A 57,671-nucleotide genomic window follows, 5' to 3' on the forward strand; every position below is an offset into this window, starting at 1 on the left:
TTAATGGGGTAAACATAATGATATCGTCAATCCGGTTGAGAAATTCAGGCCTGATCGTCTTTTTAAGCAGGCCCAGTACTTCCATGCGTGCAGTTTCGGTAGCACTGTGAAGGTCTTTGCTGTTTTCAAAAGCTTCCTGTATCAGATGACTTCCCATATTACTGGTCATGATAATTATGGTGTTCTTGAAATCGGCAACACGCCCTTTGTTATCTGTAAGCCGGCCTTCATCCAGAACCTGTAAAAGCACATTGAATGTATCCGGGTGAGCCTTTTCAATTTCATCGAGCAGGACTACGGAATAGGGCTTTCTCCTTACCGCTTCGGTGAGTTGTCCACCTTCATCATAACCTACATATCCGGGGGGTGCCCCAACCAGCCTGCTGACCGAATGCCGTTCCTGGTATTCGCTCATGTCTATGCGCGTCATTGCGCTTTCATCATCAAATAGATAGCTCGCCAGCGTCTTGGCCAATTCGGTCTTGCCCACACCTGTAGTCCCCAGGAAGAGGAAAGACCCTATGGGGCGTCTGGCATCCTGCAGGCCAGCCCTGCTTCTACGAATGGCGTCGGATACCGCTTCAATAGCTTCATCCTGACCTACTACTCTCTTATGCAGGACTTCTTCCAGTTTCAAGAGTTTTTCACGCTCGCTTTGCATCATTTTGGTGACAGGTATGCCCGTCCATTTGGCCACTACTTCTGCAATATCTTCACTGGTAACCTCTTCTTTGATCAGAGTGCCGGCTTGCTGCTGTTCCGCCAGTTCTGCCTGAAGAACATCCAGTTTGGACTGAGCTTCCTTGATCTTACCGTAGCGCAATTCGGCCACTTTGCCATAATCGCCATTTCTTTCTGCCCTTTCAGCTTCCAGCTTATAGTTCTCTATGTCCTGTTTGGTCTTCTGGATGTTATCCACTACAGATTTCTCACTTTCCCACTTGGCGAAGATCTCATTGCGTTGCTCCTTAAGGTTTGCCAGGTCAATGTTTAGCGCCTTGAGCTTTACCTGGTCATTCTCTCTTTTAATGGCTTCTATCTCAATTTCCAGCTGCATGATCTTTCGATCCAGTACATCCAGTTCCTCCGGTTTGGAATTGATTTCCATCCTTAGCTTGGAAGCTGCCTCATCCATCAGGTCGATGGCCTTATCCGGCAGGAACCTGTTGGTGATATAGCGCTGGGAAAGTTCCACTGCAGCTATAACCGCTTCGTCCTTAATCCGCACTTTGTGGTGTGCTTCGTATTTCTCCTTCAGGCCCCGCAATATGGAAATGGCACTTTCTGTATCCGGTTCATCCACAGTAACTTTCTGGAACCGCCTTTCCAGGGCTTTGTCTTTTTCAAAATATTTTTGGTATTCATCCAGGGTGGTTGCCCCAATGGCACGCAATTCTCCGCGGGCCAGGGCAGGTTTCAGGATATTGGCTGCATCCATTGCTCCCTGTCCGCCTCCAGCTCCCACCAGGGTGTGGATTTCGTCAATGAACAGGACAATATCGCCATCAGAACCTGTTACCTCCTTAATAACGGACTTTAGGCGTTCTTCGAACTCACCCTTGTATTTGGCACCCGCTATGAGCGCCCCCATGTCCAGGGAATAAATGACCTTATTTTTGAGATTTTCAGGCACATCGCCCTGTACGATTCTATGGGCCAGCCCCTCGGCAATGGCTGTTTTACCCGTTCCGGGTTCTCCCACAAGCATAGGATTGTTTTTGGTGCGTCTGGACAGGATCTGTAAAATCCTCCGTATTTCTTCATCCCTTCCAATTACGGGGTCCAGTTTGCCTTTATCTGCCAGGTCATTCAGGTTGCGGGCATATTTATTCAGGGAGTTGTAGGTGTCTTCTGCACTCTGGGATGTAACCTTTCCTCCTTTACGGAGTTCCTGTATGGCTGTATTTAAATCCTTTTCATTTACGCCCTGGTCTTTCAGCATCCTGCTGATCTTGCTATTTGATTTAAAGATTGCCAGCAACAAATGCTCAATGGATACATATTCGTCCTGCATTTTTTTGGCAATCAGATTGGCTTCATTTAGTGTTTTACCGGCTGCCTGCGAAAACATAATATCGGCTCCGGAAACCTTGGGCAACCTTTCCAGTTCCTGATCCAGCACCTTGTCCAGGATCTCTGTGTTTACATTGAGCTTTTTGAGCAAGAATGGCATTACATTCTCATCCACCTCCCCAATGGCTTTGAACAGGTGCTCATTCTCTACTAGCTGGTGGCCATATCCCTGGGCTATCTGCTGTGCCTGTTGTATGGCTTCCTGTGATTTTATTGTAAATGTATTGATGTTCATTATTTCTGATTTTTTCCTTTCTTTGACTTTTATTTCCAAAAGGTCAACAACCTTACCAAGTTATTGAAACCGACAAAATGTCGCTCCAAAGCCCATTTGGCAAGACATTTCGGCAGAACTTAAATAATCAGAATTAGTAAGTACTATGAGTATATGGGATAGTGTATTTGGTAACGCCAAAAAGGAAAATGGAAGTCAGCAAGAGGCGGTAAACTGGTTTGAATTAACCGACAGTGATCAATTGAGGTCCCTTATAGAAGACTCACATAATAAGTCCCAGCTCATATTTAAACACTCTATGACATGTGGCGTGAGCGGTATGACCAAAAGGCGATTTGAGGCAGGGGCGGAAAATTTTAAAGATCAATTTGCATTCCACCTGTTGGTGGTGCAGAAGAATCGCGATCTATCCGCGCAAATAGGCGCACAGTTTCAGGTACGGCATGAATCTCCTCAGCTCTTGATAATACGGGATGGTGCAGTGGTTGATCACGCTTCCCACTGGCAGATCGATTCCCTCGACCTGGAAAAATATCAATAAAAAAACCCGGCAAGTGCCGGGTTATCTTTTAATTGAATCGATGTCTGACCAGGATATCTTTTAACCTGTTTTTCAGGTCTTCACCTGCATCGTATACCATTTGTTCGTTGCTGGGGAAGGGAACAGCTCTCAAATTAACCAGAGCGATAAGATCATCTTCCAGTGCACGTCTGTCTCCATTGTAATTGGCGTACACATGTTGAAAAATAAACTCGCTGGATAAGGGGTAGCTGTTTACCTGTTGCCTGGTATTCAGGTCTATGTAGCTAACCGTACCGGTGACCATGGCGGCCTTGTGCTGCGTAAACTGGTAGAAGTTACATCTAACGGTTCTGAATTTATCTACCTTTATCTCATTTCCCAGGCTGTCTTTTACAATATTGCCATCGTCATCATATAGATATTTGTATCCGTCTTTGATCTGCCTTTCCTTGATGATCTGCTTCTCACTTACCTGTTCCGGTGAAATACTGATATCCCGGAAAGCGACCTGCATCTCATAATCGTATCGGATGTCTTTCAGAGGGGTAGTGTGATACTGCGTCCAAAGATCATTTAGTCCATAGGTGTTGAAGTTCAGCAATTCTTCCTCAAGCCTTTGGGGTATTACCTGTTCGGTATCGTTCAGGACATTTACTTTGACAAAATCCTGCCCAAGTTGCCATGCCTGCTCCATTTTATCCCGTGCATCGCTATATCCCGGATTGATTTCCAGCAGGTAATTGAAATCGTCATAGGCCTGCCTGAAATCAGTTTTGAATTTACCATTGGCCAGCAAGGTAGCAGCATTATCATAAAGATATTCGGATAGCTGCTCTTTGGCGACAAGTATTTCGTTATCGTAATTCCGGAAATTAAAACTGGCATTCCGATTCTCGTCCTGGATGTAAAGGGGGAGAAGGGGACGGATTCGCTCCTGCATTTCCTTTATCTGGTTATACCCCTTGAAGATGAATTCATAGTTGGCAGGATTCCCTTCTTTCTGTAAAAAGGATATATGTTCCAATTCGCGCTGGGTGTATTTGGCAAAAGCCTCTTCCAGAAGCAGAACATATGGCTGATTTCCTTTTTTTGTCTTGTTCTCTGACAAATTCTTGATGGCCTTATGCATAGCCTGGGTATAATTCCCAGTATTCAGGGCTTCCTGGGTTTTCTTCACCCCGCCACAAGCCATTAACAGGACCATAAACGTTCCTAAAAGTAATGTCTTTTTCATGATGTTTAGATTTATGGTTTTCAGGCATGATTCAATAGCTATGCCAAAAACAACTGTTTCCATAACGAAAAAGGACAAACTATCGTATATGTCCGTTGAAATGTTGTATTGTCGGTAATATCAGGGTAAAGCAGGCAGCAGTTGGGTGCTCACCTCTCCAAACCCGATCCGGAGGCCTGCTTTTTCGCAGTAACCACGCATAATTACCGTGTCAAAGTCCTGAATTGAAGTACGTGTTTCGCCATTGGAAAGGGCTATTGGTTTAGTACCCTGCCAGGCTAATTCCAGCATGGAACCATAACTGTCCGGAGTAGGTCCAGATATTGTACCGCTTCCCATCATATCTCCACTATTCACCTGGCAACCATTAATAGTATGGTGTGCCAGTTGCTGGGCCATGGTCCAGTACATATATTTAAAGTTAGACCTGGCTACCGTGGTAAGAGTACCGTCCTTCGGGGCAATAGCCGCTTCCAAATGGATGTCAAAACTTCTTTTGCCTTCCTGTTTCAGGTAAGGGAGTGGAGCCGGTTCCTGTTTGGGACTCTCTGTTCTAAAGGGTTCAAGGGCGTCTAGGGTCACTATCCAGGGTGAAATTGAAGAGGCAAAATTCTTTGCCAGGAAGGGCCCAAGCGGTACGTATTCCCATTTTTGTATATCCCGGGCGCTCCAGTCGTTGAAGAGCACCAGACCGAAAATGTACTCCTCTGCTTCTGCTACGGATATGGATTCACCCATTTTATTGGCATCCGTGGTAATAAAAGCCATCTCCAATTCAAAGTCGACCATTTTAGAAGGGCCAAATTCCGGTTTATCAGCGCCTTTGGGCAGGGTTTGTCCCTTTGGCCTGCGGATGCGCGTACCACTGGGAACAATAGTGGAACTCCTTCCGTGATATCCCACTGGTATGTGCAACCAGTTGGGCAATAGTGCGTTATCCGGATCCCTGAACATGGATCCTATATTGGTTGCATGCTCCTTACTGGAATAAAAATCAGTGTAGTCCCCGATTTGGACAGGTAGTTGCATTTCAATCTCATCCAGTGTAAAAAGTACTATACTTCGGTGTTCTTCATTGTCCCTTAGTTTGGGATTGTCCACTTCAAAGATCTCACTGATGCGATTCCGTACCAGTCTCCAGGTCTTCTTTCCGTCTGAAATAAAATCGTTAAGGCTGTTTTGGAGAAAGATATCATCCGTTAGGGGTATGCCCTCAAAATAACCCAGTTGGTGTAGTGCCCCAAGGTCAATGGCATAGTCGCCAATCCGGGTACCTATGGTAATAATATCATCCCTGGTCAGAAAAACTCCAAAGGGAATATTTTGAATAGGGAAATCAGAATTTTCAGGAACCTTTATCCAGGATTTTTTGGACGGATCATTTGCGGTTATAGACATGGAGGTATTGTTAATTTATGTTTGATAAATAATGACTCAAAGATATTATTTTCTCTGTATTAAACGGGTGCAATTTGTACATTTACAACTCATTTAAAGCAAGTTTACTACATGCAACGAGACCATCAGATATTTGATCTTATTAAGGCCGAAGAACAACGCCAAATCAATGGAATAGAACTTATTGCCTCCGAAAATTTCACCAGTCCGCAGGTTAGGGAAGCGGCCGGTTCCGTACTGACCAACAAATACGCCGAAGGCTATCCAGGCAAGCGTTATTACGGGGGGTGCGAAGTAGTGGATCAGGTGGAGCAACTGGCTATAGACCGGGCGAAGGAATTATTCGGTGCGGCCTACGCCAACGTGCAGCCCCATTCCGGTTCTCAGGCGAATGCTGCCGTATATATGGCCTGTTTGCAGCCGGGTGATAAGATATTGGGGTTTGACCTTGCTCATGGCGGGCACCTTACCCACGGATCGCCTGTGAATTTTTCAGGTAAGCTATACAATCCGGTGTTCTATGGGGTAGAAAAGGATACGGGAGTACTGGATTACGACAAGATAGAAGCTATCGCGCTCAAAGAACAGCCAAGGATGATTATCGCCGGTGCTTCTGCGTATTCACGGGACATGGATTTCCAGCGTTTTCGGGAAATCGCGGATAAAGTAGGAGCCTTTTTGCTGGCAGACATTGCGCATCCGGCTGGCTTGATTGCCAAAGGCTTGTTGAGCGATCCCATACCACATTGCCATTTTGTAACTACAACAACCCACAAAACGTTGAGGGGGCCCAGAGGAGGGCTCATACTCATGGGCGAGGATTTTGACAATCCGTTTGGGATCCGGTTGAAAAGCGGCAAGCTCAGGAAGATGTCTGCATTGATTAATCTGGCTGTTTTTCCGGGAAATCAGGGAGGTCCACTGGAACACATAATCGCTGCAAAGGCCATTGCATTCGGGGAAGCACTGACTGATGGGTTTATGGACTATATGAGGCAGGTAAAGAAAAATGCCACAGCCATGGCTGAGGCGTTTGTGGCCAGGGACTATCATATTATTTCCGGAGGGACTGATAACCACGTAATGCTCATTGATCTGCGAAACAAGAACATCACAGGAAAGGATGCCGAGCGTGTACTGGAATCTGCAGACATTACCGCCAATAAGAACATGGTACCCTTTGACGATAAGTCGCCCTTTATTACTTCGGGAATCCGTTTCGGAACTGCTGCAATCACCACAAGGGGACTGAAGGAATCTGATATGGCTACTATTGTAGACTGGATTGATAAGGTACTGACCAGCCCGGAAGATGAATCGGTTATCAAACAGGTCCGGTCGGAGATCAATGCAATGATGAAAGAAAGGCCCTTATTTGACTGGTAAAAATGCCGTAAAATGGAAAACCAGTAGCCCTATATACCGGCTTTCCATTATCAAGATCAATGATTTAGCATGTGGAGGTCACCTGAAATGAAAGACCTGCTTCGTAAATCATAGATTACGGCATCTTCTTCTGAGTCAAAGTATAAAGCCCAGTACCGAAGATATACGGGATCTGCATACTTCGATATAGTTTCAGAGAATTTGGGTTGTATTGGAATCAATTGCTCCTCTATTACGGGGATGTATATTTCATAGGGAGATTCACCCTTGCCATTTGCAAAATGCGTATGATGTTCTGTGAGTGCTGCCAGAATGAGATCGAGCTCCATTTCAACACTATGGGGATAAATCTTTTTGATTATCAGGGTAACATCATTAAGCTCCAAAGCCAATTCTTCTATTTCAATAGGACATTCATTAAGCTGCTGAAGCTGCCAAACGCGTTTGGTTAGGGGATTAGCCCCATTAATATGGATGTAATCCATATTTCCCGTACCCCAATGGCCGTTTTGCAAATGAAATAGTAGTTCATTAAGGGCAAGGGGGCAGTGCATTTCAACGACCAGATTACCACGGTCTCCACTTTGAGAGCAACTTCTTACCAAAGCAGTGGAGTAGTAGTCTTTTTCGAGGTTACGTTTGAAATCATCCAGCCCGGAAATGGGTGGATTGCCATCCAGACGGATACGAAGATTCTTTCTGAAGCCTTCTCTTTGCATAGATATAGGGTGTTGAGACTTCCGCTACATCAAAATTAGATTTAATACTTCATTCGGGTTTATAGGAAAACCATAGAATAATTATGGTTTAACTATAAAATGAAGATTATTTCCGGATATGGGATAAAATACTACCGCTTAAATGCTTGAAAGAGGGTAATTCCTAAATGAACCCTCTGTTACGGGATTCGGTGATCAGCGCCTGATCATTCTGCTTTTCCACGCCAAAAATAGCCTTGAGGTGGCGTTTTCGGTTTTCTATACCCGGAAGTGACAGAGATATATAATTTACCATATCCTTGGTTTTGGTACCTATGGAAAGGTGATATAATATCTTTTTATCGTTTTCATCAAGTGCCAGGTCATTGGCCATCCTTTTGCGTATGGCAGCCAGTGCTTTCTGTGTGTAATAGGGTGGAGCTTTCAGAACAGTTTTGACCATTGCCTGAAGGGATTGCTGGTCTATCTCTGATTTTACCATATAACCTTCGGGATCAACACTTTGCATAATGCTGTTGATCCTGTAATTATCACTAAAGGAAGACATGAACACGATCATGGAGTCCGGGCTGGTTGTGCGTGCCCATATACCCAAATCTTCCCCGGTCTTAACAGTACCCTCGCTACTTGGACCCAGCTGAATGTCCAGAAGAAGGATATCATAGGGGAAGGATTGCAAAGAATCCTTTATCTTCTGCTGTGCTTCTTTATAGGATTTGGCGGTATCTACCTTTACCGTGAAGTCTTCAAACTGAGTGTCCTCCAGTATAAACTTGTAGCCCAGTGTAGTCATTTCATGGTCATCAACGGCAAGAATCTTAATCACTTTCATAGTCAATCCTTTTTAATTTGCTGTAATTCACCTTCCACATTTACGAGCATGTTCGCCTGAGGCGCTTCCGTATCGTATGGTAAAATTACAGTTATATGGGCACCTTTCCCAATACTGCTTTCAATATTCCAGCTTCCATTTATCTTTTCAACCCGCGACTTTATGTTCCTGTGGCCTATGCCTTTCTTCATTTTTCTGGTATTGAATCCACGGCCATCATCACTTATTGTAATTTTCAACATGTTATCCCATAAGATAAGATCTAGTTTAACCTTGCTGGCATGGGCGTGCTTAACTACATTTTGGATGCTCTCCTGTACAATGCGATACAGGTTGATCTTTATTTCACCATTCAGCCCATCCCATTCCAGATCCTCATCGTAGTTAAGTTCGATGGAAAGTCCGGATGAGGCTTCTGTTTCCCTGATCAAATCCTGAATAGATGCAATAAAATTGTTGAATTTCTGGTAGGCTGCATCATTCAGTTCGTGTGAAATAGCCCTTATTTCCTCCTGTACGTCCTTGAGCTTGTCGATAGCATCACTACGCATGGCCATGGCATTGTCGTCACTTTTACCATTGAGGCCCAGCAACACCATTCGGATCCCGTTTAATGCTCCCAGCACTCCGTCATGGAGTTCTTCCGAAATCCGTTTTTGTTCAGACTGTTTTCCTTCCTCCACCTTCTGTTTCTGGCTAAGCATGAGGTTAAAGATTTCCTGGTTCGCTTCCTGTTGCTCTTGCTCAAAACGCAGTCGCTGTACCCGGATCCGCTGGGTAATGATAATAAGTCCGGCAATAGCCAGGAGAATAAGCCCCAGTGCTATTCCCAGGATCAACTGCCTTTCTTTTGCAAGTGTTGCTGCAGCGGCCAGGGCTTCATCTGTTTCCCTTTCAATACGCGCAAATTTATCCCGTATCTGTCGTTCTTCAGATTGCAATCGTTCACTAAGACTGACGTATTCATTGAAGTACTGATCTTTATCCGGGGCAATACTCCCCAATAATTTTAAGGACTCCAGCTTGCGCTTGTAGTTGGAACTCAGTTCTGCTTGTTCCAGTGCATTCTGTGCATGGAAGATGGCTTCTTCAGTACGGCCCAGTTTGTTGTAATAAGTGGCAAGGTTGAAACTTGTAGTGGACAGCCCCTGGTTATTATTCTCAAGCAGGTTTATTCGATAAGCTTTGCTCAAATCGGCCAGGACATTGATGGTGTCGCCGCTTAAGAATCGACTGATTGCCAAATTATTAAGGGTTTGAGCGTACGCCCGGGGGCGTTTGGTTTCCAGGCCTTCGTAATCCAGAGCCGCTTCAAAATAGGGGATAGCTTCCTGCCACTTTCCCTGTTCTTTATACAGATTTCCTAAATTGTTTTCTAAAGACCGCTTATATCTGATCCGGTCATTCTCATCCATCAAATTCAAATACTCTTCTGCCTTCTTAAAGAACCCCAGGGAACGGTCATATTCCTTTAACTCCTTTGTTATGCTGCCCAGGTTGTTGTAGCATAAAAAGAGATGGGTAGTGTCCTTGATTGGTTCCAGGATTTCAATAGCCTCAAAGGTAGTTTTCTCGCTTTCCACATAGGCTCTTGCTTTTTGTTGCTCTGTTGCCATGTTGTACAACAGCCTTCCTGAATACTTCAGGTTACCCAATTCCTTGTAAAGGGAATGGGCGCTGTAGTAGTAGTAAAACGCACTATCTCTGAGTGATTTACTGCTAAAGAAATTTGCTAAGTCCCAATTTGAATTGGCAAGCTCGCGTTTATCTTCAAGGGCTTGGGCCAGGTTTTGCAATTCCCGGTTATTCTCTCGAAATCTGAGGGAATCTCCCAGTCTCAGGTAAGCCAATGAAAGCTGGGAATAATAATTGATTTTTAAGGTGTCTGGAGCGTTTTCTGAAATGTTCTCTGTTGCTTTGTTCAGGAAGCGCTGCCTGGAATCCGAAGGTAAATCCGGGTTTTTTCCGTATTCCAGCCAGAGGGTAACACTATCAGCAACCTGATTGCTGTTCTGATCTCCGTTATTTGTGCTATTTCCGCCACAAGCTATTATGCCCAAGATTAACAGATATACGCCTATTTTCAGAAAGGGATGTTTTTCAATAGCCTCCAACATACATCCAATTTATAAAAAATGAACCGTATGCCCAACGGTCATACGGTTCAGGTTTTATTTGATAATTAACAGTACTATCATTCTCTTTCCGAAACGGGAATGTCATCACCGTCTGTACCTTCCCTTTCTGATACCGGGATATCATCGCCATCCGTGCCTTCTCTTTCTGATACCGGGATATCGTCACCATCCGTACCTACTTCATATAATATCTGATCTTCTGCAGTGCTTTCAGCTTCACATGAAACCAACCCTATACTAAAAAGAACTACTACTAAAATGCTGGCAATTTTTCTCATCTTCAATGGTTTTTAGTTATTGTTAGGAATTCTATTACCCTAACTTATTAAAGATGATCAAGGGGTATTGCACTAAACGCCTGTCATTTAGTAGGTGACCGGGTTTTGTGAGTAACTGACCTGATTTTAAAAGAATTTACCTGGATGAGGAAATCGAATTTCGGGATAGAATTTTCTTCAATTCGTCAATATTGGGTCGGTAAGACCTGGAGAAGGGCAATTGCTTCTTTCCTGTTTTAAGTGTGCACATTGATTTCCCGAAATTAATACGGGAAACATAGTTCCGGTTAAGAATATAACTCTGATGTACCCTGATGAAGTTTTTTGGGAGCTGGGTTTCAAAGGTCTTCAAGGTCTTATATGCGCTTATTACACTACCATCTTTCATATGAAAGTCCGTAGTATTATTGTCGGCCTTAAGGAAGAGTATGTCGTCTGTATTGAGATACTGGTAGTCGTTGTACGATTTAAGGCATAGGGTAGGGCTTGCCTCTTCCAGGGGGATTTGCTTCTGAAGCCGCCTTACGGTTTTGCGAATATCAAACTCGTTGAATGGAAGCAACCAGTAATCAAAGAAGTTGTATTTGATTGCATCATAGGCATAATCCTTAGACTTCGATACAGCAATGAAAATCGGGAGCTCTTTCATATACTGATATAATTCCGTCACCATGTGAAAGTATTCATGTGCCCTGTCATTGAGGTTTATAAATACGATATCAGGGAGGTATTTAATGATGGAATTTAAGCCGGAATGGCTGTCGCGCGCTTCATCTATACAGGTAAAATCACCATAGTCCTCAAGGAAGTGCTGCAACTGCAGTTTTGAGGATGCTTCGGCATCAACTATGGAGTAGGTATAGGGCATAACCTGTAATATTATGATGAAATTACCTATTCACCTGAAAATAAGGCTATAGCAAAACCTTAGAATTATTATGGTTTTAATAATAAATCAAAGGAAACTAAGACTTTTGCAGGAAAATTCCTTAAAAAAGAGCGGATAGTTATTAAGAATTATTCATCTGGCAGGTATTGCCAGGCGCCAATATCGGGCTGAACAGACCGGTCATTGCCGGAAAGGTCCAGAATCACCTCCTGGGCGAGAAACGGATTGGCATTGCCAATTGCATCTGAATCCTGAGAAAGCCTAAAATCTTGATTTACAATATTTAAAAATGCAGGATCACCATTCAATTGTATGTTAATATATCGCGATGTATCCTGAAAATCATACAGGGGATCTTCGGTATTGCTACCGAATTGTATGATACAATGATCGAAATTGAAATTAAAGGTATTAACGCCATTATTGTTGAAAAATAACTCGTTGGAGGTATTACCGGCCACGATACAATTGCCGAAAAAGGCCCTGGATAGATCTGCTCCTGATGCTGTGCTGCTGTTTTCTTGGAAATTATTCAGTTGAACAGCTGCTCCGGTCCCGGGCCCATTACTCCAGTAATTGGCAAATGTAGCGTGAACAAAGCGGTAATTCCCTCCCAGGTCCACATAAAAACTCGCATTACCGGCGTTACCCGAAACCAGATTTTTCCCATTGATACTGCTATTTCGCCCCCATAAATTAACCAGGGCACTATTGTAAATCTGCGTATTGGAAATCTCCAGGGTAGGGGGAGTCGCTTCTGCTCCCCCCTCAGCCAGAAGGCCCACAGTGGCGTTCTTAATAGTTAAATGACTCACGGTATTGTTAACGCTTCCCGGTGCAAGCCAGATGCTCCCCCACTGTCCGGGAACATCGGAGAACTCCGGTTCCAGTCGGTCTCCCTCAAAGATCACTTCATTTTCCAGGCCAATGGGATCCGTACTTAATGCACCGTTTACCTCAAGGGAAGCGCCCGGGCCAACCCAGAGTCCAGATTCTTTGTGAAAATGAACCCTGCTGCCAGCGGCCATATTGAGTGTTTCCCCGACAGGGACAGCAGCGTAACCGTAGACAACATAGGGCTTGTCACTGGTAAAATTCAGCTGTTGCGGTTGTAAATAAAATCCCTGAACCGATATATCAGAACCGTCCGGGTTAAGTCCTATGGATATGGTTTCCTTGGAACCATCAGCAAGGGTGGCCGGGTATAGGAATACAGCATCCCTTATTAAAGTAACCAGTGGAACATCCTGGGAACTGTTCCCTGAACCAAAGCGCAGTATATCAGTATAGAGAAATTGATTTTGGTTAAAATCACTTATATCCAGGGTAGTTTCTATAAACACATAAAGGCTGTCCCGGGCAAGAATGGGCACGTTTTCAAACTCCTTTCCAGGAAGGCCATCTACATTGAGTCGATATCCGCTGTTTTCCCCATCCAGAAGTCCTACAAAAGGGATGCGAAGATCACTATCAGTTGGATTGTATACTTTCAGGGTATAAGTGCTGCTGCTTATCCCGGTAAATACGGTGTCCAGAAATACGGTATCCTTTGAAAACAGAAGTTGCCCCTGGCTGCGCTCAAAATCAAAGTCCTTCCTGCAGGAGAGCCCCAGGATGCAAATGAGACTAAACAAAGCTGCCATATTTCTGGACATGTGGACTTATTTATTTTCTCCAGTAAAGAGGCTCTTGATGCTATTCGGGATGCGCATAGGTTTCAGGGTGCTGCCATTCAGCAGGCACCAGTCGGTTTCGGAACGCACGAGGAGTCCCCGCTCAGGATGTGTAATTTCCACAATCCTTTTGGATGTTACGCCACTATTCTGTGCCACATGGGTTTTGATTAATAGTTCTTCCCCTAGAAAGGCTGCCTTTCGGTAAACAATATGATGGGATAATACTACCCAGACAAACTCTTTTTTAATACTTTCCGGGGCTTTTAACATCCAGTGTTCTTTGGAAATGTCCTGTATCCATTCCAGGTATCTCACATTGTTTACATGCTGCAGGTCATCCAGATCGTCCTGCTTTACCCGTATGGTCTTTTGATGATACTCCATTATTCTTTTAGCTTAATCCTGACCTCAAAGAGCTTATCCCAATTTTTGCCTGTTACAAAAAAGGTCTTCCTTTCAGGATGGTAAGCAACACCGTTGAGGACATCCAGGTCGCGGTGCTGTTTCACACGTTCTTTTAGTCCGCCAAAATTTATAACCCCTTCAATAGCGCCGCTTTCGGCATCAATGATCATCATACTCTCTTTCTGCCAAACATTGGCGTAGATCTTCCCATCTACATATTCCAGTTCGTTGGCCTTGTTGAACACTGATTTATTAGTTACAATCTGAATAAAGCCTTCTTCCTCCAGGGTTTCCGGATTTAACTTCCAGATTTTCTCAGTACCATCACTTTTATAAATGATATTCCCGTCGTTGCACAATCCCCAGCCTTCCCTGCTATGGCCATACTGGAACTTCCCTTTTTCCTTTAGGCTCCCCCTGTCGTAAAGAAAACCTGTCCTGCTCTGCCAGCTCAACTGGTATGCCGTATTCCTCATTATGGTGATCCCTTCGCCAAAATAGCTGTTTTCCAGGGCGGTTTGCTGCAGGATTTCCCCCGTCTTATAATCTACTTTTCGTATATAGGAGGTACCCTTCCTGCCCGTGCTTTCATAAAGGGTGTCCTGATAGAATTCCAGGCCCTGGGTAAAGGCCCTGATGTCATGGGGATATTCGTTTACAACCTCATAGGTGTAGAGGCTGGGTGCCTCTTCGGCAAGGATGCGGATATTTTTCTTTATGACCACGGGCTTGCCCTCCAGATCAAAACTAACTTCCAGTTCCTGATTGCCAAGTGAAGGCAGATTGAAAATCAGATGATCCTCGTATTTATCAAGGGATTTCCCGTTCAGGGAATAGGAAACTCCTTCAACAGCATTTCCATCCCTGTCCTTTACTGTGATTTGTACAGTATCGTTTCGTTTCAGGGCATTCGACTGGGCATCGAACTGAACTTGAAAACGTTTGGCTGGATCCTTCTCCCCACCGCAAGCAAGGAACAATAGTACAATGGTACCGATAAGATATTTCAGGGGGCTCATAGAAATTTTAAGTAGATCAAAAAAATTGATAAAGTACTTTTAGACTTGGCCGTTGTTGAAGGTGGTATTTCCACCAACAGCTCAAAATTACATATGTATATTGATTGCCCCAAATTTAAAAGGTCGTATATTTGCAGCTAGGCAAGTCCTACGCGACCAGCTCCTGCAGAATCCCCCAGGGTGGGAACACAGCAAGGGTATGCGGTTGTAGCGGTGCGACGTAGGTAGCTTGCCTTTTTTTTGTGCCTTAAAGTCAAGCAAATCAGGTGGATGTATTTTCAAAGGTACCATGGTTTAAGGCAGGCCATTATTAATTTCAGTCCTCTTATATTTGCAATTACTATGGCAAAAGAAGTGGTATTAGTGACAGGTGCTTCCTCGGGAATCGGCAGGGCCATTGCCGAGTACCTACACAAAAAGGGCTATGCGGTTTACGGAACCACCCGTGATGTTTCCAAATACCCGGATTTTGGTCCTTTCAGGCTTATAAAGCTCGACGTAAATAGTGCAGAACAGGTACGCGACGCTGTGAAGGAGGTGGTTGGCAGGGAAGGGCAACTGAATATCCTTGTCAATAATGCCGGTGTGGGTATTACAGGCCCTATTGAAGAAACACCATACGATGAGATATTAAAGGCCTTTGAAACTAATTTTCACGGTCCTATACGCATGATCAAGGAAGTACTTCCTCATATGCGTGAACAAGGCAAGGGACTTATTATCAATATCACTTCCATAGCGGGGTATATGGGACTTCCCTTCCGGGGTGTGTACTCAGCAAGCAAGGGGGCTCTGGAACTCGTTACCGAAGCCCTGAGAATGGAGACACAGGGTTTTGACATAAGGATTACCAACCTGGCTCCCGGGGATTTCGCCACAAATATTGCCAGCGGCAGGTACCATGCCCCTGTGAAAGAAGGATCGCCCTATCAGGAGGTCTATCAGAATTCGCTTGATCTGATGAATGCCCATGTGGATAGCGGGCAGGATCCCATTAAGGTTGCCGAAAAAACATATACTATCATAAAAAGCCATAATCCTAAAGTTCACTACCGCGTGGGCACCCCGCTACAAAAGTTCTCTGTATTCCTGAAAAAGATTTTGCCGGATAAAGTCTATGAAGGCATGCTGAAAAAGCATTATAAGTTGTAGTTTTGCGGCATCCTGAATAAAAGAAATTATACTACTCAATTAATTCTTCTCAAATGAAATTTTTCATCGACACCGCTAACTTGGATCAAATCCGCGAGGCCCAGCAATTGGGTGTGCTGGATGGAGTAACTACCAACCCTTCTTTAATGGCCAAAGAGGGAATAACCGGCCGGAATAATATCCTCAAACACTATGTGGACATATGTAATATTGTGGAGGGAGATGTTTCTGCAGAAGTAATCGCCACAGATTTTGAGGGAATGATCAAGGAAGGTGAGGAGCTGGCCGATTTGCACGAGCAGATCGTAGTAAAGGTTCCGATGATCCGGGACGGTGTCAAAGCCCTGAAATACTTTTCAGACCATAGCATACGCACCAATTGCACCCTGGTTTTTTCAGCCGGGCAGGCCTTGCTTGCCGCCAAGGCAGGAGCTAACTATGTATCCCCCTTTATTGGTCGGTTGGACGACGTGAGTTCGGATGGACTGAACCTGATTGCGGAGATTCGCCAGATCTATGATAACTATGCCTTTGAAACCGAAATCCTCGCTGCTTCAATTAGGCATACCATGCACATTATTGATTGTGCAAAGTTAGGTGCAGATGTAATGACGGGTCCTCTTTCTGCCATAGATGGCTTACTCAAACACCCACTTACTGATATAGGTCTGGAAAAATTTCTGGCAGATTACAGGAAGGGAAATTAAATTCAGGCCCCTCAATAAATTTACGCTTTCCGAAAAATCAGAAGGATTGATAGACATTGGCAAAGCCATCTATAATAACTCCATCCTTTGCAATAATCCCTTTATTGGAATCTGAGATGATCAGGGTATGGGTAATGGCGTCGAAGTCGTCTGCCCAATATTGCTCCGAAGGGGAGAGGTTGTGGTTTTCAATTAGTGATTTCCAGCGATTAATATCCGTCCTCAGGTTGATGCCAATAAAATTGTACCTGGGATATTTGGATTTCAACTTGGCTATCCTTTTGCTGATGTTTCTGAAATGTCCCATTTCACTACCAGACCAGAAGTAGAAGACGGTCTCTTGGCCCCTGGAGAGCTCTGAGAGTGAAACCGGGCTTTCATCGGAAGAATAGAGCGTCAATTCTGGCAATTCCTTGCTGGGTTGCATTCTCTTGATTCCTTCATACAGGTCATTGATTTCCCCTATATGTCTGTTGTTGCCTGAAAGTTTATGGAAGTCTGATATAAACCTGCCAATATTTTCCTCATTATCGTGCTTTAGCAGGTAATCCATAGCTACATTACGGAACAGGTTATCCCGTAGCTCTATTTCCTGTACCAGGCTATCTATAAGAAACAGCTTGTGTTTGTTGAAATGTAATTGGTTGCTTTCCAATTCTATATCCCCGCATTTTTCCATGCAACCCATGTAGGACATGTTGCCCAGGTGATACTTCATAAAGTTGTAATAGGGCCTGAGATAGGCCAGCCCCTTATAGTTGAAGTTGATATCCTGGCGGTAGTCATAAAAATTGGCCGGTAATTTATGAAAGATCTTTTCCCCGGTTTTTTTCCTGTGGTAGAAAGGATAGGCCTCCATGTAAATGTAAGTCCCATATTCTATACCAGCCTTCGCCATATCATAGGCTCCCTGTGAAATGCTGTATTCATCAAACAGGTTTTGTAAACTTTCCAGTTTGGTATTTCTCAGGGAATCTATTTTTGCCGCAAACGTAGCTGGTTCCAGCTTGTATAGATGGTATACCAAGCGCTCTTCAGCTTCATCGGCCAAAAACATCTCCACCATAAAATTGTTGATTTCCTCACCACTTCCGGAGAAAACCAGGGATTCATCAAAATTGATGGTATTTAAGCGCAACTGGATACTATCGCCTTTTTCAAGGTATACGTACTGCTCTTCAGGATGATGCTGGAAATGGTGCAAGCCCTCAACTACCGAATCCAGTTCAATGGCAAACCGATTGAATTGATCAAGGTAAGCAGTATCCAGAGGTTCATCTCCTCTGAACAAAATTACTTTGTCGTTTGTTGGGTTTACAATTTCGCCGGCGAAGAAAACGGAGGAGGAATTACTTTCCTTTTTCCCGCAACTAACAGTCAGTACTACAAGAAGGCAAAATAAAAATCTTGTCATATGCTACAGGGCAGTTGGTAGTAAACAAAGCTAAAAAAACGCCGATATGCTTGCTGTTAATAGGGCGTTAAAATACCCTTAATAGTATACAAACAGAGATAAAAACCCTCCTTTTTGTATTGTTAAAGCACTGTATTTTTCGCTATTTTTGCGCCAAATTTAAAAACAGGTAAATGCTATCAGTAAGCAATCTTAGTGTGCAATTTGGCAAGCGCGTACTTTTCGATGAGGTAAATGTAAGTTTTACCCAGGGCAATTGTTACGGAATAATAGGCGCAAACGGCGCGGGTAAATCCACATTTCTTAAAATTCTCGCCGGTGAAATAGACGCAACCTCAGGCCATGTGCACCTGGAACCTGGCAAACGTATGTCTGTGCTGGAGCAGAATCATAATTCCTACGATGAATTTGGGGTTCTGGAGACGGTGGTTATGGGAAATAAGCCTCTTTTTGAAATTAAAAAGGAGATAGATGCGCTATATGCTGATTACAGCGATGAGAATGCTGATCGCATTGGAGAACTGCAGGTGACATTTGAGGAAATGAACGGTTGGAATGCCGATAGTGATGCTGCAGCCCTGTTGTCTAACCTGGGGATACCGGAAAGCATGCATTATTCACAGATGGGGGAGATGGAGGCTAAAATGAAGGTACGTGTTCTTCTTGCACAGGCTTTATTTGGCAATCCGGATGTACTGATCATGGATGAGCCTACCAACGATCTGGATTTTGAAACGATAAGCTGGCTGGAAAACTTCCTGGCCGATTACGATAATACGGTGATCGTGGTGTCTCACGACCGCCACTTTCTCGATGCGGTTTGTACCCATATTGCCGACATTGATTTTGGGAAGATAAACCTGTATTCAGGGAACTACACCTTTTGGTACCAGAGTAGTCAGCTGGCTGCAAGGCAACGCGCCCAGCAAAACAGGAAGGCTGAAGAAAAGGCAAAAGAGCTGCAGGAATTTATTCAGCGTTTTAGTGCCAATGTGGCCAAAAGCAAGCAGGCAACTTCACGAAAAAAAATGCTTGAAAAATTGCGGGTGGAAGACATTAAACCTTCAAGCAGGAGGTATCCGGCCATTATTTTTGACAGGGAACGGGAAGCAGGTGATCAGATCCTGAATGTTGAAAATCTTTCAGCTCAAGCTGAGGATGGTGAAATGTTGTTTCAGAATGTGAACTTAAATCTGGCCAAGGGCGACAAGGTGGCTATCCTTTCCAAAGATTCCCGGGCAACAACTGCCTTTTATGAGATTTTGACGGGCAATCGCAAAGCCGACACAGGTAAGTTCCAGTGGGGGATTACCACCTCACAGGCCTACCTGCCTGCTGATAACTCCCATTTCTTCCAGGATAAGATCAGCCTGGTAGACTGGTTGAGGCAGTGGGCCAAGACCGATGAAGAAAAAGAAGAGGTTTTTATTCGCGGATTTCTGGGCAAAATGCTTTTTAGCGGGGAAGAGGCCCTGAAAATGTGTACGGTATTGTCAGGAGGAGAAAAGGTAAGGTGCATGTTAAGCAGGATGATGATGTTGCGTGCCAATGTGCTGTTACTGGATGAACCTACGAACCACCTGGATCTCGAAAGTATCACCGCATTTAATAATTCACTTAAGAACTTCAAGGGGACGGTGTTGTTCACTACACATGACCACCAGTTTGCACAAACCGTTGCCAACCGGATTGTGGAACTCACGCCCAAGAATATTATAGACAGGCACCTGTCACTGGATGAGTACCTGGCTGATCCCTCCATTAAGGAACAACGGGATAAAATGTATTCCGTTTTGGCGTAAGCATAAAAGCACTTCCTCCGAAGTGCTTTTTTTATGCGTTGAAATATCTACTGTTCCAGATTGCCGGATTAAAATTCTTGCCCAAAGCAAATCCGTAGAAGATGACCACGGCTGCAACCGATTTAAACATGAAAAAGAATATGATCCAGAATTCTGCCGTGGAACTGGATTTTGAGAACAGACCCTCAGGAACCAGTAATGTGGCCAGGTAGCTGATGAGAACAACCAGGGCAGTTAAATTGATAATATTCCTGAATGGCCATACCAGTGCTTTTCTCAGGGGGTGAAGATCATTTCCCCATTTGTGGATCAGGTAGTAATAACCGTTGCCTATTGGGGCGAAAAGCAGGGGGTCGTCTTTGTCTTCCAATTTAAATAGTTTGGAAGGGGCGATGATCTTGTATCCCTTTATTTCCAAATTATGCTCCTTTTCCAGTTTCTTAATCCTGGAAATGGCCTCAGCCGGTATCTGGCCTTTGAAGTATTTGGTATCCAGGAATCGCAGTCGGTAATCAATGCAGATATTCCTGATCTGGTCTATATGAAAGATGTTTTCGGTTTCCAGCAGGTCAAAGTCAAATGCATTGTCGCGCTTATCGTTTTTACCGGAAATATTGGCCTCAATCCTGTTTTCTTTTTCCTGATCCTGCCGGAGCAGTTCATAGACTTCACTAAGCAATTTATCTTCATGCGCAGTGCGCGAGCGGAGGTTTTGAAGTTTCTCCTCAATATTGGTTCTTGGTAACATTTTCTTTTTTTAGCAATTGCCCCAAAAATAATCAAACAGTCTGCGTACATCAAATGCCCCTAAGCGTTAAAAAATGTTAATATTATGTTAATGTGCATAAGTTTTGAAGAGCGAACTTATAGCTCAAACGGTCAATATTGTATATTGTCGGACTTTTGATGCCGTTTATCGATAGCGCCCCCATATTATCGCAAAGAACATGACCTTGAAATCGCTACATCAATTTACCTTGGTAGTTTGCCTGCTGATAGTGGGTTATGTTCATGCGCAAATCTCAGCTGATCCTTTTAGTACCGCTGCACTCAAGCCGTCTATCCTGGAGAGCGAGGTTCTGGTCCAGAACCATAAAACTTTATTGCAAGCCTTAAAAATGACGGACCTGGATAAAATGCTGGGAAGTCGGGGCCCCATAACAATTTTTGCCCCTTCGGATACGGCTTTTAGGAAACTTTTGGGCAGAGCCCAGTCCGAATGGCTAACTCCTGAGAATAAACAGGAGTTGCTCAAAATGCTTACCTACCATATGGTGGTTGGGGAACTTACTGCCTCCCGAATGCTGCAGGCTATGGCCAGCGGCAAGGGCAGCGCTGTATTTAAAACCATTCAGGGCAATGAGATACTCGCTACCCTGGAGGGAACCGATATCCTGTTGACGGATTGCTCCGGAAATACGGCTAAGATAAAAACAGAGGAAACCAACCTGAGCAATGGGGTAGTGCACGTAATTGATTCAGTAATCTCCCCAGGCACTCCTGATTAACGCAATTCGGCCCCTAACTCCTTTTCATAGGCAGACCTTAGCTTGTTCATGATCTTGTCGATCTGCTTGTCTGTAAGTGTTTTGTTTTCATCCTGCAGGGTAAAGCTAACAGCGTAAGACTTCTTTCCTTCAGGTAATTTATCCCCTTTGTACACATCAAAAAGCTCTACCTGCTTAAGGAGTTTCCGTTCAGTGCGGAATGCAATTTGTTTGATTTGCTCGAAGGCTGTGCTGTCGTCCAGAAGCAGGGCAAAATCCCTTTTAACGTCCGGGTATTTCGGGATAGGCCGATAAACAATTTCCTGCTTTTCAGCTATGTGGGTCAGGTTTTCCCATTGAAAGTCTGCGTAAAGCACTTCCTGTTTAATGTCAAATGCTTTCAGCAGTTCAGGTCTAACTACACCAAAAGACACCAGCAGATTATCACCAAAGTAGTAATCAAGGGCTTCATTGAGCAAGGGATTATTGCCAACCCGGCTTTCAAAGTCGCTAATACCAAAACGACTCAGCACGAGATTGGTAGTAGCCTTAAGGTAATAGAATCCCATATCTCTGGCCGGGGTTGTCCAGTCCTGGGCAAAACGGGATCCGCTTAGCAGCAGGGAAAGGTGTTTTACCTCTTCATAACCCTCACCCTTTTGGCCATAGGTTACCCCGAATTCAAAAAGCCTGAGGTTGCCCTTACGGCGGTTGAGATTATGTGCCACAGCCTCCAGTCCTGAGAAGAGCATGGATTGCCTCATCACAGATAATTCCTTGCTCAGCGGATTCAGGACAACGGTCTGTCCGGCGCGCTCACCTTCATCGAGATATTCAGAATATTCCGGATTGGTAAGGCTGTTGGCCAGTATTTCATAAAAACCTTTGGATGCCAGTAGCTGTCCGATTGCATTTTCAAGCTTGTAATCCTCGTATTTGGAAGATGGGGCGATGGATGCCGTAAGTTTTTCCGGAATATGTACATTGTCATATCCATATACCCTCAGAATCTCTTCTATTACATCAACCTCCCGTTGTACGTCTACCCTGTAAAATGGGATAGTAAGGCCCAAACCTGTTTCGGTAACGCTTTTTACCTTGATGTCCAGGGAAGCCAGTATGGTTTTGATATTATCCCTGGGAATTTCCTGCCCAATTAGGTTATAGATCTTTTCAAAGGTGAGGAACACCTGTTGATCTTCCATTTTTTTGGGATAGAGGTCAACAATATCTGAAGTAATGTCCCCACCGGTAATTTCACAGATCAGCAGTGCTGCGCGTTTAAGGGCATATTCCACGTTGTTGATGTCAATGCCCCTTTCAAAGCGGAACGATGCATCCGTGTTGAGGCCATGCCTTTTGGCGGTTTTCCTGATGGATACAGGATCAAAATAGGCGCTTTCCAGGAAAATGGCCCTGGTATCTTCCGTAACACCGGTATTAATTCCTCCGAAAACTCCGGCAATGCACATGGGTTTCTCAGCGTCACAAATCATAAGATCCTCCTCATGCAGTTCCCGTTCCTCACCGTCAAGCGTCATAAATTTAGACCCGGGCTCAGCATGCCTCACAATAATCTTATTCCCGTAGATACGATCGGCATCAAAGGCGTGCAAAGGTTGCCCCAGCTCATGCAACACATAATTGGTCGCATCCACCACATTGTTAATGGGGTTTAACCCTATGGCCTTGAGCCTGTTCTTTAACCAGTCCGGGGATTGCTGCACAATGAGGTTGCTGATGGTTACCCCGCAATATCTGGGCGCCATCCTGGCATCCAGTACGTCAACATCTATTTTCAGGGACCTGTTGGTCACCCCAAAATTACTTACGGAAGGAGTATTGAGCCCGGTATGGATCTCCTGTTGCAGCAGGCCAGCCTTGAGATCCCTGGCCACACCAAAATGGCTCATGGCATCAGCCCTGTTGGGGGTCAAACCTATTTCAAATATTTCGTCCTGCTCCACTTCGAAAATTTCGGAACAAGGGGTGCCGGGTTCAAGTTCTTCGCTCAGCACCATAATTCCTTCATGACTGTTCCCAAGTCCAAGTTCATCCTCTGCACAAATCATCCCATGGCTGAATTCACCCCGGATCTTACCTTTTTTGATCGTCCAGGATTCCCCTTCGGCGTTGTACAAGGTTGTGCCAATGGTGGCAACAGGCACTTTTTGGCCGGCCTCAACATTGGGGGCGCCACAAACTATCTGTACCGGCTTTTCCTCACCAATATCCACTGTAGTCAGCTTCAGTTTATCGGCATTGGGGTGCTTGATACAGGTTAGCACTTCACCTACCACTACGCCTTTAAGTCCTCCTTTGATAGATTCAAAAGAATGGATTCCTTCCACTTCCAGCCCCAGAGATGTTAACAGGTCTGCGGTCTTTCGTGAATCCCAGTCCAATTGGATAAACTGCTGCAGCCAGTTATAGGATATTTTCATAGTCGGGAATTATGGGCCCAAATATAAGATAATGGGCTCTTAGATTCAATAAAGACTGGTTCTTTGAGCAGTAAATTGCAAGTTTTTGGATCATATGGCGATATTTGTATCCAAAATAAATGCTATGCGAATTAAATTAGTGATCCTGGGGATTATCACATTACTCCTGGGATGCAAAGAGCAACCCACAAATAATTCCCTGAAAACAGGGCCATGGAGGGGAATATTAATGGTGAAGGACCAAAAAAAGTTACCCTTCACCTTTAACCTGGACATAAGGGCTGATAAATATTCTATGCAAATCAGAAACGCCGAAGAGCTTATTGAGGTTGATGAGATAACGACTAAGGGAGACTCCATCACCATAAAGTTCCCCGTATTTGAAGGCTACATTGCAGGTACTTTTGATAGTACCCGGATAAGAGGAGTTTTTATCAAGGAAAGCCTGGATCGTATTGTTCCTTTTCGTGCAGAATTTGGTAAAAATGAGCGATTTCCTGGAACGGGAAAAGCCACTTCCGACATATCAGGGGTCTGGGAAACCGTTTTCTACCCAATGGAAAAGGACCCCTACAAAGCCAAGGGGATTTTTACCCAGACAGGTAATCTTGTAACAGGAACATTCAGAACCGCCACAGGGGATTATCGCTACCTGGAAGGGGTAGTGGAAGGAGACTCCTTGATGATTTCCACCTTTGACGGGGCACACGCTTTTCTTTTTACCGCGGGCATAAAGGATTCCACCCTTAGCGGGAAATTCTATTCCGGCAACCATTCCCTGGAAACTTTTGAAGCAAAGCGCAATGAAGGTTTTGAGCTGCCAGATGCAGACAGCTTAACCTTCATAAAAGAAGGCTATGAACGTTTTGAATTTGCATTTCCGCATAGTGAAGGATCACTGATTACTTCTGATGATGCCCGGTTTACGGACAAAGTTTTAATTATTCAAATCATGGGCACCTGGTGTCCTAATTGCCTGGATGAAAGCAAGTTCCTTGTAGAGTATCTGGAAAAAAACCCCAATGAAGACCTTGAAGTAGTGGCTCTAGCCTTTGAATACGCCAAAACAGAGGAATTGGCTTTTAAGGCAATCAACAGGCTTAGGGAAAGACTGGGAATTAGCTATCCCATACTTCTGGCTCAGTACGGGAGTTCGGACAAAGGAAAGGCAAACGAAAAACTCCCCATGCTAAATAGGGTCCTTTCCTATCCCACCACCATATTCATAGACAAGAAGGGAGAAGTGAGGAAGATATCTACCGGTTTTAACGGTCCGGCAACCGGACAGAAATACCTGGATTTTAAAGAAGATTTCCACGCCTTAGTAAGCACCTTGTTATCTGAGTAGACCAATAATTGGTGATTAATTATCCTGAAATTAAATAATGGTGGATTTTCCCAGCCAGATGTTTTCCCGGTTGAGGATTAGGTGTTCGTCTGTGTCATTGATATTATCAGCAATAAAATCGCCCACATACTGGGTTCCATAATGCTGCTCAGGATTCAGGTCTTGGGTGACTATCCCTTTTTTCATAGCCTTGAGCACAGAGATAACCACAGCACGTGATTCTTCATCCAGCCCATAATGGTCCAGCAGCATTGCGCCTGACAGGATTGAGGCTATCGGATTGGCAATATCCTTTCCTTTGGCCTGCGGATAAGAGCCATGTATCGGTTCAAAAAGGGCGTGTTTTTCACCAACGGAGGCAGATGGCAGAAGCCCAATTGATCCTCCAATTACCCCTCCTTCATCTGAAAGGATATCCCCAAACATATTCCCGGTAAGGATTACATCGAATTGTCCGGGGTTCAGGATCAGTTGCATGGCTGCATTGTCGATGTACAGGTAGTTTACCGTGACTTCCGGGTAACTCTCCGCAATTCTGGAAACCACTTTTCTCCATAAACGGGAAGATTCGAGAACGTTGGCTTTATCTACCAGTGTTAGTTTATTTCGCCTGGACTTGGCGGCTTTAAAAGCGAGGTGGCTGATCCGGCTTATTTCTTCCTCCGTATACACACAAAGGTCCGAAGCCCTGGTGCCATCTGAGCTAAGCTTCTTTTCCCCGAAGTAAATACCGCCGGTTAACTCCCGGTAGATCACAAAATCCGTACCCTTGATTACCTTTTTCTTCAGGGGAGATTTATCAATAAGGGTCGGGAATATTTTTACGGGGCGGATATTGCAGAACAGACCCAGTTTTTGCCGCAATTCCAGGAGGCCCTGTTCTGGTCTGATTTTCGCGTTGGGGTTGTTATCGTATTTGGGATCGCCGATAGCCCCAAAAAGGACAGCATCTGAGTCATAACAAAGGTCCAGGGTTTCCCTGGGAAGGGGAGTATCGCTTTTTTCAATCGCTACGGCACCTACAGCTGCTTTCTTGAAACTAAATTCATGGCCGAAGATATCTGCCACGGCGGTAAGGCATTTTTGTGCCTGTGCCGTTACTTCAGGACCTATTCCATCCCCGGGCAATACGGCTATTTTCAGTTTCATCTATGCGATACTTTCAATATTTACCTTGCTGGATTCAATGATCTTATGGATATCCTCGTCCATAATTTCCTTTTTGCGGTCTGCGTATTTCAGAAACTCCTGATATACTTCATCCAATTGCAATTTAGTAAGCTCGTAGCCTACATTTTTAGCGCGATAGGCCAGAGCGGCCCGACCGCTCCTCGCTGTTAGAACAATGGAAGAATGATCTACCCCCACGTCCGTGGGATCAATTATTTCATAAGTCTCCCTTTTCTTGATGACACCGTCCTGGTGGATACCGGAACTATGGGCAAATGCGTTGGAACCTACTATGGCTTTATTGGGTTGAACAGGCATCCCCATCAATTGGGAAACCATCTGACTTGTGCTGTACAACAATTTGCTGTTGATGTCAGTATCCAGGTTGAGGTAGGGGTGTTGTCTTAGGATCATGACCACCTCTTCCAGTGATGTATTTCCTGCACGCTCACCAATACCGTTAATAGTGCATTCAATCTGCCTGGCCCCATGGATAACCCCCTCTATGGAGTTCGCGGTGGCAAGCCCCAGATCATTATGACAGTGGCAGGAAAGGGTTGCTTTTTCAATTCCTCTAACGTTCTCTTTCAGATATCTCATTTTCGCACCATATTCCTCCGGAAGACAATAACCGGTAGTATCCGGAATATTCAACACGGTGGCACCTGCCTTAATAACAGCCTCGCAGACCCTGGCCAGGTATTCATTATCTGTTCTTCCTGCATCTTCTGCGTAAAATTCAACGTCTTCTACGAAGGATTTGGCATATTTCACCGCTTCCACAGCACGTTCCAAAACCTTTTCCCTGGTAGAATTGAACTTAAATTTGATATGTGAATCCGAAGTCCCGATGCCTGTATGTATACGAGGTCTTTTAGCATGCTTAATTGCCTCTGCCGCTACTTCAATATCTTTCTTAACCGATCGCGTAAGTCCGCATACACGTGCATTTTTGACCACCCGGGCTATTTCTTCCACAGATTTAAAATCTCCGGGGCTCGAAATGGGAAACCCAGCCTCTATAATGTCTACACCCAGTTCATCCAGTCTGCGGGCGATTACGAGCTTTTGCTCAGTATCTAACTTGCAGCCCGGTACCTGCTCTCCATCCCTCAAGGTGGTGTCAAAAATCTCTACCTTATCTTTACTCATTATATTTGTATAATAGTTGACTTAATTACGAAAATATACTTAGTGAGACGATCTGCTTTTGTCTAAAGGGGGCATTTACAACGTTTATTCACTTTTTCGATATATTAAAAAACTAATAATCAAGTACTTAAATCTATTTTTTTACGATGACAAATGTCCACAAAGACGCTTTGTTTGTTCTGGTTAAATCCCTGTCGAAATCCGAAAAGCGGCAGTTCAAACTCTATGTGGGCAGATTGGGGGTGAATACGGACGCCAAATTTCTGGCGCTTTTCAACCTCCTGGACAAGATGAAAACCTACAATGAAAAGGTTATCCTCGAGAGTGGCATTGTAAAGAAAACGCAGCTATCCAACCTCAAGGCACACCTTTATAAGCAGATCCTGGTAAGCCTGCGGCTAAATCCGGTGAACCAGAACATCCGTGTGCAGATACGGGAGCAGCTTGATTTTGCCACCATCCTCTATCAGAAAGGTTTATATAAACAAAGCCTCAAGATACTTGAGAAGGTCAAGGGAGTGGCCATTGAAAATGAGGAAAAGAACATTGCCTATGAAATCGTTGAGCTTGAGAAGGTCATTGAAACTCAGTATATAACAAGGAGTATTCCTGACCGGGCCGATGAACTCGCAATACAGGCCAAACACCTTTCGGACCAGAACGCGCTGACCAGTCAGTTGTCTAACCTTTCCCTTCAACTATATGGCATGATGCTCAAACTGGGTTATGTGAGGAACGATGAGGATTTGCAGAAGGTGGAGCGTTATTTCGAAATGCATATGCCTGAGTACAAACCCGAGGATCTCGGATTCCGCGAAAAGCTTTGGTTGTATAAGGCGCATCTCTGGTACAGCTTCCTCCTCCAGGATTTTTTGTCGTGCTACAAATTCGCCAGTAAATGGGTAGACCTTTTCAATGAAAACGAGCGCATGATCTATCTGAATCCTGTCTTTTATTTAAAGGGAAACCATTACCTGCTTGAATCTTTGTTCTTTGTTAAGTACAGTACTCAATTCAGGAGTACCCTTTTGAAGCTGGAAGAAGTAGTAAATCGCAAAAGCTTCCCGAAAAATGACAATATTGCCTCCCTGATCTTTCTCTATGTGAATTCCAATAAGTTGAACATGCATTTTATGGAAGGCACTTTTGACAAGGCCTTGTACCTGGTGAAGATCGTTGAATACGGCATCAATAAACACAGGGACCGTATTGACCAGCATCATATCATGGTGCTCTACTATAAAATAGCCTGTTTGTATTTCGGAATAGGGGATAACAAGACATGCATTGCCTACCTCAAGAAGATCATCAACAACAAGAACCTGAAGATGCGGGAAGATTTAATGTGTTTCGCCAGGGTACTTAGCCTGGTGGCCCATTATGAGGCAGGAATGGATTACCATCTGGAGGTACAGCTCCGCAGTACCTACAAGTTCCTGCTTAAAATGAACGACCTGCACGCTGTACAGAAGGAGATGATCAAATTCCTGAGAAGCCTGGGAGATATCTATCCACATGAACTCAAGGGAGCGTTTCAGAAGTTGTACGACAGGCTCAAGGTATACGAGAACCATCCATATGAAAAACGCGCATTCCTCTACCTGGACATCCTTTCCTGGCTCGAAAGCCACCTGCAGAATAAACCGGTGGCACAGGTTATACGAGAAAAGGCCCTGGCCCTTACCCGTTAACCCAATACTAATCGGACATACATAAATCCCAAAGCAGTCCAGCTGGAGGGGAGGCTGTTATCTCTACCGGTTCCTTTTTCACCGGGTGAACAAATTTCAGTGACCGGGCATGAAGGTGTATACTACCATCCGGATTACTCCTGTCGTAACCGTATTTCAGGTCACCTTTTATTGGGCAGCCAATAGCTGACAGCTGGGCCCGGATTTGATGGTGTCTGCCCGTATGCAGGTTAATTTCCAATAGAAAGTAGCGATCCAGGTTTTTTTTGAGTCGATAGTCTAAAATAGCCAGTTTACTCCCCCCAACCTGATTGCTGTGCGCATACGACTTGTTTTGCTTCGGATTTTTTTTGAGCCAGTGCGTGAGTGTATCTGCTTCTTTTGGAGGCTTTTTCTTTACAAGTGCCCAATAGGTTTTACTGGTCTCCTTACCGGCAAATAATTGATTGAGGCGTGCGAGTGCTTTGGAAGTGCGGGCAAAAACAACTACCCCGGAAGTTGGCCGGTCCAATCGGTGGGCTACCCCCAGAAAAACGTTACCGGGCTTATTGTATTTCTTTTTGATGTAGGCCTTTACGATTTCACTCAGGGGTTTATCCCCCGTTTTATCGCCCTGTATAATATCTCCCGGACGTTTATTAACCGCAATGAGGTGGTTGTCCTCGTAAAGAACCTGAAGGTTCTGATCGTTGCTCAGGGTCTTTATCAAATCCTAGTATTGTTCTTCCTCACTTGGAAAGTCGAGGTTTTTCACGTCAGCAACATACTGTGAAATAGCATTCCCCATTTCTTCATACAGGTTCATGTAACGCCTCAGGAATCGGGGGTTGAATTCGTGGGTCATCCCCAGCAGATCGTGGATCACCAGTACCTGCCCGTCCGCATACCGCCCTCCACCTATACCTATGGTGGGAATGCTCAGTTTTTCAGAAACCTTCTTTGTTAAGGCTGCCGGTATCTTCTCAAGCACAATGGCAAAACAACCGAGTTTTTCCAGAAGAAGGGCATCTTCTAATAGTTTCTCTGCTTCTTCTTGTTCTTTGGCCCTTACGGTATAGGTTCCAAACTTGTAAATGGCCTGTGGGGTAAGTCCCAGGTGTCCCATTACGGGGATACCTGCATTGAGGATCCGCTTTACTGATTCCTTTATTTCAACACCCCCTTCTACTTTGACTGCATGTGCACCGCTTTCCTTCATAATGCGAATGGCAGATCTGAGAGCTTCCTTGGGATCACTCTGATAACTGCCAAAAGGCAGGTCAACCACCACAAGGGCACGATCTATAGCCCGTATAACCGAAGTGGCGTGATAGATCATCTGATCAAGGGTAATAGGCAGGGTGGTTTCATGCCCGGCCATTACATTGCTGGCCGAATCACCTACAAGAATTACGTCTACTTTTGCTGCGTCAACAATTTTGGCCATTGAATAATCGTAAGCCGTAAGCATGGAGATCTTCTCCCTATTTTGTTTCATTTCTATGAGCGACTTCACAGTCACTCTTTTGTATTCTTTTTTGGCTGTAGACATGCTTGGTTTGTTAGATCCATAAAGGTACGGAGAAATGCATAATTTTTACCAAGATTTGAGCTGCCTGACAATTATTCCCTAATTTACCAGCCTATAAAACTAACGTCATGAATAAAATTATAGTCCTCATATTTTTAATCGGAACCCTGACCACTTACAGCCAGCAGGAAGCTGAGATGGAAGTACGGAAAACCATCGAGCGTTTTTTCGAAGGTTTTCACAATCAGGATTCCACGGTGATGCGATCCGTACTGGCAGCTAACCCCATTTTGCAAACCATAGGGGAAAACCCTGAAGGAGAAGTACGTGTTCGCCATGTCCCTTTTGATGCCCTGATCAAGGCAATTGTCAGCATACCGGACAGTGTAGCTTTTGAAGAGCGCATTAAATCTTATAAGATCAGGATAGATGGTCCTATGGCCAATGCGTGGACTGCTTATGAGTTCTGGCGCAACAATGCCTTCAGCCATTGTGGGGTAAATTCCTTTCAGCTTTATCACGATGGCAGTTCCTGGAAGATCCTCTACCTTATCGATACCCGTCGTAAAGAAGATTGCCCTTAACCCTCGTTTTTTATCGCAAATTTTGATCGTTAGCCCTGGCATAAAATCATCAGGGTTTGGCAACAGATAATGACATCATGTCAGTTTTACGGTATTGGCATATTGTTTGTCGTTTCCATGGCAGCTTGTACAATCAGTGCAACGGCAAACACTAATTTAAAAGAAGCGAAATGAGCAAAATTATTGGTATAGATTTAGGAACAACAAACTCCTGTGTTTCTGTGATGGAAGGGAATGAACCGGTTGTTATCCCCAATGCTGAGGGGAAAAGGACCACGCCTTCTGTTATCGCCTTTGTAGAGGGCGGTGAAATTAAGGTGGGAGATCCGGCCAAGCGACAGGCGGTGACTAATCCTCACAAGACTATATATTCTATCAAGAGATTCATGGGGAACAAATACTCAGAATCCAAGAAAGAAGCAGACAGGGTACCTTATAAGGTTGTAAAAGGAGATAATGACACTCCAAGAGTGGATATTGACGGACGTTTATATACACCTCAGGAATTGTCGGCCATGATACTTCAGAAAATGAAGAAAACGGCAGAAGATTACCTGGGTCAATCCGTAAGTCAGGCGGTGATCACAGTACCTGCATACTTCAATGACGCCCAGCGACAGGCTACAAAGGAAGCTGGTGAAATTGCAGGACTCAAGGTTGAGCGAATCATCAACGAGCCAACTGCCGCATCGCTGGCATATGGACTGGATAAGAAAGATACAGACCAGAAGATCGTTGTTTTCGACTTTGGTGGAGGTACACACGATGTGTCCATCCTGGAGTTGGGAGACGGCGTGTTTGAGGTATTGTCCACTGACGGAGATACACACCTCGGTGGAGATGATGTTGATCAGAAAGTGATCGATTGGCTGGCTGAAGAGTTCAAGAATGACGAGGGTATGGACCTCAGGGAAGACCCTATGGCTCTGCAGCGTTTGCGGGAAGCGGCTGAAAAAGCGAAGATTGAGCTGTCTTCATCTTCCCAGACAGAGATCAACCTGCCTTACGTAACAGCAACAGCAAGTGGTCCCAAGCACCTTGTACGCAGCCTGTCACGCGCTAAATTTGAGCAGCTGATAAGTGATCTGGTTAAACGTACAATTGAACCCTGCGAAGCGGCACTTAAGGCTGCAGGGCTGTCTAAGAGCGATATTGACGAGATTATTCTGGTAGGTGGTTCAACAAGGATACCTGCAGTACAGGAAGCAGTGGAGAAGTTCTTCGGCAAGAAGCCTTCAAAAGGGGTTAACCCCGATGAAGTTGTTGCCGTGGGAGCTGCCATTCAAGGTGGTGTACTTACAGGAGATGTTAAAGATGTATTGTTGTTAGATGTAACGCCATTATCTCTTGGAATCGAGACCATGGGAGGTGTAATGACCCGTCTTATCGAGGCCAATACTACCATCCCTACCAAGAAATCACAGATCTTCTCTACGGCTGCGGATAATCAGCCCTCCGTTGAGATCCATGTACTTCAGGGTGAACGTCCTATGGCCGGTGATAACAAAACCATTGGCAGGTTCCACTTGGATGGTATTCCACCTGCACCCAGAGGAACACCTCAGATCGAAGTAACCTTCGATATTGATGCCAACGGTATTATCAAGGTTTCCGCTACGGATAAGGCTACTAACAAGACACAGGATATTCGTATTGAAGCTTCTTCAGGATTGACCGAGGAAGAAATTGAGAAGATGAAAGCAGAAGCTGAGGCTAATGCCGAAGCGGATAAGAAAGCCAAGGAGGTAGCGGATAAACTCAACGAAGCAGATGCTATGATCTTCCAGACAGAGAAGCAACTCAAAGAGTTTGGAGATAAGCTTTCAGACGACAAGAAGAAGCCTATTGAAGAGGCCCTCGAAGGATTGAAAAAGGCTTACGAAACCAAGGATGTGGATCAGATCAGTCCCGCACTTGAGAAGATCAATGAAGCCTGGAAAGTAGCTTCCGAAGAAATGTACAAAGCTCAGGCCGAAGCACAACAGACTGGTGCTTCTCCTAACGGAGAGGATACTGCCGGAGGAGGTGATGCCAAGGAAGGAGACAATGTAGAGGATGTAGATTTCGAAGAAGTGAAATAAGCCGGGTTAATCCATATATACATACATTTACAGGGAGGGGTCAGTTGGCCCCTCTTTTTTTGGTACGTCTTTTGACATAACCCTTGAATAAAGACTAACTTTGTGATATGCTTAAACGGTTGATAAACACCTTCCTTGTTTCTTTAATATTCTTCTCTACAGGAATTGCACAGGAACCCCAGCTATTTAGCCGCAAGGATTTTGACCTCAGGGGCCCGGTTAAGAATTGTCTAGTAATCACCAGCTATGGACAGGAGGAGTTCGAGTTTAACCCGCAGGGTTTACTGACCAAATCAATAACCCGCTTTTCTGAAAAAGATTACAGCATAACCTATTACAAATATCAGGATTCCCTTCTACTGGAACAGCGTAATGAAAATTATATGCAGGGCCAACTGGATGAAACTACCTCCATAGCTCATTTCTACACCAGGGATACCACATCAAATAGGATTACTGAACGCATCTATTCTTATCAGAAGGAGTTTTTGGATCAGTATGAATATATATACAACGAGGAGAACAGATTGATACGGATTATTCGTTCCAATGAGGAGGGTGTAGATGAAACCGAAATCACTTACATCGCCGAAAATGACGAAAATACGGTTACTTACACCATTAATGGGGTAATTCAAAAATCCATCAAGACTACTGTTAAGAATAAGGAAACGCCTGAAGAACAAGAACTTGTATTAACCAGAGAATACCTGGGAGGCGTGCCTAACAGGGCCATTGAGGTGGTAAGGGATAATGAAGGTTTTATACGCTCTTCAAAGGAATTTTTCTTCGATGCCGAGAAAGAGGAATTTAAATTGAGGCAAAGAAAGGATTTTGAATACGATGCTGAGGGTAACCCGAGCAAAGAAACCATCCTGCTGGGTCGGGCTAAATCCAGCAAGGCATACATTCATCAGTTAGATGGCAGTGAATTCAGGAACTGGATCAAACAGATTGTAACACCGGACAATACCTACAAAACAAGAAGGATAACCTATTTTGAGTCAGAAGAAAAAACAAAGGAAAGGTAGATTTCAACTGTTTTTGGCTTGAGAATCGGAAGTAACCATTTATTGCGATGAGCCATCACCAGCAATACTGCATAGATCAAGATTCTCCAGGATGCTATAGGTTTTCTCCATGGCCCTCTTTGAATAGTACCGGCCCATTTTCCAGTCAGCGGGATCTTTAGCTTCTTCAAGGTTTTCAATACCTAGTTCTATGGCATCCATTGCTCCTGTACAACCGCAATCTCCTACAAGGCTTTCTGTCTTTTCCAGTGCCTCCAGAGCCCTGGCTGCATAGTATTTCTGATGATCAAAATTATGGGCTTTAAATGCCTTTTTAGTATGCGAGAGCCCATAACTAGCCGAAGTGTAAGCATCTGCACAGCTGGATTTTGGGGTGGAGGAACAAATGAGAGAAACTAAAACGGTAAGGATTAATAAGAATTTGGGATTCATTTATTTATAGTTTGGCAGGGGCAATATGTTGTCAATTTTCTGATATCCCAAATCTTTGTTGTGAATTGGACTGGCGCAGTGGTCAATTGCGCAGTATGAGCTATCAGATTATTCCTACATTCCTGCTCGTTTGTATTTCGACTGCCATTCTTCCCTCAGCAGTCCATAACAACAGGTATTTCGCTTATAGCCTTCATCCAGGTAAACGTTTTTGCGCAGAATTCCTTCCAGCCTGGCGCCCAGTTTTTCTACCGCTTTGCGCGATGCTGTATTTCGTTCATCAATACGGAATTCCACTTTTTCAAATTCCATATCTGAATAGGCATAGGTGAGCATCAGATCCTTCATCGAGGTATTCAAACCCGTTCCGTGAAATTCCCTGCCAATCCAGGTAGCTCCTATGTGCAGTACCTTGTTTATCCAGTCGATATGCATGTAACGTGTACTTCCCGCAAAGGCCTTGATTTCCTTGTCGTAAATAATAAAGGGGATTGCCTTTTTGGATTCCCGGGCTTCCAGAGCTCTGACCACATAATCCCTGAAACCCTGTGGATCTTCCACTCTTCCGGGCGAATAGCGAACCAGGCCCGGTTGCGAAGCGATCTTTGCGAGCTCCAGATAGTTTTCCATGCTGAGGGGTGACAGCCTTACCCGGTCATTTTCAAGTGTGGGCTGCATATTCATGGGATCACCTTATGGATTATTTCTTTCTTTAATTCATGACCTCCCTCAAAGGCCATTAACTGTGCCCTGCCAGCAAAGATGGTGTTCAGTTTTGCCTGTTCACGGGCCATACGCTCCGGATTTAAATAGGGATCCTGATTACCGTAGATAAATGTGATTGGGGTTTTAGTACTGAGAAAATTAAAAGAATTCTCGTCGAGTTCCTCGGGCAGACCTCCTGCATAAAGGATCAGTTTTGCAGGCTTGATTTTGCTGTAAGCCACATACCGGCTGGCTATGGACACTCCCTGGGAGTATCCAAACACAATTAGATTGCAGTTTTTCGGGATTTTTTCCGCCTGCCATACACCATCCAGGTAGGCCATCACATTCTCCTTTTCCAAAAGGGTGTTTTCGCGCGTAAGCCAGCTCGCCCCCACATGTTTGTATTCATTGTTCAGGTAGTATTTTGAGGGGGCCTGAGGGGCTATAAAATAGTGTTCTTCTTCAGCAAAATCGGCAAAATACCTAAGGAAATACCGGCTCAGAAAACCGATGCCGTGGAAGACCAGCCAGACATATTTGGTCTTTTCTGTAACTTGGTTCAAGGTGGAATAAGTATTCCGGTTGCTGTAGACTACATCTTTCTCCTGTACCTTCATGGGCTAAATATACACTAAACCTCCTTGTGAATTCGAATGCCTATTTTTGCAAAAAAAATATCAATGGAGGAATACAAAAATAAAATACTGGCGGTCTGCAATGAGGTATGTAAAAATACATTGATGGAAACGCTGGATATAAGTTTTGTGGATGTAGGTGAAAATTACCTGGTGGCCAGAATGCCCGTTAGCCCGAAAGTTCACCAGCCAGACGGCGTATTGCACGGTGGGGCAACGGTAGCCCTTGCAGAGAGTGTGGGTGGCGCTGCTTCCTATGTTTTTCTGGACGGCAAAAAATACTATGTGCGTGGTATTGAAATTGCTGCCAACCATGTCAGGAGCGTCAAAGATGGTGATGTATTTGCCAAAGCAACCATCGTGCATAAAGGAAGGACAACCCAGGTCTGGGAAATACGCGTTACCGATGCCCAGGACAACCTGATATCGCTCTGCAAGCTAACTACTATTGCAATGGAACGGTCTTAAAACTTCCATAATGGAACTATTTAACCGCCTAAAAAAACATTACAGGGAGGGCTTGCCTTTTGTTTTATATCGAAAGCCTGGTAGTTCCGTTTGCACAGCACTCATGCAGAATAGCGATTCTCTCGACACTACAGTGGACTTCTCTGAAACCGGTTTTGTAATGGCCCCATTCAGCGAGGGTTTGCCTGTGATCAGGGTCAGGCCAGATGAAGTCCTGACGGAAAAAATCAGAACTGCGGGAGATCGCATGCCCTTTTCAAGGTTTATGGAGCATTCCGGGCAGTCTGGTAAAGCGGAGTATATTGACAGGGTTCGCAAGGCTCTTGAAGTAATTAAGGCAAAAGAGCTTCAAAAAATAGTGCTGTCACGAAAAATTTCGATTAATCTAAAGCCTGATCCTTTCTATACTTTCCAGGTTCTGCTCAGGCAATTTCCTGAGGCCTTCTGTTATTTTCTCTACCACCAAAAAACAGGCATATGGATGGGTGCCAGTCCGGAAACATTGCTCAGGTATGGCAAGGATGAAATTAGTACAGTATCCCTTGCGGGAACCCAGAAAGCAGTAAAAGGCATGGATCCTGTATGGAGCACCAAGGAAAAGAAGGAACAGGCCTATGTTACGCGTTTCATAGAGCAGGCCCTTGATGGTCTTGCAGGGTCCCTGGATATTTCGGGTACCGAAACGGCAAAAGCCGGAAACCTCCTGCACCTTAAAACCGTAATTAGGGCAGGGGACCTCAAAGCAGGGCTGCGTCAATTTATCCACGCATTACATCCAACCCCGGCTGTTTGCGGGATCCCCGCAGATAAGGCCAGAGCTTACCTGTTGGCCAATGAAGGATATCCCAGGGCATATTACACGGGTTATCTCGGCGAGTTGAATTGGAATGAGGACAGGAACAGCCATCTCTTCGTTAATCTCAGGTGTATGAATTTGCTGGATGATCAGGTGCATGTCTATGTTGGAGGGGGCCTTGTTGAGGGTTCCGATCCTGAACAGGAATGGCAGGAGACGGTTAACAAAAGCGAATCCATGCTGCACCTGTTCAGGAATTCCGCTGAGGGATTGGGATAGGAGACTTAGCTGTTGTATTTTTGCACCTTCTATGAAGTACTCCTCCATTCCTGCTGCTCAGGCCGTTGTGATGCATTGTAAACACAGCGGGATCCGGCATATCGTAATTTCTCCCGGTTCCAGGAATGCGCCGCTGGTACTGGGATTTACAAATGACCCTTTTTTTGAATGCTACAGTGTTGTAGATGAACGGTCGGCTGCATTCTTTGCCCTTGGGATGGCACAGCAATTAAAGGAACCGGTTGCCGCAATCTGCACATCAGGAAGCGCGCTGCTGAATTATTATCCGGCAGTTGCCGAGGCCTTTTACAGTGATATTCCCCTTGTGCTTATCTCTGCAGACCGTCCTTCGTACAAGATCGATAGGGGAGATGGACAAACCATCAGGCAGGACAGGGTTTTCGACAGGCATATTGCTTATTCAGCCCATCTTCGGCAGGATGTTACGCATGCCACCTCAACTATAGCTACCCTGGCACCTCAGATGCTGGAACAGGATAAGGATCTTGAAAGCATACAGGAGGTAGTGGGGCAATATAATTATGCAGAGTTGCAACGAGCGCTGCAAACGGCTTTGCAACAGAGTTCTCCCGTGCATATTAACGTGCCCTTTGAAGAACCTTTGTACGGGCTTAGCGCAGACATCAGCGTTGAAAACCCTGTGTATCCAACTGAAGCACCTTCACAACGTGCAATAGGAATTGAAAAATTTTCCCGGGTATGGAGAGAATCAGGCAGGAAAATGATCCTAGTAGGGGTTAATCCCCCCGGGCAGATAGAGCAGGAACTTCTAGATAGATTAGCGGAAGACTCCACCGTGCTCATCTTTACCGAAACTACTTCAAATCTCCATCATACGAATAGCTTTCCGAGTATCGACAGCATAATAGCACCGATTGAAAAATCAGCTGATCCCAACCAGGATTTTGAAGCCTTAAAGCCCGAGATCCTTTTGACTTTCGGCGGTTTGATCGTATCTAAAAAAATCAAAGCATTTCTGAGGGAATTTAAGCCGCAGTTTCACTGGCATGTACATCCCATTAAGGCATACGATACTTTTTTCAGCCTGACACATCATGTAAAGTCCGATCCCAATACATTCCTTGAGCAGCTTTTACAGGACTATGATGATGTTCCGGGTAGCTATCGCGATTCCTGGTTACCGCGAAAGAGTTATGTGCGGAGAATGCGGTCCCGGTATCTTAAGCAAATTCCATTTAGCGATTTTAAGGCCTTTTCGCATTTAATGAATAGTATACCGGCCGGTTATATGGTTCAACTTGCAAATAGCTCAACGGTTCGCTATGCACAGTTATTCGATATGTCTCCGGCCAACCCGGTATTTTGCAACAGGGGTACCAGTGGGATTGATGGGAGTACTTCCACGGCTGTGGGTGCGGCTTTACACTATGATAATCCAACCCTCCTGATATCCGGCGACCTCAGTTTCCTTTACGATATCAATGGTCTCTGGAATAATTATTTGCGTCCGGATTTGCGAATTGTAGTGGTGAATAATGGAGGGGGAGGTATCTTCCGTATCCTTCCGGGAAAGGAGGAAAGCCCGGAATTTGAACAATACTTTGAGACCCCTCAAAAACAATCACTCGGTTCTATCTGTGCCACATACGGACTTGAATATTGTGAGGCTATTGATGAGGAAAGCCTGGTAAGGGAACTGTCTGATTTTTACAATCCCTCCAGAACACCCAAATTGCTTGATATTCGAACCCCCAGAACTCTGAATGACAAAATTTTGCTGGGATACTTTGAATTTCTATCTTCGAACAAATCATAACAGTATACAATGCCTAGCAAGAAATCTGAATTAATAGTCAAATACCAGAAAGACCTGCGGGAGAAGTTCAATGTGGAACCGGATATGGAACTTCTTGGTAAAGTGACAGATGGACTGGGACCATCTATTTATAATCGGGATTCATCCACGGTATCCGGAAGCGATATCAAAGAACTGGAGCGGGTAAAGAACAATTTCCTGATCAAGAAACTGGGTCTGGCAGACAGTCCGGAACTTATGGAGGCTATAAATGCGGTAATGAAGGAATATGGTACCTCGGTTAGGACCAAATATCGGGCTGTGGTGTATTACCAGCTTACCAGGCACTTCGGCAGGGAAGGTGAATACAACTAGGTCTGCTTTCTAAATGCTGGAATTCGGTATTTTTCCTTTTGTATAAAGCAAATTAACACTGTCCTTCTGTAAGTGCAAATTCTGAATTAGACTTAAATCAATGATAGAACTGGGGAACTATAACACCCTTAAAATATTGAGGAGTACACGGGTGGGCCTGTTCCTTGGAGATGCCGATGTGGATGACCTCTTGCTACCCAATAAATATGTCCCTGAACATTTTGAAATTGGCCAGGAACTCCGGGTTTTTTGTTATCTGGACCAGGAAGAGCGTCCGGTAGCCACCACAGGCACGCCCAATATTACACGAAACTCCTTCGCTTTCCTCGAAGTTGCAGAAGTAAATGATTATGGTGCTTTCCTGGATTGGGGCCTGGATAAACATCTGTTCGTGCCCTTCAGGGAGCAGCCAGACAGGATGGAGTCTGGCAAGCGCTATGTGGTCTATTGTTTCCTGGATCCAAAATCCCAGAGACTGGTTGCTTCAGGGCGCTGGTGGAAGTTTTTAGACAACACTTCCCTGGAACTCAGAGCAGGTGAAAAAGTGGAATTAATAGTTGCCAGGCGCTCGGATTTAGGCTGGGATGTGATCGTAAATAACAAGCACCGCGGCCTCGTATTCCACAATCAGGTTCACAGAAAGCTGCAAACAGGGGATCGTTTGCCGGGCTATATCAGGCAAATAAGGGAAGATCAAAAGCTGGATGTCGTGCTGGAGCCATTGGGTAGGGAAAAGCTAGAACCCGCTGCCCTTAAAGTCTTTACCCTCCTTGGTGAAAGGGGAGGAGTTCTTCACCTTCACGATAAGTCGGACCCTCAGGAAATAAGGCAGCAACTGGACATGAGTAAGAAGACCTTTAAGAAAGCGATTGGCACATTGTACAAGCAAAAAAAGATCGAAATCCGAACCGATGGCATTTATCTTGTTGCTCAATAGTATAAGCTCATTTTAATACTAAAATGAGTACTGGAAATTTCAGGCAGGTCATTCCGAAACAATTGAAGAACAATACTTCACATTTATCAAGCTGAATATTTTGTTGAAATTGAGGAATTTGGTTATTTTTAGCATTCCCTAAAAACAAAGCCGTATGCCATTTATTGAGGAAAGCGATTTATTGGCCCTGCACAAAGACATCGATAAGGCGCAAATAATCAATGAGCGTCTTCTGGACCAGATAAAGTTTAAGAACAAAGAACTCAAACGAAGCAAGATACAGAGGAATATTTTTGCCGGGATTACGGCTCTGTTTCTTGTTGGAATACTTGCCATAACATCTTTTACTGCCGGATATACCAGCTCCAACAAGATTGATGATCCCAACCTGGTAGTCGCTTCGCTTGACAGTCTTAAAATTGTTGAGTCGCGCATCAATAACCTCAAGAGACAAAATGAAGAGTTGAGCCTTGTGAGGGAATTTTATCTGGCCAAGAATTTCCTCGAGAAACAAAAGATATATTCTGTACAGATCCAGTCATTTGTTGACAATAATGTTACCCTGGCTTCGGAAGCACTGACCAATACCTTATTTGTGAAAACCAACCCCTATTATTCTTATTCCCTGGGGACATTTGAGACCCTTGAGGAAGCTCAGGAATTTCGCAAGCAGTTGGTAAGTATGGGCTTTAATGATGCTTTTGTCGCGTCCTATCAGGATGGTAAGCGCCTTCAAATTGAAGATCCCTTTTAGCATTGAGTAAATTCAAAACCTGGGTTTCAGCTGCCCGTCTGAGGACGCTTCCTCTTTCTGTTTCCGGAATACTTGTTGGAACTGCCATTGCCAAGAGCAGGGGTTTTGAAGATCATACCATTTTTTTTCTCGCTTTATTGACCACTTTAGGGTTCCAGATCACTTCAAATTTTGCAAACGACTATGGAGACGGAGTAAAGGGGACAGATAATGAGCAGCGACTGGGACCAGCCAGGGCACTACAAAGCGGGGCCCTTTCCAGGAAAGAACTGGAATACGGAATTGGAATAAGCATCTTTTTTAGCTTATTGTTTGCAGGAGCCCTGTTGTATACATCCTTTGGTTTGGCTTCCTGGGAGTATCTGCTCCTCTTTGGGGGCCTGGCCCTTTTGAGTATCTGGGCGGCAGTGCGCTATACAGTAGGGAGTAAGGCTTACGGCTATTCCGGTCTGGGCGACCTCTTCGTTTTTATGTTTTTTGGTCTGCTTAGTGTACTGGGTACTACATTTCTGTTTACAAAGAATATTGAGGCTAATGATTTCCTGCCTGCCATCACCATAGGATGTTTAAGTACTGCTGTATTGAACCTTAATAACCTCAGGGACCATTTCGGGGATGCCCGTGCAGGCAAACGCACGCTGGTGGTGAAAATTGGCTTTGAAAACGGCAGGTATTACCACGTGATCCTGATCCTGATCGCCCTTCTCACCTTGTTTATCTATGACATGAATTTCAGGTCCTGGACAGCTTATCTCAATTTGCTTGCTTTTGTCCCACTGGGGATACATCTCCTTAAAGTTATACGGGTAAAGAATCCGCGGCACCTCGATCCAGAGCTAAAAAAAATGGCTTTGAGTACCTTTGCCCTGGCCCTGATCTTCTATTTCCTGAATGATAAATTTTTGTAACTTTGAGAGGAATCAACTTACTAAACTTCACATAATTTGGAACGACCCGTTAAGATACTTATCGTTGAGGACAATGTGATCATCGCAGATGATATGCAGTCCATGCTGGAAGAAATCGGTTATGAAATAGTAGATAATGTTATTGTATACGAGCAGGCAGAACAGGTATTGAAGACCAAGGAAGTAGACCTGGTACTAATAGACATCATCCTTGCCTCAGACAAAACCGGAATCGATCTGGGAAAACACATACGTGATAACTACAACATCCCCTTTATTTTTGTGACTTCCAACTCGGATCGTGCCACTGTTGAGAATGCCAAAACTGTTAAACCTAACGGTTACCTGGTAAAACCCTTTGAACAACAGGACCTGTACACCTCCATTGAAATTGCCCTATCCAATTTTGATTATTCAGGGAAATCAGAAACTGCGGCACCGCCTTCCAGCGATGACAAAATAGTTTCCAACTCAGTTTTAAGGGATTCCATATTTGTGAAGAAGCAACACCTGTATTACCGTATACAATTTGGGGATATTCAATATATAAAGGCAGATAATGTATACCTGGAGGTACATACGATCGATAAGAAATTCCTGGTAAGATCGCCTCTTAAGGATTATCTGGAAAAACTTCCCAAGAACAAATTCTACCGCGCTCATAAGTCGTACATCGTCAATGTAGATCATATTGACGCCATAAATTCAAAGGATATTATGATCAACAATAAACTGATCCCGATATCCAAGGATTTTAAAGAATTTATCATTTCAGCGATGAATTCCTGACCTTGTAAGAAATCGGAAATAATGAGCCAGTATCTCCACTAGATACTGGCTCATTTCTTTTTTACCGTTGTTCACCACAGCTTTTGGATGGTTTACAACAATAATTTCTATTCCCGAATTTCGGCTTCTATATTTGGATTGTATTTGAAACAGTAAATTTTTTTCATTTTCATATAGTGTTCTCGTAAAAGAGGCCTTCCAGTTGGAAGGTCTTTTTTTATTGACTCTATCGATAAAAAGCATAAAAGTCCGGTGAAATGCTATTTGCATGGCATTTGGAGCATTTCACAACAAGAATCGTCCAGTTCACAACATATTTCCTCCGGCAAAGCCCTGAAATTCTATATTTAAACCCGAATAAGATCCCCAAATCTTACCATTTTTTCCTTTAGTTTGTGAAAGGCTATGCACCTCTGTATAGCCTTTTATATTGGATCAAGGACAACCTCTTATGTTAGGCAGGGTCCTGCCGGGATGTTCTGAAGCGGATTGCAGCATACAGGAAGCTTCTCGCATCAGGTAGCACCAAAGGTGTAATACCCTTTAAAAACCTGCCTTAAGGCCACAACAAAAGGGTGTTGCATTCGTTACACTAAGGGAGATGATTTTCTCTTAGGGGAACAACCTGCTAAATCTAAAGGAATGGGGAGAAATTCCCGCTTGAATTATGGTAAAACCGCATAGAAAGCTTATTCTACTTTTCTGCTTTCTCGCTGTGTTCAGTGCAATAGCACAGGACATGGTGACTCCACCGGATAATTTACTCAGGGAGTTCAGGAATACTTCTGGCAGTGAAGCCCGTTTTGAGATCTTTTTTAATGCGGAAGATCGCTATGCCGAAAATTCTGCTTATGACTGGCTGGATGCTCTGAATGTTTTTGCCAATAATGCCGCAGCGAATCAGGATTCTGTAGCCATGCGTCATTATAAACTGATGCAGGCCCAGGCCTATTTTGATTTGGGCGACTACGAAAAAAGTGAAGCCTTTGCCCAGGACCTCTATAACGAGAATGAAAATCTTGAGCGGGATCACATGGAGATCTTGCTGAACCTTTTGGATATAAATTACGAACGCCTGGGACTCTATGCAAAACAAGTTGAGGTTCGTCAACAAAAGCGCGACAGGGGTTTTACCGAGAATATTACTTTCTACGATATCTATTCCAATCTGGGTCTTCATCGCAAGGCGATGAAATACTACATAGATGAGGAAAAAGCAAAAATAGCCGAGGACGATTGGTATGGTCAGGCCGTCTACAATAACAATATTGGGAATTACTTGCGCCTGGACCGGTCTCCATCCACAGCAATCTCCTGGCTTTCCAAGGCCGAGGGCTTTGTGAATGTCTTTCTGAATGATAAGAGCCGTGCCAAAACCGATGAGCAAATTAATAAGGCGCATTTACTCCATGGCATTATTGAAGCAAACCTCGGTAAATGCCATGTGCAATTAAACCAACATGAAGAGGCTATTGGCCATCTTGAGAAAGGGTTAAGCAGCATTAAAGAATACAAGGGTGAAAATTATTCTACAGAGGAGATAGAGTGTACCCTGGCCCTGGCAGAAAGTCATATCCAACTGGGTAATTATAGCCTTGCTACAGACTTGCTGTCTGCTCCTTTGGAATTAAGCAAAATTCAATATCAGAGGAAACGCAATCGGTTGTATGCTCTCTTTTATGAAAAGACCGGTGATTTTGAAAATGCCACCAGGTATCTGAAGAGAAATACTAGAATTGCGGACTCTTTGGACCTTACCTACAATGCACTCCAAAAACAGCAACTGGCAGTGGTGGCCGGACGAGATATTGCCAATGAAAAAAGAAAGCTCGATCAGCAAAAATTGCTGAACGAACAAATAAGAAGAAATATGGAAGCCCAGGAAGGGAAGACCAACCTGGTTTTTATTTCACTGATCTTTACACTCCTTGGTTTTGCTGGGCTGGTATATGCCTACCTGAAGAGTATCAAAAACCAGCGACTGATTGCAGAACAGAACCACATTATCGAGGCATCGCTCGTTGAAAAAGATTCCTTATTAAAAGAGATACACCACAGGGTGAAGAATAACCTGCAAATGGTATCCAGCCTGCTTAGCCTTCAAACTAAAAACACACGTAGTAAGGCTGCTATTGAGGCCCTGGAAGAGGGCAAGAGCAGGGTAAAGGCAATGGCCCTGATCCACCAGAAGCTTTATCAGAACGACGACTTGTCTGTAATTGAAATGCAGGGCTATATCGAAAGTCTCGTAAACAGCGTACAATCCGTTTTCAAGAAGGGAGGCCATAACATCAATATTACCATAGACGCAGAAGGGGTGGAACTGGATATTGACCGGGCTATTCCTTTTGGTCTTATCCTCAACGAGCTGGTTTCTAATTCCTTTAAATACGCCTTTCCCGATGATAAGGAAAATGGTAAAATCTACATACACCTAAGGAAAAACGGGGACCAGGGATTCTTCGAATATATGGATAACGGGGTGGGGCTGCCGGAGGACACCGAAGAGCGAACGCAGTCCTCCATGGGGATACGCCTGATGAACCGACTGGTCAATCAGTTGCAATCTACGCTTAACATAGATAAAACTGCAGACGGAGTTCGTTTTTGGTTCAATTTTAAATAACTTTAAAGGACTAAATATGAGCTCTCATGAAAATTACTTTTTTGGGCCACGCCACTTTATTGGTGGAAACAGAAGGCCATTCCATTTTAGTTGATCCTTTTATTACCGGAAATGAAAAAGCAGCAGGGAAAGTTGATATCAAGGACCTGAATCCTGATTTTATTCTCCTGACCCATGCCCACCAGGACCATATCCTGGATGTGGAACCCATTGCCAGTCAGTCCGGGGCAACCATCGTCAGCAATTATGAAATAGCCATGTACTATCAGGCCAAAGGTTTTGATGTACATCCGATGAATCATGGTGGCACCTGGGAATTTCCTTTCGGGAAGGTGAAGTATACCCAGGCCGTACACACTTCTTCTTTTCCGGATGGTTCCTATGGTGGGCAACCAGGAGGATTTCTCCTGAAGACTGAAAAAAAGATCGTGTATATAGCCGGAGATACTGCGCTAACCCAGGACATGAAACTAATCCCACTCTGGGGCAAGGTGGATCTTGCAGTACTGCCTATTGGGGACAACTTTACCATGGGTTTCACCGATGCCGTGATCGCTTCTGATTACATTAAGTGCGACAGGGTAATGGGGTACCATTATGACACCTTTGGTTATATTGAAATTGACCGGGAAAGGGCAAAGGCGAAATTTGATGCTGCAGGAAAGAGACTCCACCTCCTGGAAATAGGTGCAAGCCTGGACGTTTGATCAGACAAGCTTTTCAGATGCCTAAATTGTAGCTATTGAATGGTCTACCCTCCATCAATGGTGAGCATGGTACCCGTTACCATATCGGAGTGTGAACCTGTCACAGGTATAGGATGGCCGCAACTATATCCCTGATAGTGGCTACTTTTCCAACCGGTATCCTGTTGAGCACTCCCGCAAGGTATTCCGGATTGTCCAATCATCTGTTCTTAATGAAACTTAAATTAAACAACCTGGGATTTTAAAACCACCTTATGAAGCAACCTGGGAAAGAAGCGCTTCAGGTAAACACCCCTGACCTCACCCTTGCCAATATAGGCCTCAAACTTCTTTTTTTGAACCGCCTTAATGAGTCGATTTGCAAATTCAGCTGGTGTAAGGCCGTTGGCTGTCGCTTTATCCTGGTAATTCTGTGCAGAGCCGTCAGCAGTTAGTGCATTACGAGCAATATCGGTTTGAACAAAGCCCGGGCACACCAGGGTTACACCAACACCGTCTTTTTCATGCTCCATGCGCATTACATCAAAAAAGCCGTGGAGGGCATGCTTGGCTGCACAGTACCCGGAGCGTAAGGGAGAGCCAAACTTGCCCATAAGTGAGGTAACTGTGACATAATGCCCGGATCCCTGACCAATAAAATAGGGCAGAAGGGTCTTACTCAAAGCTACAGTACCCAGGTAGTTCACATCCATCAATTGTTTATAAACACTCAGTTGGGTATCCACGATCAGGGATCGCTGACTGATCCCTGCGTTGTTAACTAAGATATCGACCCTGCCGAAAATTCCGATAGCCTGCCGCACAGTGTCCTCCATTGTGTCCGCCTCCATCAGGTCCATCCTCAGGCAGCTCACCATTTCGGGAAAAGGGCAGTTTTTAGCCACCATCCTGAGCTTATCCTCACTGCGCGCTGAAAGGATTACTTTGTTGCCCAGTTTATTGAAGGCATAGGCCAGGGCTTCCCCTATACCAGAGGATGCCCCCGTAATCCAGATTATTTTGTCTTTAATTATCATTTCAAATCTTAATTGGACCTAAAATATAGTAAATTTGGGGGCATAGTAGATGAAGGCTCGCTACATTAAATACCTCCTGAATTTTAAGGTGCCTGGTGGCACATCCAGAGGGATCCTCACGGAAAAGGAAACCTGGTTCCTCTTATTGCAACAGGGTAATTCTGTTGGGATAGGGGAGTGTGGGATATTCCGTGGTTTGAGCTATGACGACCTGCCGGATTATGAGGAAAAACTAAAATGGGTTTGTTCCAATATCCATTTAGGCAAAGACCAACTGCTTAAGGAGCTGGCCGAATATCCAAGTATACAATTTGGACTGGAACAGGCCATGCTTTCTTTGGGCAGCGAGAATCCCTTTGTGCTATTCCCATCCGACTTTACCGCGGACCAGGACACCATACCAATAAACGGCCTGATCTGGATGGGTGATCTGGATTTTATGCAGCAGCAAATCCGTGATAAGATTGAACAGGGCTTTAAATGCCTGAAACTAAAGATAGGAGCACTGTCCTTTGATGCTGAATTGGAACTGCTGGGACAAATTAGAAAAGAGTATTCCGCCGAACACCTGGAATTGAGGGTAGATGCCAATGGGGCTTTTCATCCTGAACAGGCCCTGGAAAAACTTAAAGCCCTGGCCCGATTGGATTTGCATTCGATTGAGCAGCCCATAAAGCCGGGGAATACCGAAGTAATGTCCGTATTGTGTGCAGAATCGCCTTTGCCCATTGCTCTGGATGAGGAATTGATCGGGATAACCGATGTAACAAAGAAGGCTCAGCTCCTACAAACAATAAAACCGCAATTCATTATCTTAAAGCCCGGCCTGGTTGGCGGGTATTCCGGTAGCGAAGAATGGATTGGTTTGGCAGAAGGACTGGATATAGGGTGGTGGATTACCAGCGCCCTTGAAAGCAACATCGGCCTTAATGCCATTGCGCAGTGGACCTATACATTAGGAGTCGGCATGCCACAGGGATTGGGCACTGGTGCACTTTTTACGAATAATATCGAATCACCCCTGGCTGTTGAAGAAGGCAGCCTGAGGTATAAGCAGGATAGTTCCTGGAACACTGAAGTAATTTCTAAATTATGTATATAGAACAAGGATATAAAGGATATCACGAACCCTGGAGATATGTTGTAGGATTTCTGGCGGTTTTCATTGGCTGGCAACTTATTGGAGCCCTTCCCTTAACAGCCGCAGTGGTTATCAAATCACTGGGCAGCGGTTCTTTCCCTACGTCCATTGGGGGCATGGCCGATTTACTTGGGGCCAACCTGTTTCTTTTTCTCATGCTTATCTCATTCCTTATTGCATTCGTCTTTCTCCTTCTGGTGGTGAAGTTCCTGCACCGGCAACCCTTAAGGGCACTCACTACGGAAAGGAGTAAAATAGACTGGAAGCGGGTGTTCTTTGCCTTTGGACTCTGGGCCGTGGTTAGTGTTTTCTTCATGTTGCTTGATGTTTACCTTTCTCCGGATGATTATGTCCAGAATTTTGAATTGCGCCCCTTTTTGATCCTGTTAGTAATTGCAGTTGTTCTTATTCCTGTACAAACGAGTTTTGAGGAATATTTCATGAGGGGATACCTGATGCAGGGTATTGGTTTGATGACCAAAAAGCGCTGGATTGCCCTCTTGGGTACCTCATTCCTGTTCGGGATCCTTCACATCTTTAATCCTGAGGTAGATAAACTGGGTTATGGAATCATGGTATTCTACATAGGAACCGGACTGTTCCTGGGTATATTAACCCTTATGGATAAAGGGCTGGAGCTGGCGATCGGTTTTCATGCGGCTAACAATTTGCTGGCTGCTTTACTGGTCACTGCAGAGTGGACTGCTTTTCAAACCCCCTCCGTTTACAAGGATGTTTCTGACCCTGAATTGGGCTGGGACGTTTTTATACCGGTGCTGGTGGTATACCCAATTATGTTGTTGGTTTTCAGAAAACGCTACGGCTGGACTAACTGGAAAGACCGACTAACCGGTGCAGTATTACCTCAATCAGAAATTGAATCCGCTACTGATGAATAAAGAAGAAACCCTTGTACATCCTGCGTTCCGACTAAATGGTATTAAATACAGCCATGAGGCATTGAAAGATGTGGCTTACAGCCTGATTAAGGAAGGAGAGCCTTTTGAACAGCAAATAGGCGATTTCCTTCTGGACTGGATCCTGGATACAGATACCATACTGGTCACAACTTCCGGGGCTACCGGGAGGCCTAAGCGCGTTTTTTTGAAAAAGGAGCAAATGGCTAATTCTGCTCGTGCTACCGGTGAGTATTTGAATCTTAAAGAGGGAGATACTGCCCTCTTATGCCTTCCTGCGGATTACATTGCCGGAAAAATGATGCTGGTCAGGGCTATGGTTCTGGGATTGTCAATTGATTTTGAGGAACCCACTTCAGACCCGCTTTGGACCAATCTAAAAGACTACGATTTCGTTGCTATGGTGCCCATGCAGGTACAGAATACACTTTCCAGGCTCGATAGGATCGGTACTTTGCTAATAGGTGGGGCGGCTGTATCCGATACGCTTAAGGAGTCCCTGCAATCCCTTAAATGCCGCGTATATGAAACTTATGGAATGACTGAGACCTGTTCTCATGTTGCGTTAAGGAAGCTAAATCATCTCGAAAAGGAGCAGTTGGAAAAGGGAAATCCATTTAAGGCCCTGCCCGGAATATTGTTCTCCAGGGATGAACGCGGTTGTCTGGTAATTGAAGCCCCGGATCTCTGCCAGTCCGGTCAGGTGACCAATGACCTTGTGGAGCTTTTGAATGATCGTGAATTCTACTGGCTGGGGAGATATGATAACGTGGTTAATTCCGGGGGGGTCAAACTCATACCTGAGGTAATCGAAGATAAATTGAAAGCGTTTATTGACGAACCTTTTATACTGGGCGGCATTCCGGATGCAAAGCTAGGTGAGGCTCTCACCCTGGTCCTCGAGGCGGAGCATATGCCGGATGATATTCAGCAACGCCTGGATAAAGCCAAAAAACTGGAAAAGTACGAGCGCCCTAAAAAGATTGTTCACCTCGGTAGTTTTCCAAGGACTGAAAACGGAAAAATTAAAAGGGGAGAGGTGCTTAAACAGCTTCTTCCTTAGATGTCTGCCAAATATTAACCACTTCTATCCAATAAAGTATACCGAAAATATTCATTATGAATAAGATACTATTACTTCTGTTTTGCAGCATAAGCTGTATTGTTTATGGTCAGCATATCCTACCTGAAGAAGATCGAGCACGAGTGGTTGATGAGCTTCTGGAAGAGCGTTTCAGGGACGTATTACCTCGAATAATGGATGCCACGGAAATCGACATGTGGATATTGATATCCAGGGAATACAATGAAGACCCCGTGCTTCGGACGATGCTTCCGGCCACGTGGCTCAATGCCCGCAGACGAACCATCCTGGTTTTTTACCGCGATAAGCAAAGGGATACCACAGAACGTTTGGCAGTGGCGCGGTATAATATTGGCAGGAGTATTCTCTCTGCCTGGGACAAGGAAAAAGAGCCAGATCAGTGGAAAAGGCTCATACAGATTATTCAGGAGCGTAATCCTGGGAAGATTGGCCTTAATTACTCAGATGATCACAATATTGCAGATGGGCTTGATAAGACAGACTACGATGCATTTATGAAAAGGCTACCGTCAAAATTCAGGAAGCGGGTAGTTTCTGCAGAGCAATTGGCCGTGCGCTGGATAGAAACACGCACAGAAAGGGAAATGGTAATTTATAACCAACTGGTAAGCCTGACCCATGAGATTATTGCAGAAGCTTTTTCAGAAAAGGTGATAACGCCCGGGGTAACAACCACCACGGAAGTAGAATGGTGGTTTCGGCAGAAAGTTACGGACCTGGGATTGGAAACCTGGTTCCACCCAACCGTTGATGTGCAGCGTACGCAGGAAAAATTAGTTTCCCATCTGTATTCTTTTTCCGGCAGACCGGAAGACATGGTGATCTTACCCGGGGATCTTTTGCATTGCGATTTTGGGATCACTTATTTGAGGCTTAATACCGATTGCCAGGAACTGGCCTATGTGCTTAAACCCGGTGAAAAGGAAGCGCCTGAATTTCTCAGGGATGCCCTTAAGGATGGTAACCGGGTACAGGACTTCCTGACAGAAAATATGATCGCCGGGAGAACTGGCAACCAAATCCTGTCTGTAGCACTAAAAGCAGGTAAGCAAGCCGGATTAAGGCCGGCCATTTACACCCATCCGCTAGGAAGTTACGGGCATTCTGCAGGCACTACGATTGGTATGTGGGATTCACAGGGAGGGGTCATGAAAGATGACGGTGAGAATTACCCCCTTAATCCCGATACTGTCTATGCTATTGAACTGAACACTACAGTCTACATCCCTGAATGGAAACGCGATATACGGGTAATGCTGGAAGAAGCCGGCTATTTTGGCAAGGAAGGGTTTCGCTACGTAAACGGAAGGCAAACTGAACTTCTGCTAATTCCCAGGGTAAGCCAGCATCTGGGTAATTGATTATACCTGTAATACCCCCATATTAAAGGGTTTTGTTATAGGCGACTGGTTGGCTGCCTCAACACCCATGGATATCCATTTGCGGGTTTCCAGGGGGTCGATAATGGCATCAGTCCACAGATGTGCCGCCGCGTAATAAGGGGAGATCTGATGGTCGTAGCGCGCTTTGATCTTGTTGAACAGCTCCGTCTCTTTTTCTTTGGTTATGGTCTTCCCCTGTTTTTTCAGGGTCGCTTTTTCAATCTGCAGCAGTACCTTGGCAGCGGAATTTCCACTCATTACTGCCAGTGCTGCACTGGGCCAGGCAACAATTAGCCTGGGATCATACGCCTTACCGCACATTGCATAATTTCCTGCACCGTAGCTGTTGCCGATAACCACAGTGAATTTAGGCACTACAGAATTACTTACCGCGTTGACCATTTTGGCTCCGTCTTTAATAATTCCGCCGTGCTCACTTTTGCTTCCCACCATAAATCCGGTTACATCCTGCAGGAATACCAGTGGGATTTTTTTCTGGTTGCAGTTGGCAATAAAACGTGTGGCTTTGTCGGCAGAATCGGAATAAATCACTCCTCCAAAGCGCATTTCTCCTTTTTTTGTCTTGATTACTTTCCTTTGGTTGGCAACAATTCCAACCGCCCATCCGTCTATCCGGGCATAACCTGTTAGGATGGTTTTTCCATAGCCCTCCTTATACTGCTCAAATTCAGAATTGTCTACCAGGCGTTTGATAATATCCAGCATGTCATAGGGTTCTGATCGGGAAATAGGCAGAAGCCCGAAGATCTCATCTGGGTTTTCACTGGGCAGGGCAGGCTTTTCACGGTTAAATCCGGCATTCTGTGGCGCACCCATTTTATCAATGAGATTTTTAATGGTCTCAAGGGCGTGTTTGTCGTCCTTGGCCTTGTAATCCGTTACCCCGCTTATTTCGCAATGGGTGGTTGCCCCGCCAAGGGTCTCATTATCCACATCTTCCCCAATAGCTGCTTTTACCAGATAGCTTCCTGCAAGAAATATACTTCCGGTTTTGTCCACGATCAATGCTTCGTCGCTCATAATGGGGAGATAGGCACCACCAGCCACGCAACTCCCCATTACGGCAGCAATCTGGGGAATGCCCATACTGCTCATCACGGCATTGTTGCGGAAAATACGCCCGAAATGTTCTTTGTCCGGAAATATCTCATCCTGCATGGGCAGGTAAACGCCTGCACTATCTACCAGGTAGATAATGGGTAAACGGTTTTCAATGGCTATCTCCTGTGCACGAAGGTTTTTCTTGGCGGTGATCGGGAACCAGGCTCCGGCTTTAACGGTAGCGTCATTGGCAACAACTATGCATTGCCTGCCGCGCACATAGCCGATGACTACGACCACGCCACCCGAAGGACAACCACCGTGTTCTTCATACATCTCATCGCCTGCCAGGGCTCCGATTTCTATTTGATCTGATTTGGGGTCGAGAAGGAACTCAATGCGTTCCCTTGCTGTTAACTTGCCCTGTGCGTGGTGTTTTTCAATCCTGCTTTTTCCTCCGCCTTCTTTAACCTTTTTCAGCTTTCTTCGCAGTGAACTTAGCTGTAATTTATTGTGATCTTCGTTTTTATTGAAGGTGATATCCATATCTTCGTACTGGTTCGAAATCGACCTTAAAGATACGGACTAATATTCATTAACCCTGGTATAAATTATAAGGAGATGTCTACTGAAATTCGTTGGGGGATTGTAGGTCTGGGAAAGATAGCTGATACTTTTGCCCGTGATCTGGCACTGGTCCCTGAGGCTGCTCTAACTGCGGTTGCCTCCCGTGGCCTGAAGAAAGCTGAAGCATTTAAAGAAAAGCACAAGGCAGTCTACGCTTTGGGCAGTTATGAGGAATTGTTCAACTGTCCCGAGGTGGATGTTATTTACATCGCAACCCCTCATTCCCATCACGCCCCTCTGGCCCTGCGTGCTATGGAGTGCGGCAAGCATGTACTTTGTGAAAAGCCCATGGGTGTAAACCGGGAGCAATCATCCACCATGCTCAATATGGCCAGGGAGAAAAAGGTGTTTTTTATGGAGGCCCTGTGGAGCAGGTTCATGCCGGCAATTGTGAGGGCAAAAGAACTTGTGGACTCCGGCGCCCTTGGAGAGGTCCGCTATATTCATGCAGATTTTGCTTTCTATGCGTTGGATCGCGATCCGGAAGGAAGGCTGTTGAATCCGGAGTTGGCCGGGGGGTCTTTGCTGGATATTGGGATATACCCGGTTTTCCTGTCTTATATGCTACTGGGTAAACCTGAAAAAGTGCATGGCGTTTCTCGCTTTCACCAAACGGGTGCTGAGATAGAAACCAGTATGATTTTTGAATATGACGGAGCCCAGGCACTGCTGTTTAGTGGTCTCACCTGCAATTCGGAAATGAAGGCCATGATTTGCGGCACCAAAGGAACCATTTATGTACATCCCCGCTGGCATGAATCCCAGGAACTGACACTGCAGCTTGGAGATGAAGTACATTCGCTACCACTGCCCAAGTTGGGAAAGGGATATGTACACGAGATTAACGAGGTGCACAATTGCCTTAATAAGGGTCAGTTACAAAGTGAATTATGGAGTCATCAGAATAGCCTGGACCTCATAGAGCTACTGGATTTAGTGCGTTCCCAGAACGGTATTCGATTTCCATTCGAATAAACAAAAGGTCAGCCACTAGGGCAACAATCATCGAAAATTACGATATTTGGTGTTTCACTAAACTAACAGCTCTATGGGAATGAATAAGAACACGGTCCTTGCCTGGGCCACCTTTATTATGATTTTTGTTGGAATTGGTCTTATTGCACTAGGTGCTTTTCGCTATGATGAGGTTGCGGGCTGGGGTTTTGCCTCCGTAGGGATTGGTTTTTTTGCTATTGCCTGGGTGTTTAATGCCTTGAAAGGGCGGGTATAGTAGAACTTCCAATACTTTTCATTTTAACTTTTTAACAAAATAATCTTTATTAAATGTCTGACGATAAGAAGGTTATATTTTCTATGGCAGGGGTTACTAAAACCTATAAGAATGCCAATACGCCGGTACTTAAAAATATTTACTTAAGCTTTTTCTACGGGGCTAAAATCGGCATACTGGGGCTTAATGGTTCCGGTAAATCAACATTGTTGCGAATTATTGCCGGCAGGGATAAGAACTACCAGGGGGATGTGGTTTTTTCACCTGGCTACAAGGTAGGATTGCTGGAGCAGGAACCTGAGCTGGATCCGGAAAAAACAGTTCTGGAAGTAGTCAGGGAAGGAGTGGCCGAAACAGTAGCTGTACTTGATGAATACAATAAGATCAACGATATGTTTGCCCTTCCGGAGGTTTATGAGGATCCGGATAAAATGGAAAAGCTGATGAATCGCCAGGCCGCACTGCAGGATGAGATAGATGCCTCAAACGCATGGGAATTGGATACCAAACTCCAGATAGCCATGGATGCGTTGAGAACACCTGAGCCAGACAAACAGATCAAGGTACTTTCTGGCGGTGAGCGAAGGCGCGTTGCTTTGTGCAGACTATTGCTGCAGGAGCCCGAGGTATTATTGCTGGATGAGCCTACCAACCACCTGGATGCGGAATCTGTGCACTGGCTGGAACACCATTTGGCACAGTATAAAGGCACAGTGATTGCTGTTACACACGACCGTTATTTCCTGGATAACGTTGCCGGATGGATTCTGGAACTGGACCGTGGTGAAGGCATCCCATGGAAAGGCAACTACAGCAGCTGGCTGGATCAAAAAGCCAAGCGCCTGGCCCAGGAAACCAAGGAAGCATCCAAGAGGCAAAAAACCCTTGAACGCGAGCTGGAATGGGTACGGCAGGGTGCAAAGGGCCGTCAGGCAAAGCAAAAGGCACGTCTTAATAATTATGACAAGCTTCTGAATCAGGATCAGAAGCAACTGGTGGAAAAACTTGAGATTTATATCCCGAACGGACCCAGATTGGGAACTAATGTTATTGACGCCTCTGGGGTAAGCAAGGCATTTGGTGACAAGCTACTTTACGAGGATCTTAACTTTAAGCTGCCTCAAGCTGGTATTGTAGGCATAATTGGCCCCAATGGAGCAGGTAAGACCACGATATTTAAAATGATCATGGGTGAAGAGGACCCTGATAAAGGGGAGTTTGCTGTTGGCGAAACAGCCAAGATCGCCTATGTAGACCAGAGTCATTCCAATATTGACCCAAATAAAACCATATGGGAGAACTTTAGTGATGGTCAGGAATTGATAATGATGGGGGGTAAGCAGGTGAATTCAAGAGCCTACCTGAGCAGATTTAATTTTTCGGGTAGTGAACAAAATAAAAAGGTAAGCATGCTTTCCGGTGGTGAGCGAAACCGTCTCCACTTGGCTATGACCCTGAAGGAGGAAGGAAATGTTTTGCTGCTGGATGAACCTACAAACGATTTGGATGTGAATACTTTGAGGGCACTGGAGGAAGGACTGGAAAGTTTTGCCGGTTGCGCCGTGATTATTTCCCACGACAGGTGGTTCCTGGATCGTATCTGTACGCATATCCTGGCTTTTGAAGGGGATTCACAGGTGTATTTCTTTGAAGGATCCTTCTCAGAATACGAAGAGAACAAGAAAAAACGCCTGGGCGATGATATCATGCCCAAGCGTATTAAATACAAAAAGTTGATCCGGGATTAAAACGGAAGATTGGGGTACCAATCCAACTGTACAACTTTGATTTCTGGATCCCCAGCAGCAACCAGCTCTTTGAATCTGGCTACATCACTTACATCAGGGTTTCCCCTGAAATGGTAGGGGTATACTTCTCTGGGCTTAAATTCCAATACTGCATCGGCGGCGCTTTCCACAGTCATGGTGTAAGGGAGGTTCATGCAAACAAAGGCCTTGTCAATATCCTGCAGGGCGCGCATTTCCGGTATATCCTCGGTATCCCCTGAAAAATATAAGCGCATCCCGTCTTTACTCAGCACATAGCCATTGCCCCGTCCTTTGACGTGGAATTTCAGGGCTTCCTCCCTTAGATTGTACATGGGAATTGCCTCAACAGTTATTCCAAAGCGTTCTTTTTCGTCTCCATTGCTTAAGACGTCCACCTGAGTAGCAAATGTTTCAGGAAGTTCATCGGCTACAGCCTGTGGGACTATTATTTTTGCCTTTCCCGTATCCAGTCCTTCCAGAGTTTCAACATTGAAGTGATCTCCATGGAAATCTGTTATAAGGATAAGGTCTGGTTTCGGATAGCCTTTAAATCTATCAGCACCTCCCACAGGGTCTATGTAAAGGGTATGTTCACCCCACTTCAGAACCGCCGTAGCGTGTTCAACAGGATATATTTTCAAGGCTTCAGTTTCTGTCTGGGCTGCATTATCACCTTGTACTGCATCGCTTTTTTCAGTTTTTGCGTTTTGCTTGCAACTACACAACAAAACCAGGCAAATAATTGTGAAATACTTCATTAAATACGGCATTTAAGTTCGTATGTAAAAGTACGTCATTATCTATTTTTTAAGGACGATTTGTATTTTTTTTAAGGTTGAGAAATCTAAATGG

General features: G+C 44.8%; 52 protein-coding genes and 1 other RNA gene (1 of these 53 cut by a window edge). 29 read left to right on the forward strand and 24 right to left on the reverse strand.

Annotation, left to right across the window (positions count from 1 at the left end; all coding sequences use genetic code 11):
• Positions 1–2,308: the 5' portion of an ATP-dependent chaperone ClpB gene (clpB, locus tag OO016_RS07310; protein WP_266012039.1), read on the reverse strand. Its footprint begins 293 nt before the window's first position; the window shows 2,308 of its 2,601 coding nt (coding positions 1–2,308); its start codon is at positions 2,306–2,308; its stop codon lies beyond the left edge, outside the window.
• 145 nt (positions 2,309–2,453) lie between these two features.
• On the opposite strand from clpB, the gene ytxJ reads away from it, so the two are divergent.
• A complete protein-coding gene (gene ytxJ / locus OO016_RS07315) occupies positions 2,454–2,849 on the forward strand; it encodes a bacillithiol system redox-active protein YtxJ (RefSeq protein ID WP_266012040.1) in 396 nt (131 codons plus the stop codon).
• A 28-nt stretch (positions 2,850–2,877) separates the two neighbouring features.
• Here the strand turns inward: ytxJ and OO016_RS07320 are convergent, their stop codons facing one another.
• Positions 2,878–4,065, reverse strand: coding sequence for a hypothetical protein (locus OO016_RS07320; RefSeq protein ID WP_266012041.1), 1,188 nt, complete (start codon positions 4,063–4,065; stop codon positions 2,878–2,880).
• A gap of 120 nt (positions 4,066–4,185) precedes the next feature.
• The gene (gene fahA / locus OO016_RS07325) at positions 4,186–5,463 is read right to left on the reverse strand and encodes a fumarylacetoacetase (protein WP_266012043.1); all 1,278 of its coding nucleotides are present in this window, start codon (positions 5,461–5,463) and stop codon (positions 4,186–4,188) included.
• A 111-nt stretch (positions 5,464–5,574) separates the two neighbouring features.
• On the opposite strand from fahA, the gene glyA reads away from it, so the two are divergent.
• Positions 5,575–6,849, forward strand: a complete 1,275-nt coding sequence (gene glyA / locus OO016_RS07330; RefSeq protein WP_266012045.1) for a serine hydroxymethyltransferase — start codon at positions 5,575–5,577, stop codon at positions 6,847–6,849.
• A gap of 56 nt (positions 6,850–6,905) precedes the next feature.
• On the opposite strand, the gene OO016_RS07335 is transcribed toward glyA, so the two are convergent.
• From OO016_RS07335 to OO016_RS07370, 8 genes are all read right to left on the reverse strand, one after another.
• The gene (locus OO016_RS07335) at positions 6,906–7,568 is read right to left on the reverse strand and encodes a hypothetical protein (RefSeq protein WP_266012046.1); all 663 of its coding nucleotides are present in this window, start codon (positions 7,566–7,568) and stop codon (positions 6,906–6,908) included.
• Between the two features lie 163 nt (positions 7,569–7,731).
• The gene (locus OO016_RS07340; RefSeq protein ID WP_266012047.1) at positions 7,732–8,400 is read right to left on the reverse strand and encodes a response regulator; all 669 of its coding nucleotides are present in this window, start codon (positions 8,398–8,400) and stop codon (positions 7,732–7,734) included.
• 2 nt (positions 8,401–8,402) lie between these two features.
• On the reverse strand, positions 8,403–10,517 hold the full coding sequence (locus tag OO016_RS07345; protein WP_266012048.1) for an ATP-binding protein: 2,115 nt from the start codon (positions 10,515–10,517) through the stop codon (positions 8,403–8,405).
• A 77-nt stretch (positions 10,518–10,594) separates the two neighbouring features.
• Complete coding sequence (locus OO016_RS07350) at positions 10,595–10,816, reverse strand: hypothetical protein (protein ID WP_266012049.1); 222 nt, start codon at positions 10,814–10,816, stop codon at positions 10,595–10,597.
• A gap of 136 nt (positions 10,817–10,952) precedes the next feature.
• Positions 10,953–11,684 (reverse strand): LytR/AlgR family response regulator transcription factor, encoded by a 732-nt coding sequence (locus tag OO016_RS07355; RefSeq protein WP_266012051.1) that lies wholly within the window; start codon positions 11,682–11,684, stop codon positions 10,953–10,955.
• Positions 11,685–11,833: 149 nt separating this feature from the next.
• Complete coding sequence (locus tag OO016_RS07360) at positions 11,834–13,360, reverse strand: hypothetical protein (RefSeq protein WP_266012053.1); 1,527 nt, start codon at positions 13,358–13,360, stop codon at positions 11,834–11,836.
• Positions 13,361–13,366: 6 nt separating this feature from the next.
• Complete coding sequence (locus tag OO016_RS07365) at positions 13,367–13,765, reverse strand: acyl-CoA thioesterase (RefSeq protein WP_266012055.1); 399 nt, start codon at positions 13,763–13,765, stop codon at positions 13,367–13,369.
• A complete protein-coding gene (locus OO016_RS07370) occupies positions 13,765–14,805 on the reverse strand; it encodes a glutaminyl-peptide cyclotransferase (protein WP_266012057.1) in 1,041 nt (346 codons plus the stop codon). The genes OO016_RS07365 and OO016_RS07370 overlap by 1 nt, the downstream gene beginning before the upstream one ends.
• A gap of 139 nt (positions 14,806–14,944) precedes the next feature.
• Here OO016_RS07370 and ffs point away from each other — a divergent pair.
• The 3 genes from ffs to fsa all read left to right on the forward strand — a co-directional run bounded on the left by ffs (position 14,945) and on the right by fsa (position 16,664).
• Positions 14,945–15,043, forward strand: an RNA gene (ffs, locus tag OO016_RS07375) — signal recognition particle sRNA small type.
• A gap of 104 nt (positions 15,044–15,147) precedes the next feature.
• Entirely contained in the window at positions 15,148–15,957 is an 810-nt protein-coding gene (locus OO016_RS07380; protein ID WP_266012059.1) for an SDR family oxidoreductase, read from the forward strand.
• Between the two features lie 53 nt (positions 15,958–16,010).
• A complete protein-coding gene (gene fsa, locus OO016_RS07385) occupies positions 16,011–16,664 on the forward strand; it encodes a fructose-6-phosphate aldolase (protein ID WP_266012062.1) in 654 nt (217 codons plus the stop codon).
• 37 nt (positions 16,665–16,701) lie between these two features.
• On the opposite strand, the gene OO016_RS07390 is transcribed toward fsa, so the two are convergent.
• Entirely contained in the window at positions 16,702–18,078 is a 1,377-nt protein-coding gene (locus OO016_RS07390; protein WP_266012064.1) for a TlpA family protein disulfide reductase, read from the reverse strand.
• Positions 18,079–18,251: 173 nt separating this feature from the next.
• On the opposite strand from OO016_RS07390, the gene OO016_RS07395 reads away from it, so the two are divergent.
• Complete coding sequence (locus OO016_RS07395) at positions 18,252–19,880, forward strand: ABC-F family ATP-binding cassette domain-containing protein (protein ID WP_266012066.1); 1,629 nt, start codon at positions 18,252–18,254, stop codon at positions 19,878–19,880.
• 31 nt (positions 19,881–19,911) lie between these two features.
• On the opposite strand, the gene OO016_RS07400 is transcribed toward OO016_RS07395, so the two are convergent.
• Positions 19,912–20,628: a hypothetical protein gene (locus tag OO016_RS07400; RefSeq protein ID WP_266012068.1), complete on the reverse strand. Its 717-nt coding sequence runs from the start codon at positions 20,626–20,628 to the stop codon at positions 19,912–19,914.
• A 205-nt stretch (positions 20,629–20,833) separates the two neighbouring features.
• Between OO016_RS07400 and OO016_RS07405 the strand changes: the two genes are divergently transcribed.
• Entirely contained in the window at positions 20,834–21,388 is a 555-nt protein-coding gene (locus tag OO016_RS07405) for a fasciclin domain-containing protein (RefSeq protein ID WP_266012070.1), read from the forward strand.
• Here the strand turns inward: OO016_RS07405 and pheT are convergent.
• A complete protein-coding gene (gene pheT / locus OO016_RS07410) occupies positions 21,385–23,811 on the reverse strand; it encodes a phenylalanine--tRNA ligase subunit beta (protein WP_266012072.1) in 2,427 nt (808 codons plus the stop codon). The genes OO016_RS07405 and pheT overlap by 4 nt on opposite strands.
• Before the next feature lie 124 nt (positions 23,812–23,935).
• Between pheT and OO016_RS07415 the strand changes: the two genes are divergently transcribed.
• Positions 23,936–25,159: a peroxiredoxin family protein gene (locus tag OO016_RS07415; RefSeq protein WP_266012074.1), complete on the forward strand. Its 1,224-nt coding sequence runs from the start codon at positions 23,936–23,938 to the stop codon at positions 25,157–25,159.
• A gap of 30 nt (positions 25,160–25,189) precedes the next feature.
• On the opposite strand, the gene leuB is transcribed toward OO016_RS07415, so the two are convergent.
• On the reverse strand, positions 25,190–26,308 hold the full coding sequence (gene leuB / locus OO016_RS07420; RefSeq protein ID WP_266012076.1) for a 3-isopropylmalate dehydrogenase: 1,119 nt from the start codon (positions 26,306–26,308) through the stop codon (positions 25,190–25,192).
• Positions 26,309–27,481, reverse strand: a complete 1,173-nt coding sequence (locus tag OO016_RS07425) for a 2-isopropylmalate synthase (RefSeq protein ID WP_266012078.1) — start codon at positions 27,479–27,481, stop codon at positions 26,309–26,311.
• Between the two features lie 146 nt (positions 27,482–27,627).
• Between OO016_RS07425 and OO016_RS07430 the strand changes: the two genes are divergently transcribed.
• The gene (locus OO016_RS07430) at positions 27,628–29,172 is read left to right on the forward strand and encodes a hypothetical protein (protein WP_266012080.1); all 1,545 of its coding nucleotides are present in this window, start codon (positions 27,628–27,630) and stop codon (positions 29,170–29,172) included.
• A 7-nt stretch (positions 29,173–29,179) separates the two neighbouring features.
• On the opposite strand, the gene OO016_RS07435 is transcribed toward OO016_RS07430, so the two are convergent.
• Positions 29,180–29,881 carry an RluA family pseudouridine synthase gene (locus tag OO016_RS07435; RefSeq protein ID WP_266012081.1) on the reverse strand — a complete coding sequence of 234 codons (702 nt, stop codon included), beginning with the start codon at positions 29,879–29,881 and terminating at the stop codon, positions 29,180–29,182.
• A 3-nt stretch (positions 29,882–29,884) separates the two neighbouring features.
• The gene (gene panB / locus OO016_RS07440) at positions 29,885–30,703 is read right to left on the reverse strand and encodes a 3-methyl-2-oxobutanoate hydroxymethyltransferase (RefSeq protein ID WP_266012082.1); all 819 of its coding nucleotides are present in this window, start codon (positions 30,701–30,703) and stop codon (positions 29,885–29,887) included.
• A 107-nt stretch (positions 30,704–30,810) separates the two neighbouring features.
• Here panB and OO016_RS07445 point away from each other — a divergent pair, with 107 nt between their 5' ends.
• The 3 genes from OO016_RS07445 to OO016_RS07455 all read left to right on the forward strand — a co-directional run bounded on the left by OO016_RS07445 (position 30,811) and on the right by OO016_RS07455 (position 34,378).
• On the forward strand, positions 30,811–31,266 hold the full coding sequence (locus tag OO016_RS07445; protein WP_266012083.1) for a nuclear transport factor 2 family protein: 456 nt from the start codon (positions 30,811–30,813) through the stop codon (positions 31,264–31,266).
• A gap of 170 nt (positions 31,267–31,436) precedes the next feature.
• Positions 31,437–33,347: a molecular chaperone DnaK gene (gene dnaK, locus OO016_RS07450; protein ID WP_266012085.1), complete on the forward strand. Its 1,911-nt coding sequence runs from the start codon at positions 31,437–31,439 to the stop codon at positions 33,345–33,347.
• Positions 33,348–33,454: 107 nt separating this feature from the next.
• On the forward strand, positions 33,455–34,378 hold the full coding sequence (locus OO016_RS07455) for a hypothetical protein (protein WP_266012088.1): 924 nt from the start codon (positions 33,455–33,457) through the stop codon (positions 34,376–34,378).
• A 39-nt stretch (positions 34,379–34,417) separates the two neighbouring features.
• Here OO016_RS07455 and OO016_RS07460 read toward each other — a convergent pair whose 3' ends face one another.
• From OO016_RS07460 to OO016_RS07470, 3 genes are all read right to left on the reverse strand, one after another.
• Complete coding sequence (locus tag OO016_RS07460) at positions 34,418–34,810, reverse strand: hypothetical protein (RefSeq protein ID WP_266012090.1); 393 nt, start codon at positions 34,808–34,810, stop codon at positions 34,418–34,420.
• Positions 34,811–34,924: 114 nt separating this feature from the next.
• Positions 34,925–35,488: a GNAT family N-acetyltransferase gene (locus tag OO016_RS07465; RefSeq protein ID WP_369413834.1), complete on the reverse strand. Its 564-nt coding sequence runs from the start codon at positions 35,486–35,488 to the stop codon at positions 34,925–34,927.
• Positions 35,489–35,490: 2 nt separating this feature from the next.
• Positions 35,491–36,135: an alpha/beta hydrolase gene (locus OO016_RS07470; RefSeq protein WP_266012092.1), complete on the reverse strand. Its 645-nt coding sequence runs from the start codon at positions 36,133–36,135 to the stop codon at positions 35,491–35,493.
• 63 nt (positions 36,136–36,198) lie between these two features.
• On the opposite strand from OO016_RS07470, the gene OO016_RS07475 reads away from it, so the two are divergent.
• The 10 genes from OO016_RS07475 to OO016_RS07520 all read left to right on the forward strand — a co-directional run bounded on the left by OO016_RS07475 (position 36,199) and on the right by OO016_RS07520 (position 46,569).
• Positions 36,199–36,621 (forward strand): PaaI family thioesterase, encoded by a 423-nt coding sequence (locus OO016_RS07475; protein WP_266012093.1) that lies wholly within the window; start codon positions 36,199–36,201, stop codon positions 36,619–36,621.
• Positions 36,622–36,631: 10 nt separating this feature from the next.
• Positions 36,632–37,696 carry a chorismate-binding protein gene (locus tag OO016_RS07480; protein ID WP_266012095.1) on the forward strand — a complete coding sequence of 355 codons (1,065 nt, stop codon included), beginning with the start codon at positions 36,632–36,634 and terminating at the stop codon, positions 37,694–37,696.
• Between the two features lie 31 nt (positions 37,697–37,727).
• Entirely contained in the window at positions 37,728–39,494 is a 1,767-nt protein-coding gene (gene menD / locus OO016_RS07485) for a 2-succinyl-5-enolpyruvyl-6-hydroxy-3-cyclohexene-1-carboxylate synthase (protein WP_266012097.1), read from the forward strand.
• Between the two features lie 9 nt (positions 39,495–39,503).
• Positions 39,504–39,848, forward strand: a complete 345-nt coding sequence (locus tag OO016_RS07490; protein ID WP_266012099.1) for a DUF2853 family protein — start codon at positions 39,504–39,506, stop codon at positions 39,846–39,848.
• A 100-nt stretch (positions 39,849–39,948) separates the two neighbouring features.
• Positions 39,949–40,785, forward strand: a complete 837-nt coding sequence (locus OO016_RS07495; RefSeq protein WP_266012101.1) for a CvfB family protein — start codon at positions 39,949–39,951, stop codon at positions 40,783–40,785.
• 154 nt (positions 40,786–40,939) lie between these two features.
• Entirely contained in the window at positions 40,940–41,539 is a 600-nt protein-coding gene (locus tag OO016_RS07500) for an SPOR domain-containing protein (RefSeq protein ID WP_266012103.1), read from the forward strand.
• 2 nt (positions 41,540–41,541) lie between these two features.
• Positions 41,542–42,447 carry a 1,4-dihydroxy-2-naphthoate octaprenyltransferase gene (menA, locus tag OO016_RS07505; protein WP_266012105.1) on the forward strand — a complete coding sequence of 302 codons (906 nt, stop codon included), beginning with the start codon at positions 41,542–41,544 and terminating at the stop codon, positions 42,445–42,447.
• A gap of 36 nt (positions 42,448–42,483) precedes the next feature.
• Complete coding sequence (locus OO016_RS07510; RefSeq protein WP_266012107.1) at positions 42,484–43,236, forward strand: LytR/AlgR family response regulator transcription factor; 753 nt, start codon at positions 42,484–42,486, stop codon at positions 43,234–43,236.
• Between the two features lie 667 nt (positions 43,237–43,903).
• Positions 43,904–45,862 carry a sensor histidine kinase gene (locus OO016_RS07515; RefSeq protein WP_266012109.1) on the forward strand — a complete coding sequence of 653 codons (1,959 nt, stop codon included), beginning with the start codon at positions 43,904–43,906 and terminating at the stop codon, positions 45,860–45,862.
• Positions 45,863–45,888: 26 nt separating this feature from the next.
• On the forward strand, positions 45,889–46,569 hold the full coding sequence (locus OO016_RS07520; RefSeq protein ID WP_266012111.1) for a metal-dependent hydrolase: 681 nt from the start codon (positions 45,889–45,891) through the stop codon (positions 46,567–46,569).
• A 224-nt stretch (positions 46,570–46,793) separates the two neighbouring features.
• Here the strand turns inward: OO016_RS07520 and OO016_RS07525 are convergent, their stop codons facing one another.
• Entirely contained in the window at positions 46,794–47,585 is a 792-nt protein-coding gene (locus OO016_RS07525) for an SDR family oxidoreductase (RefSeq protein ID WP_266012113.1), read from the reverse strand.
• Positions 47,586–47,634: 49 nt separating this feature from the next.
• Between OO016_RS07525 and OO016_RS07530 the strand changes: the two genes are divergently transcribed.
• The 4 genes from OO016_RS07530 to OO016_RS07545 are packed head-to-tail and all read left to right on the forward strand — an operon-like array spanning position 47,635 to position 52,109.
• Entirely contained in the window at positions 47,635–48,687 is a 1,053-nt protein-coding gene (locus OO016_RS07530; RefSeq protein ID WP_266012115.1) for an o-succinylbenzoate synthase, read from the forward strand.
• Entirely contained in the window at positions 48,678–49,625 is a 948-nt protein-coding gene (locus OO016_RS07535) for a CPBP family intramembrane glutamic endopeptidase (protein ID WP_266012117.1), read from the forward strand. Before OO016_RS07530 ends, OO016_RS07535 begins: the two co-directional genes overlap by 10 nt.
• Complete coding sequence (locus OO016_RS07540) at positions 49,618–50,706, forward strand: AMP-binding protein (RefSeq protein ID WP_266012119.1); 1,089 nt, start codon at positions 49,618–49,620, stop codon at positions 50,704–50,706. Before OO016_RS07535 ends, OO016_RS07540 begins: the two co-directional genes overlap by 8 nt.
• A 56-nt stretch (positions 50,707–50,762) precedes the next feature.
• Positions 50,763–52,109: a M24 family metallopeptidase gene (locus OO016_RS07545; RefSeq protein ID WP_266012121.1), complete on the forward strand. Its 1,347-nt coding sequence runs from the start codon at positions 50,763–50,765 to the stop codon at positions 52,107–52,109.
• Here OO016_RS07545 and OO016_RS07550 read toward each other — a convergent pair whose 3' ends face one another.
• Positions 52,110–53,738, reverse strand: a complete 1,629-nt coding sequence (locus OO016_RS07550) for an acyl-CoA carboxylase subunit beta (RefSeq protein ID WP_266012123.1) — start codon at positions 53,736–53,738, stop codon at positions 52,110–52,112.
• A 75-nt stretch (positions 53,739–53,813) separates the two neighbouring features.
• On the opposite strand from OO016_RS07550, the gene OO016_RS07555 reads away from it, so the two are divergent.
• The 3 genes from OO016_RS07555 (at position 53,814) to ettA (ending at position 56,798) form a co-directional block, all read left to right on the forward strand.
• Positions 53,814–54,794 (forward strand): Gfo/Idh/MocA family protein, encoded by a 981-nt coding sequence (locus tag OO016_RS07555; protein WP_266012125.1) that lies wholly within the window; start codon positions 53,814–53,816, stop codon positions 54,792–54,794.
• 73 nt (positions 54,795–54,867) lie between these two features.
• Positions 54,868–55,050 (forward strand): CAL67264 family membrane protein, encoded by a 183-nt coding sequence (locus OO016_RS07560; RefSeq protein WP_266012127.1) that lies wholly within the window; start codon positions 54,868–54,870, stop codon positions 55,048–55,050.
• Positions 55,051–55,103: 53 nt separating this feature from the next.
• The gene (gene ettA, locus OO016_RS07565) at positions 55,104–56,798 is read left to right on the forward strand and encodes an energy-dependent translational throttle protein EttA (protein ID WP_266012129.1); all 1,695 of its coding nucleotides are present in this window, start codon (positions 55,104–55,106) and stop codon (positions 56,796–56,798) included.
• On the opposite strand, the gene OO016_RS07570 is transcribed toward ettA, so the two are convergent.
• Positions 56,795–57,577, reverse strand: a complete 783-nt coding sequence (locus OO016_RS07570) for an MBL fold metallo-hydrolase (protein ID WP_266012131.1) — start codon at positions 57,575–57,577, stop codon at positions 56,795–56,797. The genes ettA and OO016_RS07570 overlap by 4 nt on opposite strands.
• Between the last annotated feature and the right edge of the window lie 94 nt (positions 57,578–57,671).

It is taken from the genome of Lentiprolixibacter aurantiacus (genome assembly GCF_026241225.1).
Taxonomy (GTDB): Bacteria; Bacteroidota; Bacteroidia; order Flavobacteriales; family Flavobacteriaceae; genus Lentiprolixibacter; species Lentiprolixibacter aurantiacus.

Excerpts from the sequence above, each read along its gene's own strand:
- OO016_RS07560 (WP_266012127.1), top strand. The coding sequence starts at position 54,868 with ATGGGAATGAATAAGAACACGGTCCTTGCCTGGGCCACCTTTATTATG.
- OO016_RS07555 (WP_266012125.1), top strand. The coding sequence starts at position 53,814 with ATGTCTACTGAAATTCGTTGGGGGATTGTAGGTCTGGGAAAGATAGCT.
- OO016_RS07360 (WP_266012053.1), bottom strand. The coding sequence starts at position 13,360 with ATGTCCAGAAATATGGCAGCTTTGTTTAGTCTCATTTGCATCCTGGGG.
- OO016_RS07530 (WP_266012115.1), top strand. The coding sequence starts at position 47,635 with ATGAAGGCTCGCTACATTAAATACCTCCTGAATTTTAAGGTGCCTGGT.
- OO016_RS07480 (WP_266012095.1), top strand. The coding sequence starts at position 36,632 with ATGGAACTATTTAACCGCCTAAAAAAACATTACAGGGAGGGCTTGCCT.
- fahA (WP_266012043.1), bottom strand. The coding sequence starts at position 5,463 with ATGTCTATAACCGCAAATGATCCGTCCAAAAAATCCTGGATAAAGGTT.
- OO016_RS07465 (WP_369413834.1), bottom strand. The coding sequence starts at position 35,488 with ATGCAGCCCACACTTGAAAATGACCGGGTAAGGCTGTCACCCCTCAGC.
- OO016_RS07380 (WP_266012059.1), top strand. The coding sequence starts at position 15,148 with ATGGCAAAAGAAGTGGTATTAGTGACAGGTGCTTCCTCGGGAATCGGC.
- OO016_RS07470 (WP_266012092.1), bottom strand. The coding sequence starts at position 36,135 with ATGAAGGTACAGGAGAAAGATGTAGTCTACAGCAACCGGAATACTTAT.
- OO016_RS07335 (WP_266012046.1), bottom strand. The coding sequence starts at position 7,568 with ATGCAAAGAGAAGGCTTCAGAAAGAATCTTCGTATCCGTCTGGATGGC.
- OO016_RS07540 (WP_266012119.1), top strand. The coding sequence starts at position 49,618 with ATGAATAAAGAAGAAACCCTTGTACATCCTGCGTTCCGACTAAATGGT.
- OO016_RS07545 (WP_266012121.1), top strand. The coding sequence starts at position 50,763 with ATGAATAAGATACTATTACTTCTGTTTTGCAGCATAAGCTGTATTGTT.
- dnaK (WP_266012085.1), top strand. The coding sequence starts at position 31,437 with ATGAGCAAAATTATTGGTATAGATTTAGGAACAACAAACTCCTGTGTT.
- OO016_RS07520 (WP_266012111.1), top strand. The coding sequence starts at position 45,889 with ATGAAAATTACTTTTTTGGGCCACGCCACTTTATTGGTGGAAACAGAA.
- OO016_RS07340 (WP_266012047.1), bottom strand. The coding sequence starts at position 8,400 with ATGAAAGTGATTAAGATTCTTGCCGTTGATGACCATGAAATGACTACA.
- OO016_RS07515 (WP_266012109.1), top strand. The coding sequence starts at position 43,904 with ATGGTAAAACCGCATAGAAAGCTTATTCTACTTTTCTGCTTTCTCGCT.
- pheT (WP_266012072.1), bottom strand. The coding sequence starts at position 23,811 with ATGAAAATATCCTATAACTGGCTGCAGCAGTTTATCCAATTGGACTGG.
- OO016_RS07535 (WP_266012117.1), top strand. The coding sequence starts at position 48,678 with ATGTATATAGAACAAGGATATAAAGGATATCACGAACCCTGGAGATAT.
- OO016_RS07320 (WP_266012041.1), bottom strand. The coding sequence starts at position 4,065 with ATGAAAAAGACATTACTTTTAGGAACGTTTATGGTCCTGTTAATGGCT.
- OO016_RS07570 (WP_266012131.1), bottom strand. The coding sequence starts at position 57,577 with ATGAAGTATTTCACAATTATTTGCCTGGTTTTGTTGTGTAGTTGCAAG.
- OO016_RS07550 (WP_266012123.1), bottom strand. The coding sequence starts at position 53,738 with ATGGATATCACCTTCAATAAAAACGAAGATCACAATAAATTACAGCTA.
- OO016_RS07500 (WP_266012103.1), top strand. The coding sequence starts at position 40,940 with ATGCCATTTATTGAGGAAAGCGATTTATTGGCCCTGCACAAAGACATC.
- ytxJ (WP_266012040.1), top strand. The coding sequence starts at position 2,454 with ATGAGTATATGGGATAGTGTATTTGGTAACGCCAAAAAGGAAAATGGA.
- OO016_RS07370 (WP_266012057.1), bottom strand. The coding sequence starts at position 14,805 with ATGAGCCCCCTGAAATATCTTATCGGTACCATTGTACTATTGTTCCTT.
- fsa (WP_266012062.1), top strand. The coding sequence starts at position 16,011 with ATGAAATTTTTCATCGACACCGCTAACTTGGATCAAATCCGCGAGGCC.
- OO016_RS07395 (WP_266012066.1), top strand. The coding sequence starts at position 18,252 with ATGCTATCAGTAAGCAATCTTAGTGTGCAATTTGGCAAGCGCGTACTT.
- glyA (WP_266012045.1), top strand. The coding sequence starts at position 5,575 with ATGCAACGAGACCATCAGATATTTGATCTTATTAAGGCCGAAGAACAA.
- panB (WP_266012082.1), bottom strand. The coding sequence starts at position 30,703 with ATGTCTACAGCCAAAAAAGAATACAAAAGAGTGACTGTGAAGTCGCTC.
- OO016_RS07445 (WP_266012083.1), top strand. The coding sequence starts at position 30,811 with ATGAATAAAATTATAGTCCTCATATTTTTAATCGGAACCCTGACCACT.
- OO016_RS07355 (WP_266012051.1), bottom strand. The coding sequence starts at position 11,684 with ATGCCCTATACCTACTCCATAGTTGATGCCGAAGCATCCTCAAAACTG.
- OO016_RS07350 (WP_266012049.1), bottom strand. The coding sequence starts at position 10,816 with ATGAGAAAAATTGCCAGCATTTTAGTAGTAGTTCTTTTTAGTATAGGG.
- OO016_RS07345 (WP_266012048.1), bottom strand. The coding sequence starts at position 10,517 with ATGTTGGAGGCTATTGAAAAACATCCCTTTCTGAAAATAGGCGTATAT.
- OO016_RS07495 (WP_266012101.1), top strand. The coding sequence starts at position 39,949 with ATGATAGAACTGGGGAACTATAACACCCTTAAAATATTGAGGAGTACA.
- OO016_RS07475 (WP_266012093.1), top strand. The coding sequence starts at position 36,199 with ATGGAGGAATACAAAAATAAAATACTGGCGGTCTGCAATGAGGTATGT.
- OO016_RS07415 (WP_266012074.1), top strand. The coding sequence starts at position 23,936 with ATGCGAATTAAATTAGTGATCCTGGGGATTATCACATTACTCCTGGGA.
- OO016_RS07365 (WP_266012055.1), bottom strand. The coding sequence starts at position 13,765 with ATGGAGTATCATCAAAAGACCATACGGGTAAAGCAGGACGATCTGGAT.
- OO016_RS07390 (WP_266012064.1), bottom strand. The coding sequence starts at position 18,078 with ATGACAAGATTTTTATTTTGCCTTCTTGTAGTACTGACTGTTAGTTGC.
- OO016_RS07460 (WP_266012090.1), bottom strand. The coding sequence starts at position 34,810 with ATGAATCCCAAATTCTTATTAATCCTTACCGTTTTAGTTTCTCTCATT.
- OO016_RS07455 (WP_266012088.1), top strand. The coding sequence starts at position 33,455 with ATGCTTAAACGGTTGATAAACACCTTCCTTGTTTCTTTAATATTCTTC.
- leuB (WP_266012076.1), bottom strand. The coding sequence starts at position 26,308 with ATGAAACTGAAAATAGCCGTATTGCCCGGGGATGGAATAGGTCCTGAA.
- OO016_RS07425 (WP_266012078.1), bottom strand. The coding sequence starts at position 27,481 with ATGAGTAAAGATAAGGTAGAGATTTTTGACACCACCTTGAGGGATGGA.
- OO016_RS07525 (WP_266012113.1), bottom strand. The coding sequence starts at position 47,585 with ATGATAATTAAAGACAAAATAATCTGGATTACGGGGGCATCCTCTGGT.
- ettA (WP_266012129.1), top strand. The coding sequence starts at position 55,104 with ATGTCTGACGATAAGAAGGTTATATTTTCTATGGCAGGGGTTACTAAA.
- menD (WP_266012097.1), top strand. The coding sequence starts at position 37,728 with ATGAAGTACTCCTCCATTCCTGCTGCTCAGGCCGTTGTGATGCATTGT.
- OO016_RS07400 (WP_266012068.1), bottom strand. The coding sequence starts at position 20,628 with ATGTTACCAAGAACCAATATTGAGGAGAAACTTCAAAACCTCCGCTCG.
- OO016_RS07430 (WP_266012080.1), top strand. The coding sequence starts at position 27,628 with ATGACAAATGTCCACAAAGACGCTTTGTTTGTTCTGGTTAAATCCCTG.
- OO016_RS07490 (WP_266012099.1), top strand. The coding sequence starts at position 39,504 with ATGCCTAGCAAGAAATCTGAATTAATAGTCAAATACCAGAAAGACCTG.